This is a genomic window from Bifidobacterium choloepi (assembly GCF_010667615.1).
In the GTDB taxonomy this organism is placed as follows: Bacteria; Actinomycetota; Actinomycetes; order Actinomycetales; family Bifidobacteriaceae; genus Bifidobacterium; species Bifidobacterium choloepi.
The window spans coordinates 690,917-748,587 of the sequence record NZ_VYSG01000001.1 but is presented as its reverse complement, the minus strand read 5'-3'; the positions used below and the strand labels follow the sequence as shown (position 1 = coordinate 748,587).

At 63.3% G+C, this 57,671-nt stretch carries 46 protein-coding genes and 2 tRNA genes (1 of these 48 cut by a window edge); 35 read left to right on the top strand and 13 right to left on the bottom strand.

The genetic code is table 11. From position 1 onward, the window contains the following. Window positions 1–47 precede the first annotated feature (47 nt). A complete protein-coding gene (locus F6S87_RS03015) occupies window positions 48–1,814 on the bottom strand; it encodes a PspC domain-containing protein (RefSeq protein WP_163227153.1) in 1,767 nt (588 codons plus the stop codon). A gap of 118 nt (window positions 1,815–1,932) precedes the next feature. Here F6S87_RS03015 and F6S87_RS03010 point away from each other — a divergent pair, with 118 nt between their 5' ends. The 3 genes from F6S87_RS03010 to F6S87_RS03000 all read left to right on the top strand — a co-directional run bounded on the left by F6S87_RS03010 (window position 1,933) and on the right by F6S87_RS03000 (window position 3,909). Then, window positions 1,933–2,706: an ATP-binding cassette domain-containing protein gene (locus F6S87_RS03010; protein WP_163227152.1), complete on the top strand. Its 774-nt coding sequence runs from the start codon at window positions 1,933–1,935 to the stop codon at window positions 2,704–2,706. A gap of 116 nt (window positions 2,707–2,822) precedes the next feature. Further along, window positions 2,823–3,701: an ABC transporter permease gene (locus F6S87_RS03005; RefSeq protein ID WP_231129367.1), complete on the top strand. Its 879-nt coding sequence runs from the start codon at window positions 2,823–2,825 to the stop codon at window positions 3,699–3,701. Window positions 3,702–3,835: 134 nt separating this feature from the next. After that, window positions 3,836–3,909 (top strand) — tRNA-Pro (locus F6S87_RS03000). A 64-nt stretch (window positions 3,910–3,973) separates the two neighbouring features. On the opposite strand, the gene F6S87_RS02995 is transcribed toward F6S87_RS03000, so the two are convergent. Further along, on the bottom strand, window positions 3,974–5,341 hold the full coding sequence (locus tag F6S87_RS02995; protein ID WP_163227150.1) for an O-acetylhomoserine aminocarboxypropyltransferase/cysteine synthase family protein: 1,368 nt from the start codon (window positions 5,339–5,341) through the stop codon (window positions 3,974–3,976). Beyond that, window positions 5,328–6,581, bottom strand: coding sequence for a trans-sulfuration enzyme family protein (locus F6S87_RS02990; RefSeq protein WP_163227149.1), 1,254 nt, complete (start codon window positions 6,579–6,581; stop codon window positions 5,328–5,330). The genes F6S87_RS02995 and F6S87_RS02990 overlap by 14 nt, the downstream gene beginning before the upstream one ends. Before the next feature lie 390 nt (window positions 6,582–6,971). On the opposite strand from F6S87_RS02990, the gene F6S87_RS02985 reads away from it, so the two are divergent. The 5 genes from F6S87_RS02985 (at window position 6,972) to F6S87_RS02965 (ending at window position 11,463) form a co-directional block, all read left to right on the top strand. Further along, a complete protein-coding gene (locus F6S87_RS02985) occupies window positions 6,972–7,721 on the top strand; it encodes an amino acid ABC transporter ATP-binding protein (protein ID WP_163227148.1) in 750 nt (249 codons plus the stop codon). Between the two features lie 186 nt (window positions 7,722–7,907). Continuing rightward, entirely contained in the window at window positions 7,908–8,750 is an 843-nt protein-coding gene (locus F6S87_RS02980) for a transporter substrate-binding domain-containing protein (protein ID WP_163227147.1), read from the top strand. A 3-nt stretch (window positions 8,751–8,753) separates the two neighbouring features. Then, entirely contained in the window at window positions 8,754–9,476 is a 723-nt protein-coding gene (locus F6S87_RS02975; RefSeq protein ID WP_163227146.1) for an amino acid ABC transporter permease, read from the top strand. Further along, on the top strand, window positions 9,473–10,249 hold the full coding sequence (locus tag F6S87_RS02970; RefSeq protein WP_163227145.1) for an amino acid ABC transporter permease: 777 nt from the start codon (window positions 9,473–9,475) through the stop codon (window positions 10,247–10,249). The genes F6S87_RS02975 and F6S87_RS02970 overlap by 4 nt, the downstream gene beginning before the upstream one ends. Window positions 10,250–10,305: 56 nt before the next feature. Beyond that, window positions 10,306–11,463, top strand: a complete 1,158-nt coding sequence (locus F6S87_RS02965; RefSeq protein ID WP_163227144.1) for a uroporphyrinogen decarboxylase family protein — start codon at window positions 10,306–10,308, stop codon at window positions 11,461–11,463. A 190-nt stretch (window positions 11,464–11,653) separates the two neighbouring features. Here F6S87_RS02965 and F6S87_RS02960 read toward each other — a convergent pair whose 3' ends face one another. Next, the gene (locus F6S87_RS02960; RefSeq protein WP_163227143.1) at window positions 11,654–12,760 is read right to left on the bottom strand and encodes a uroporphyrinogen decarboxylase family protein; all 1,107 of its coding nucleotides are present in this window, start codon (window positions 12,758–12,760) and stop codon (window positions 11,654–11,656) included. Window positions 12,761–13,076: 316 nt separating this feature from the next. Here F6S87_RS02960 and F6S87_RS08830 point away from each other — a divergent pair, with 316 nt between their 5' ends. The 6 genes from F6S87_RS08830 (at window position 13,077) to F6S87_RS02935 (ending at window position 24,327) form a co-directional block, all read left to right on the top strand. Beyond that, a complete protein-coding gene (locus F6S87_RS08830; protein WP_269202064.1) occupies window positions 13,077–13,211 on the top strand; it encodes a hypothetical protein in 135 nt (44 codons plus the stop codon). A gap of 105 nt (window positions 13,212–13,316) precedes the next feature. Then, a complete protein-coding gene (locus F6S87_RS02955) occupies window positions 13,317–16,574 on the top strand; it encodes a helicase-related protein (RefSeq protein WP_163227142.1) in 3,258 nt (1,085 codons plus the stop codon). Between the two features lie 6 nt (window positions 16,575–16,580). Continuing rightward, a complete protein-coding gene (locus F6S87_RS02950; protein WP_163227141.1) occupies window positions 16,581–17,354 on the top strand; it encodes a DUF4391 domain-containing protein in 774 nt (257 codons plus the stop codon). After that, window positions 17,347–19,227, top strand: coding sequence for a site-specific DNA-methyltransferase (locus F6S87_RS02945; protein ID WP_163227140.1), 1,881 nt, complete (start codon window positions 17,347–17,349; stop codon window positions 19,225–19,227). The genes F6S87_RS02950 and F6S87_RS02945 overlap by 8 nt, the downstream gene beginning before the upstream one ends. 1 nt (window position 19,228) lies before the next feature. After that, window positions 19,229–22,258, top strand: a complete 3,030-nt coding sequence (locus tag F6S87_RS02940) for a restriction endonuclease (protein ID WP_163227139.1) — start codon at window positions 19,229–19,231, stop codon at window positions 22,256–22,258. 155 nt (window positions 22,259–22,413) lie between these two features. Further along, a complete protein-coding gene (locus F6S87_RS02935; RefSeq protein ID WP_163227138.1) occupies window positions 22,414–24,327 on the top strand; it encodes a glycoside hydrolase family 2 protein in 1,914 nt (637 codons plus the stop codon). A gap of 202 nt (window positions 24,328–24,529) precedes the next feature. On the opposite strand, the gene F6S87_RS02930 is transcribed toward F6S87_RS02935, so the two are convergent. Together F6S87_RS02930 and F6S87_RS02925 are read right to left on the bottom strand one after the other, a co-directional pair. After that, window positions 24,530–26,017 carry an MFS transporter gene (locus tag F6S87_RS02930; protein WP_163227137.1) on the bottom strand — a complete coding sequence of 496 codons (1,488 nt, stop codon included), beginning with the start codon at window positions 26,015–26,017 and terminating at the stop codon, window positions 24,530–24,532. A 181-nt stretch (window positions 26,018–26,198) separates the two neighbouring features. Further along, entirely contained in the window at window positions 26,199–28,094 is a 1,896-nt protein-coding gene (locus tag F6S87_RS02925) for a glycoside hydrolase family 2 protein (RefSeq protein ID WP_231129312.1), read from the bottom strand. Window positions 28,095–28,872: 778 nt separating this feature from the next. On the opposite strand from F6S87_RS02925, the gene lysS reads away from it, so the two are divergent. From lysS to F6S87_RS02895, 6 genes are all read left to right on the top strand, one after another. After that, a complete protein-coding gene (gene lysS, locus F6S87_RS02920) occupies window positions 28,873–30,582 on the top strand; it encodes a lysine--tRNA ligase (RefSeq protein WP_163227136.1) in 1,710 nt (569 codons plus the stop codon). 245 nt (window positions 30,583–30,827) lie between these two features. Next, a complete protein-coding gene (locus F6S87_RS02915) occupies window positions 30,828–32,252 on the top strand; it encodes a DUF4064 domain-containing protein (protein WP_163227135.1) in 1,425 nt (474 codons plus the stop codon). A 165-nt stretch (window positions 32,253–32,417) separates the two neighbouring features. Then, window positions 32,418–33,368, top strand: coding sequence for a 1,4-dihydroxy-2-naphthoate octaprenyltransferase (menA, locus tag F6S87_RS02910; protein ID WP_163227134.1), 951 nt, complete (start codon window positions 32,418–32,420; stop codon window positions 33,366–33,368). Between the two features lie 10 nt (window positions 33,369–33,378). After that, window positions 33,379–34,122: a phosphoglyceromutase gene (locus tag F6S87_RS02905; RefSeq protein WP_163227133.1), complete on the top strand. Its 744-nt coding sequence runs from the start codon at window positions 33,379–33,381 to the stop codon at window positions 34,120–34,122. A gap of 171 nt (window positions 34,123–34,293) precedes the next feature. Then, entirely contained in the window at window positions 34,294–36,180 is a 1,887-nt protein-coding gene (locus tag F6S87_RS02900; protein WP_163227132.1) for an oleate hydratase, read from the top strand. A 121-nt stretch (window positions 36,181–36,301) separates the two neighbouring features. Continuing rightward, the gene (locus F6S87_RS02895) at window positions 36,302–37,303 is read left to right on the top strand and encodes a zinc-binding dehydrogenase (RefSeq protein ID WP_163227131.1); all 1,002 of its coding nucleotides are present in this window, start codon (window positions 36,302–36,304) and stop codon (window positions 37,301–37,303) included. A 215-nt stretch (window positions 37,304–37,518) separates the two neighbouring features. Here the strand turns inward: F6S87_RS02895 and F6S87_RS02890 are convergent, their stop codons facing one another. Beyond that, a complete protein-coding gene (locus F6S87_RS02890; protein ID WP_163227130.1) occupies window positions 37,519–38,817 on the bottom strand; it encodes a sensor histidine kinase in 1,299 nt (432 codons plus the stop codon). Window positions 38,818–39,006: 189 nt separating this feature from the next. Between F6S87_RS02890 and phoU the strand changes: the two genes are divergently transcribed. Then, complete coding sequence (gene phoU / locus F6S87_RS02885) at window positions 39,007–39,687, top strand: phosphate signaling complex protein PhoU (protein ID WP_163227129.1); 681 nt, start codon at window positions 39,007–39,009, stop codon at window positions 39,685–39,687. Window positions 39,688–39,911: 224 nt separating this feature from the next. Here the strand turns inward: phoU and manA are convergent, their stop codons facing one another. After that, window positions 39,912–41,291, bottom strand: a complete 1,380-nt coding sequence (gene manA, locus F6S87_RS02880; RefSeq protein WP_163227561.1) for a mannose-6-phosphate isomerase, class I — start codon at window positions 41,289–41,291, stop codon at window positions 39,912–39,914. 131 nt (window positions 41,292–41,422) lie between these two features. Here manA and F6S87_RS02875 point away from each other — a divergent pair, with 131 nt between their 5' ends. Continuing rightward, on the top strand, window positions 41,423–41,680 hold the full coding sequence (locus tag F6S87_RS02875; protein ID WP_163227128.1) for a DUF2530 domain-containing protein: 258 nt from the start codon (window positions 41,423–41,425) through the stop codon (window positions 41,678–41,680). On the opposite strand, the gene serC is transcribed toward F6S87_RS02875, so the two are convergent. Continuing rightward, on the bottom strand, window positions 41,681–42,820 hold the full coding sequence (serC, locus tag F6S87_RS02870) for a phosphoserine transaminase (protein ID WP_163227127.1): 1,140 nt from the start codon (window positions 42,818–42,820) through the stop codon (window positions 41,681–41,683). Window positions 42,821–43,295: 475 nt separating this feature from the next. On the opposite strand from serC, the gene F6S87_RS02865 reads away from it, so the two are divergent. From F6S87_RS02865 to F6S87_RS02835, 7 genes are all read left to right on the top strand, one after another. After that, window positions 43,296–44,393 carry a CHAP domain-containing protein gene (locus tag F6S87_RS02865; protein ID WP_163227126.1) on the top strand — a complete coding sequence of 366 codons (1,098 nt, stop codon included), beginning with the start codon at window positions 43,296–43,298 and terminating at the stop codon, window positions 44,391–44,393. A 332-nt stretch (window positions 44,394–44,725) separates the two neighbouring features. Continuing rightward, window positions 44,726–45,553 carry a C40 family peptidase gene (locus F6S87_RS02860; RefSeq protein WP_163227125.1) on the top strand — a complete coding sequence of 276 codons (828 nt, stop codon included), beginning with the start codon at window positions 44,726–44,728 and terminating at the stop codon, window positions 45,551–45,553. Between the two features lie 353 nt (window positions 45,554–45,906). Further along, window positions 45,907–47,025: a universal stress protein gene (locus F6S87_RS02855; RefSeq protein WP_163227124.1), complete on the top strand. Its 1,119-nt coding sequence runs from the start codon at window positions 45,907–45,909 to the stop codon at window positions 47,023–47,025. Between the two features lie 123 nt (window positions 47,026–47,148). Continuing rightward, window positions 47,149–47,577 (top strand): OsmC family protein, encoded by a 429-nt coding sequence (locus tag F6S87_RS02850; RefSeq protein ID WP_163227123.1) that lies wholly within the window; start codon window positions 47,149–47,151, stop codon window positions 47,575–47,577. 229 nt (window positions 47,578–47,806) lie between these two features. Further along, a complete protein-coding gene (locus tag F6S87_RS02845) occupies window positions 47,807–48,607 on the top strand; it encodes a thymidylate synthase (protein ID WP_196779109.1) in 801 nt (266 codons plus the stop codon). A gap of 84 nt (window positions 48,608–48,691) precedes the next feature. Continuing rightward, window positions 48,692–49,375, top strand: a complete 684-nt coding sequence (locus tag F6S87_RS02840) for a dihydrofolate reductase (RefSeq protein WP_163227121.1) — start codon at window positions 48,692–48,694, stop codon at window positions 49,373–49,375. A gap of 165 nt (window positions 49,376–49,540) precedes the next feature. Further along, on the top strand, window positions 49,541–50,068 hold the full coding sequence (locus F6S87_RS02835) for a low molecular weight protein-tyrosine-phosphatase (protein ID WP_163227120.1): 528 nt from the start codon (window positions 49,541–49,543) through the stop codon (window positions 50,066–50,068). A 227-nt stretch (window positions 50,069–50,295) separates the two neighbouring features. Here the strand turns inward: F6S87_RS02835 and galE are convergent, their stop codons facing one another. Beyond that, a complete protein-coding gene (gene galE, locus F6S87_RS02830; protein WP_163227119.1) occupies window positions 50,296–51,309 on the bottom strand; it encodes a UDP-glucose 4-epimerase GalE in 1,014 nt (337 codons plus the stop codon). A 315-nt stretch (window positions 51,310–51,624) separates the two neighbouring features. Here galE and trmB point away from each other — a divergent pair, with 315 nt between their 5' ends. Together trmB and F6S87_RS02820 are read left to right on the top strand one after the other, a co-directional pair. Next, window positions 51,625–52,467: a tRNA (guanosine(46)-N7)-methyltransferase TrmB gene (gene trmB / locus F6S87_RS02825; protein WP_231129311.1), complete on the top strand. Its 843-nt coding sequence runs from the start codon at window positions 51,625–51,627 to the stop codon at window positions 52,465–52,467. Between the two features lie 123 nt (window positions 52,468–52,590). Then, window positions 52,591–52,662: transfer RNA gene (locus F6S87_RS02820), tRNA-Glu, on the top strand. Between the two features lie 77 nt (window positions 52,663–52,739). Here F6S87_RS02820 and F6S87_RS02815 read toward each other — a convergent pair. Further along, window positions 52,740–53,147, bottom strand: a complete 408-nt coding sequence (locus F6S87_RS02815; RefSeq protein WP_163227117.1) for a hypothetical protein — start codon at window positions 53,145–53,147, stop codon at window positions 52,740–52,742. Window positions 53,148–53,441: 294 nt separating this feature from the next. Between F6S87_RS02815 and F6S87_RS02810 the strand changes: the two genes are divergently transcribed. After that, window positions 53,442–54,464, top strand: a complete 1,023-nt coding sequence (locus F6S87_RS02810) for a hypothetical protein (RefSeq protein WP_163227116.1) — start codon at window positions 53,442–53,444, stop codon at window positions 54,462–54,464. A 101-nt stretch (window positions 54,465–54,565) separates the two neighbouring features. Here F6S87_RS02810 and F6S87_RS02805 read toward each other — a convergent pair whose 3' ends face one another. Continuing rightward, window positions 54,566–55,522, bottom strand: coding sequence for a 3-hydroxyacyl-CoA dehydrogenase family protein (locus F6S87_RS02805; RefSeq protein ID WP_163227115.1), 957 nt, complete (start codon window positions 55,520–55,522; stop codon window positions 54,566–54,568). A 177-nt stretch (window positions 55,523–55,699) separates the two neighbouring features. Between F6S87_RS02805 and F6S87_RS02800 the strand changes: the two genes are divergently transcribed. The 3 genes from F6S87_RS02800 to F6S87_RS02790 all read left to right on the top strand — a co-directional run bounded on the left by F6S87_RS02800 (window position 55,700) and on the right by F6S87_RS02790 (window position 57,535). Next, window positions 55,700–56,146: a hypothetical protein gene (locus F6S87_RS02800; protein ID WP_163227114.1), complete on the top strand. Its 447-nt coding sequence runs from the start codon at window positions 55,700–55,702 to the stop codon at window positions 56,144–56,146. Window positions 56,147–56,343: 197 nt separating this feature from the next. Continuing rightward, window positions 56,344–56,811, top strand: coding sequence for a hypothetical protein (locus tag F6S87_RS02795; protein WP_163227113.1), 468 nt, complete (start codon window positions 56,344–56,346; stop codon window positions 56,809–56,811). A 37-nt stretch (window positions 56,812–56,848) separates the two neighbouring features. Then, window positions 56,849–57,535, top strand: a complete 687-nt coding sequence (locus F6S87_RS02790) for a sugar O-acetyltransferase (protein WP_163227112.1) — start codon at window positions 56,849–56,851, stop codon at window positions 57,533–57,535. 62 nt (window positions 57,536–57,597) lie between these two features. Here the strand turns inward: F6S87_RS02790 and F6S87_RS02785 are convergent, their stop codons facing one another. Next, window positions 57,598–57,671 carry the final stretch of a nitrilase-related carbon-nitrogen hydrolase gene (locus tag F6S87_RS02785; protein ID WP_163227111.1) on the bottom strand. 2,272 nt of this gene lie beyond the right edge of the window, so the window shows 74 of its 2,346 coding nt (coding positions 2,273–2,346); its start codon lies off the right edge, out of view; it ends in the stop codon at window positions 57,598–57,600.

The window sequence follows — 57,671 nt, the reverse complement described above, 5'->3', positions numbered from 1 at the left end:
CAAGATCCATGGTGGTTCCGTCCATGCGTGCGCCGGTGGCGAACAATCTACGATCGTCGCCAGTTCAGCGTCGCCTGTGGCCAGCCTGTCGTGTTCGTGCCGGTGGACTGGTACTGCACGGTCACCTTCGCGTCGGACAGCAAGGCGGCGGCGATGACGAGCTCGGGTTCCGGCGCGTTGTCGGCATCGGCGAAACAGGGCCAGTAGTTCGCGTTCTTGCCGTTGAATTCGTACGATTCGTCCGCGCCGACCCCGGAACAATCGATGCCGGCATTCGTGCCGGCGACGTAGACGCCGGAGCGGCGGTCCGAGGCATAGCCGAAGTTGGCCGTGCCCGTGTCCGTGTCGAGGCTGAAGTCCAGCGCGCCGCCGAAGCCCAGGATCAGGTTGTCGCCACCGACCGACGACGTCACGTCGCCGGATTCGAACGCGTATTCGCCGATCCGGAACGAGCAGCCGTCCGGAATGGTGACGAGCACCTGCGATTCGACGGCGGACAGCCGCAGCGTGCCGGCCGGGCACGTCGACGTGGCCGTCTTGCCGTTGTTGAGCATGACATCGTGGGACGTGGCGACCGAGGAGCCGGTCAGGTCGATGTTCAGCACGTCGGCGTCGTAGTCCGAGCCGGAGACGACGACGCCGCGCCGCAACCGCGCGAAATCGTTGCCCGTGACGGCCAGCGTGCGCTTGCCGTCGACGACGACGGAGGCCGTCGAGTTCGTGAACATCGGCAGGCCGCTGTGACGGATGACCGAGTACGAGGTGCACGTGATGACCATCAGCACCGACAGCGCCATCGAGAGGATGGCGTAGGGAATCAGGCCGCCGGCGCGGCGACCGCGGATGCCGATCACGATCAGCATGACACCGACGACGAGGCCGAGCACGACGGTCCAGACCGCCGCCGCCATCACGTCGAACTCGACATTGCCGACATGGCCGAGCACGAAGCCAAGCAGGGCCGTCGCGAAGAAGCCGATCGCCGTGACGGCGAGCACGAGCGCCGGTCCCGCCGGCCTGCGGCGCGGCACGACCGGAGCGACCGGCGACGCGGCATACTGCGGCGCGACGTATGGCGGGACGTCGGCATACGGAGGCTGCGGAGCGTATGGATTCTGCGCGTACGGCGACTGCCCGTATGGAGCCTGCGTGTACGGCGACTGCCCGTATGGAGTCTGTGCGTACGGCTGGGCATGCGCAGTGGCCGGCGGCACGAAGGAATTCGGCGCGTCGTGACCGGTCATGTTCGCGGTGGGTGCCGTCGCCGACGGACCGGGGCCGGAATCCGGAGAGGCGTAGGGCGGATGGATCGTTCCCTTCCAGCGCCGGCGACCATTGTCGACCAGGAGAAACAGGAGGAGCGCGGCAAGCGCGAGCGCGACGATCCAACCGCCGTACCAGCCCGAGCCGGCGGCGATGACGACGCAGAGGATGACGCCGAGCATTGACCAGTCCCAGCGGTCGTTGACGGTGTCCTCGGCGAGGATGACGCCGGACGATTCGTCCGGCAGCAGCAGCCAGCCGAGCGCGTACAGCAGCGCGCCGAAGCCGCCGAAGAGGACCGAGACGGCGAACAGCACGCGCACGAGCACCGTCGACCAGCCGATCTGGCGCGCGATGCCGGCCGCGACGCCGGCGATGACGCGATGGTCGGGACGCACGACGTAGCTGGAGCGGATCCAGTTGAAGAACTTGGCACCATGAGGCCGGGGCGGCTGCGGCTGATTGAGCGGCGGCTGCGGCCCGGTCGCGTTGCCGGCGGAGCCGCCGCCGGCCGGGTTGCCGTTGCCGAAGAAAGCATTGTTGTCGTTCATGCTTTCATTGAACCAAGCCGCACCCCGGCCGACATGTCCGGGAACACCCTGATTGGCCCCTGATTTCCGCCGATTTCACTGTCACCGGAGAAGAATTGCCTAATTTATAGTTGGGGATATGGGAGCACAGCAGAATCCGCGGAATCTGGCCGATCAGACAGCGCCGGCGCCGCTGTTCGTCGCCGAACATGTCGACTGCACGGTGCCGAACGACAGCGGCGGCAAGCGCGTCATCTTCGACGACTTGGCGTTTCACGTGAATGCCGGAGAGATCGTCGACCTGACCGGCGCGTCCGGCGCCGGCAAGACGACGCTGCTCACGGCGTTCGCGCGACTCAACGTCAACACGACCGGCACGTTCACGCTCGCCGGCCGCGACTCCGGCGACTTCACGCCGCAGGAGTGGCGACGCGCCGTCAGCTACCTGCCGCAGACGAGCATGCTGATGGGCGAGACCGTCGCCGACGCCGTGCGGTTGCCGTGGACGTTCAAGGTGCGCTCGCGGGCGACGAAGGGCGCCGGCAAGACGCCGAGGGAACTGCTGCCGGACGCGACCATCCGGGCGCTGCTCGACGAAATGGGCTGCGAGGACATCGACCTCGCCCGTCCGCCGGCCAACCTGTCCGGCGGCCAGGCGGCGCGCGTCTCGCTGTGCCGGACACTGCTGACGCATCCGCGGGTGCTGCTCGCCGACGAGGTCGACGCCGGCCTCGACGCCGAGAACGCCGCCAAGGTCGGCGTCGTCTTCACGAAGGCGGCGGCCGGCGGCATGGCGATCATCCGCATCCGGCACCGGCAGAGCGACCACCGGGCGAAGCGGATCATGGTGCTCGAGAACGGCAAGCTGCACGAGGAACAGGCCGGCGAGCCGGTGGAGGCGATCGCGCGATGAACTTCATGATGAATGCCGGGGCGGCGACACTGGCGGGCGAATCGTTGCAGCAAGTGCTGCTCGGCAGCGTCGACGACACGACCGACGCGAACTATTTCAACATCTCGATCTGGGGCATGATCCTCGCGCTCGTCATGGTCGTCATCGCGGCGGCGATTTCCGCGGCGATGAAGATGGGCGTCGCGAAGTCGATCCTGTGGGCGACGTGCCGCTCGCTCGTCCAGCTGATGGCGATGGCCGTCGTCATCGTCTACGTCATCAAGGCGAACAATCCGTGGCTGGTGCTGGCGGTGCTGTGCGTCATGGTGCTCGCGGCCGCGCAGATCACGATGACGCGCGCGAGCGGCATTCCGAAGGGGATGACCGGCATCGTCATGCTGAGCCTCGTCATCACGATCGTGCTGATGCTGACCGTCGTCGCCGAGATCATCGTGCATCCGGTGCCGTGGTACGCCGCGCAGCTCATCATCCCGATCACCGGCATGCTGCTCGGCAACACCGTTTCCGCACTGTCATTGGGCCTTACGCGATTCTTCGACTCTATGCGCGAGCGCGCCGACGACGTGCAGACGATGCTCGCGCTTGGCGCCTCGAAATGGGAGGCCGCGAAGCCGTCGATGGTCTCGTCGATCAAGCTCGGCCTGCTGCCGTCGATTGCGATGCTGGCGTCCAGCGGCATCGTCACGATTCCGGGCATGATGTCCGGCCAGGTCATTGCCGGCAAGAACCCGATCGAGGCCGCGAAATACCAGTTCGTCATGCTCGCCGCCGTCGGCGCGCTGACATTGCTCGCCGACTCGATCATCATCGCTCTGGTCTACAAGCGCTGCTTCGTCTCGTTCGACCGCTACTTCGTCCCGCCGGCCGCCCCGGCCCCGACGCTCAAGTCGCTCGTGCACCGTTCGCCGGCGACTTCGGACGATTCGTCCGGCTCGTCCGAATCCCTCCGCTCGGCGACCGACCCGGAGAACGATCCGATGGATGACGGGAAATAGGGGAGAAGCTCCCTTCCAGGGAGCAAGAGGCCGGAAACGGCGGAATCGTGCGAAAAGGAAGCTGCACCCCCTAGTCGACACGCCGGATTTGCGCATCGAGACGATCGGCGTAATATATCACTCGTTGCAAAAAACGGGCTGTAGCGCAGCTTGGTAGCGCGCTTCGTTCGGGACGAAGAGGCCGCGGGTTCAAATCCCGCCAGCCCGACCGTTGATGGCAACATCAAAAAGAAAACCTCAGGACCTTGCCGGGTCCTGAGGTTTTCTGGTTTTTAGCGGTAGGCGTGCTCGAAGGCCTGAGACAGGTCGGCGATGAGGTCGGCAGGGGACTCGAGACCGATCGACAAGCGGATCAGCGTGTCGGTCACGCCGTTGGCCGCGCGATGATCGGGATGGACCTCGCGGTGCGTGATGCGGGCCGGGTCGACGATCATCGAGCGCACGTCGCCGATGTTCGGCACGTACGTGAATACCTCGACGCCGTCGAGGATGCGGTCGACGACGTCGCGGCCGCCCTCGACCTCGAACGACAGGATCGTGCCGACGCCGTCGGGAAAGTCGCGGCGGACGATGTCGTCGGCCGGCGTCGCCGCATGCCCGACACGCTCCGCCAGCGCCAGCCCGGAGTAGTTCGCCTGCGTCACGTGCGGATTCGTCAGCAGCCATTGCGCCACCGCCGTCGCCGACCGGACTTCCTGGCGCGTGCGCACGTCGAGCGTCTCGAGGCCGACCAGCTGCAGGTAGGCGTTGAACGGACTCAGCACGGCGCCGAACGTGCGGACATATTTCGTCCTGATGCGACGGATATAGGCGTCATGCGGTCCGTGGGCGGACACGAAGCTGTCCCAGGGCTGTTCGGGGGAGGGCGAGACGACGAGCTCGGGCTCGCTCAGGTGCGGGAATCGTGCCGCATCGCTCCAGTCGAAGCGGCCACTGTCGACGATGACGCCGCCGACGGCGTTGCCGTGGCCGCAGATGCCCTTCGTCGTCGAATGGACGACGACGTCGGCGCCGTGCTCGATCGGCCGGAACAGCGCCGGCGTCGGCACCGTGTTGTCGACGATCAGCGGAATGCCGTGCCGGTGGGCGATGTCGGCGAGCCGGCGCACATCGGTCGGCTCGGTCGACGGATTGGCGATCGACTCGGCGAACACCGCGCGGGTATCGGGACCGATCGCCGCCTCGACTTCGGCGGGATCGTTAATGTTCTTCACGAAGTCGGTCCGCACGCCGAAGTGAGGGAAGAACGACGCCATCGCGTCGACGCTCGCGCCGTACAGGTTCGTCGGCGCGACGAGCCGGCCGCCGCCTTCCGCGGCGCCGAGCAGCGCGAACGAGACGGCCGCCATGCCCGAGCCGACGGCGACGGCGTTCGTGCCGCCCTCCAGCGCGGCAATGCGCCGCTCGAGAATGTCGACGGTCGGGTTGGCGACGCGCGAGTAGGCGAATCCCTCCTCGATGCCGGACGACAGGCGATCGCCGCGAGCCGCCGTCTCGAGATCGAACGCCGCCGACGCGAAGATCGGCGGCACGACGGCGTCAAGACCGTCGTCAACCGGCGAGTAGCCGGCGTGGATGGCGGCGGTGGCGAAGTCCCGCCGGCGACAACACGGCTCGGCGGACAATTCAGTGAACGGCATGGAACGATTCCTCCCCCTGACGAAGCGCGGCGGCGCTCGCCGCGAACTGGAACGCCTGCTCGAGGTCCTCGATCAGGTCGCGGACATCCTCGACGCCGATCGACAGCCTGACAAGCTCGTCGGTGATGCCGACGCGCAGCCGCTCCTCGCGCGGCAGTTCGAAATGCGTCATGACGGCCGGCAGCTCGGCCAGGCTCTCGACGGCGCCAAGCGAGACGGCGAGCCGGAACAGCTCGAGATGGTCGAGCACGTCGGCCGGGTCGAGTCTCTCGACGACCTCGAAGCTCAGCACGCCACCGAAACCGCGCAATCCGCGCCGCGCGACATTCGGCTCGCCATGACCGCCCGGCAGGCCGGGGTAGTGGACCGTCTTCACGTACGGGGAGCCAAGCAGGTACTGGCCGATCTTGAGCGCGTTCTCCTGCTGCCGCTCGATGCGCAGCGCGAGCGTCTGGATGCCGCGGCGCACGGCATCGCACTCGGCCGGCGCCAGCACGCCGCCAAGCCGGTTCTGCGCGAAGTAGAGACTGTCGGCCAGCGACTGTCCGCGCCACGTCCCGGCGGCCGTCACGACGAGGCCGGCAATGACGTCGGAATGGCCGGCGAGATACTTCGTCGCCGAATGGATGACGATGTCGGCGCCAAGGTCGAGCGGCTGCTGCAGGTAGGGCGTCACGAACGTGTTGTCGACGATCGCGAGCGCGCCGAACTCGTGCGCGGCCCTCGCGATGGCGGCGACGTCGTTGACCTGCAGCAGCGGGTTCGTCAGCGTCTCGAAGTAGACGGCGGCGGCCGGCCGGGCGACGGTGTCCTCGCCGGCGTCGAGGCCGGCGAGCGCGGCGCGCAGCGCGATCGGGTCCTGCGTGTCGACCGGCGTCACCTCGACGCCCCAGCGCGCGAAATGCTCGTGCAGCAGCGAGAACGTGCCGCCGTAGATGTTGTCGCCGACGACAATGCGGTCGCCGGGCCGGAAAATCGACAGCACGGCGTGGATGGCGGCCAGTCCGCTCGCGAACGCAAAGCCGCGCTCGCCGTGCTCGAGTCCGGCGATCTGCGTCTCGAGGAACTCGCGCGTCGGGTTGCCGCTGCGCGCGTAGTCGTAGCGCGGCATGGAGGCGACCGAGGGAAAAGCGTAGGTGGACGAGTTGTAGATCGGCGGATTGACGGCTCCGGTCGTGTTGTCGCCGACCGGCCGGCCGTGGACGAGCGCGGTGTTGAGCCGCGTGCCTGGTCGCGTCATGGGGCACCTCCTTGGGTTGCGTTGGAGAAAGTTGACTTGTTGATTGGATTGCCGAACGATTCGCCGGTGACGATTCGCTCGCGAAAGTCACGGTAACCCGTCAAAAAAAGATGATGCAACCGGAATTTCGGCGTGTTCATAGTGAAAAAAATTATGACTGCTTATCGATGGCAACAGACAGTGGACTTGATGGAACGCTATAGAAAAAGGCGTTATCGAATCCGTCATTTCATGCGGAATTTCAGGATATGGTGTGAACTATCGCCACGGCGCTACCTGCAGGTGTGGGGCTTGCCGCCGGTTGATTTTATTGTTCGTTTTTATTTCGCTCGATCATGGATTTTATTCACGGTCGATCGGTAATTCACTTTTGAAGGAGGTGTGTCATCCGTGCTGACCATCGACCATCTCGATTACACCGTCGGCGACAACCACGTGCTCGACGACGTGCATCTGCACGTGAAGGCTGGCGAATCTGCCGTTATCCTCGGTCCTAGCGGCGCCGGCAAATCCACACTGCTCAAGGCCATCATCAACCTCGTTCATCCGCAATCCGGCACGGTACGGCTCGGTGTCAGGACGGTAGGACCGTCCACGGATGAATCATTCCGGCCGGACGGGCAGGCCGAACCGACGACCATCGCGCTTGACAGGCCGAGCAAGGGCGACGTCAATTTCCTGCGGCGCAACATCGCCACCGTGTTTCAGAGCTACCCGATGTTCACGCACAAGACTGTGCTACAGAACATCGTCGAGCCGCTGCGCGTAGTGCACGGGATGTCCCTGGATCGAGCGCATCGCACTGCTATCGAATATCTCGAAAAGTTCAAGCTCGGCGAGAAAGCGCACGCCTACCCCCACGAATTGTCCGGTGGCCAGAAGCAACGCGTAAGCATCGCCCGCGCCTTGTCGCACAATCCACGCGTCATCCTGCTCGATGAACCGACGTCCGCCCTCGACTACGACCTCGTCGGCGATGTTGCCGCGGCAGTGCATGCGCTGACCGAGCAGGGCATCGCCGTCGTCACCGTCACCCACGACCCGACGTTCGCCAGCCGCATCGCCGATTCCACGTTCCGGCTGGCCGACGGCCGGCTGAAGAGAACTGATCGGCGCGTCGGCTCGATGACCGGCGCGTGAACCGCCTTACCACTTCCAACCATTCTGGCAACCCGGCCAATTCACACAGCCCAACCACTTCCCACGACCACAAGAGAGAGCAAGTTCATGTATCCAATCATCGTTGAGTCCACGAAGCAGTCTCGCAACCGCGACGAACAACGGAAGAACCACGGTCGCCATGCCGGCAACATTCACAAGGCGGTGATGAGTACGCTCGCCGCGTTACTCGCCGTCGGAGCGCTTGCGGGTACCGCCGCATGCGGCGGTACGGCGAGCGACAGTTCCAATGCCGCCGCAGCCGACGACAAGGCGGCGACGACGCTTACCGTCGCCGTCGCTGCCAACTCGAAGCCGCTGAGCTACACCAATGACAATGGCGAACTTGACGGTTACGAATATCAGGTGCTCAAGGCCGTCGATGACCTGCTCGACGGCTATGACCTGAACATCGAGGCGGTCGCCGACGACGCCGAAGACATCGGCATCGACACCGGCAAGTATGCGTTGACCGCCGGCGGATACTTCAAGACGGCCAAGCGCGAGGAGAAGTATTTACTGCCGTCCGTCAACTCCGGCGTCTCGCTAATGAGACTGTACACGACCAAGGACCGCACGGACATCAACACGCTTGACGACCTCGTCGGCAAGGTCGTCGCGCCGATCAGCCCGTCCGGCGGCGTCAACAACCTGCTCGCCGGCTACAACGAGGAACATTCGGACGCGCAAATTGACCTGACCTATCAGGAGGATCTTCCCATCGCCGACCGCTTCTCGGGACTATTGTCCGGCAAGTACGACGCCGTCGTCATTCCGCAGCAGAGCTTCGACCTGGACAGCATCGAGTCCGCGCTCGGTGCGACGTTCCGCGGCAGCGAGCCGGTACAAGTCAACAACCAGTATTTCCTTATTAATAAGGACTACGAGGACTTCGCCGCCCGCGTGGACGAGGCGCTCGCTACGCTCAAGGACAACGGCACGCTGACTTCGCTGTCCAAGAAGTACTTCGGCACCGATGTCTTCCAGTATGAGGATCAGGCGGTGAGCTGACCGATGTCGATTGATCTTGGTTACGTTCTCGGGCTCGTGCTGAAGTTTCTGGCAAAGCTGCCGGCCACGCTGCTGCTCACGGTCGGCTGCTTCGCCGGAGGACTGGTCCTCGCGTTCGGCATCTTCTGGGTACGCAACGCTCGCATTCCCGTCGTCAGCCAGCTGGCCGACGTCTTCGTCTCGTTTGGCCGCAGCGTGCCAGTCATCCTCCAGCTGTTCATAGTCTACTACGGCCTGCCGCAGCTGCTGTCACTAACCGTCGGCGTCGACCTCGGCTCGTGGAACAAGATCACGTTCGCCGCCGTCACGCTGGTCGGTTTCGACTCCGCCTACCTTGCCGAAGTATTGCGCGGCGCCTACCTCGCTGTCGACCGTGAGCAGATCATGCTCGCCCAGTCGCTCGGTTACGGTCCCGTTGCGCTGTGGGGTCGTGTGGTGCTGCCGCAGATGCTTGGCATTGCGCTGCCGGACCTCGGCAACGCGCTCATCAAGCTGCTGCACAATACCACGCTGCTGTTCACGATCGGCATCGTCGACATCATGGGCCTCGCCGACATCATCGTCTCGAACAACTACGGCATTCGCCAGGCCGAAGTCTATCTGGCCGTTGGCCTCGTCTACTGGGTGGCCTCCGCCGCGCTCGAGCTGCTCGTCAAACTGTGCCGCCGCTTCAACAAGTATTCGGTGCTCGTCACCGACCAGATCAGGCTGGAGGTGGCCGCATGATCCGCCTGGTCCCGCTGGCCGGTTTGGCTCCTGTCGCGCAGCTGTCGCAGAATACGCTGCGCGGCGACGGCTTCGTCAATGACCTCGTCCAGATCCTCGCCGTCGTGCCGGCGTCGCTGCTGCGCGCCGTCATCATCCTCGCGCTGTCGATATTCTTCGGCACGATTCTCGCGTTGCTGGCCCAGCACCGCATTCCGGTCGTCACGCAGGTCATCCATGTCTACGTCTCATTCTTCCGCGGAGTGCCTGTCCTCGTCCAGCTGATGTTCTGGTACTACTTCCTGCCGCAGCTGGTCGGGGCCGCGTTGCGGACTGCGGGCCTGCCGGGCACTGGCGCTGACGACCTGAGCGCCGACGCCATTCTCATTTTCACGTATGTCCTGTGCTTCAGCGCCTACCTGACCGAGACGGCCACGGCCGCGCTCAACTCGGTGCCGGCCGAACAACGCCAGCTCGCCGCTTCGCTTGGCTACTCGCCATGGCAGGCCACGCTGCGCGTGGTGTTGCCGCAGGCCGCGCTGTATGCGCTGCCCAACATCTGCAACATGTTCGTCATGCTCGTCAAGGTGTTGTCGCTCGGCTTCACGATCGCTGTCGTCGACATCTTCGCCGAAGCCAAGATCATCGCCGGCTTCTACGGCGACTACATCGTCGTCTACACCGCCGACGCCCTGGTGTTCTGGGGACTGTGCATTGTGCTGACCATTGCGTCCAATCACGTGATCAGGGCCACCGGTAGCCGCCGCGGTGTCGCCGACTTCGAACTCGCGTGAGCTTGAACGCAAGAATCGTCCCATATGTATCCCTCAATTTCAAGGAAGGACCAACCATGACCATCGACCGCAAACAGGCATTCCATGACATCCTCGACGGCCACGCCGAGGTGCCGTTCCTCACGTCCGCATGGGCGCACTTCGTCGGTAGTGAATACGGGCCAGCCGAACTCGCCGGCGCGCACATCGACTTCGTCGAGCGCTGGGACTGGGACTGGGTGAAAATTAACCCACGTAGCGCCTACTATCCGGAAGCTTGGGGCGCCGTCTTCGACCAGTTCGACTACGGCGGCGGCAAGTCGCCACGACTTGAACGTCCCGTCATCCTGCGACCCGAAGACACCGCCGGCATCCGCCACATCGACGTCGAATCGTCGCAAGTGTTCCGCGAACAAGTCGCCGCGGCCGCGCAGATCGCCGACCGGTTCGACGACCGCGTGGTCATCCAGACCGTCTTCTCCCCGCTGACGGTCCTGTATTACCTAGCCTCGCTGCCACGCGTCAAGAACAAGCCGGTGTACGGGCCGGCGCCGACAGTGACCATCGAGTCGTTGCTGTTCGAACAGCCTGATGCCGCCAAGTCGGCACTGCTCGCCATTGCCAAGACACTCGCCGACTACGTGCGGCTGCTCGTCGCTCCGCGCTCGCAGGGCGGTGCCGGCGTCGACGGCATTTTCTACGCAGTCACCGGCACCGTGGCGAAGCACTACCTGACGCGCGAGCAGTACCGCGAATTCGGCGAGCCGTTCGACCGGATTGTGCTGGACGCCGTGCGCGACGCCTCGTCATTGTCGGCCGGGGAAGCCGGTGCCAAGATCCGTCTGCTCCATACCTGCCAGGACTATTCCAACCCCGACTGGTTTGTGGGCTATCCGGTCGACGTGCTGCAGTGGGACCAGTTTCTGGCCGGCAATCCGAAGCCCGACGAGCTGATCGGCGCTCCCGGCGAATGGACAAGCCTTGACGGCAGGGTCGCCGACCTTGGCGTTCATGGTCCGGTGCCGGTGCTCGGCCCCGAATCCCGCTTGCTTGGCGCCAGCACCGACATCGACGAACTTCGTCGCGAACTGCGCGACGTCGTCGAGGAACGCGTTGGCAGGCCGTTCCTGTTGGCCCCAAGCTGCACGCTACCTGGCTTCGACGATTCCCGCCTGCGACTGCTGCGCGAGACGACGTCGATTGAGGCCGCGCTTCCTGTGGACGCCATCGACTGACGGCATGGAACGAGAGCACGCGGAAGGCGGGTCGGATTGCAGAACTTGAATCCGGGCCGCCTTCCGCGTGCTCTCCGCTCTGCATCGCTCAGTTTTCTTCAAGGAGGTTTTATATTCTGTTTCTCCATACGCATATGGCCCGGCCTTTTCAGGCCGGGCCATTCTCTCGAGCAAATGAATCATGTAAAAATCAGTCGGCATTGGTGAATTCGGCGTCCCCGGAAACGGTCAGATTACTCAATACTGCGAAGGCCTCGTCAAGCGCCGGCGTCGGGACCGTGCAGCTCGGCGCGAGCAGGAACGGCTTGCCGGCGCGCTTGGCGAGCGTTTCGGCGACCTGACGGCGGACAAGCTCGACGGCATCGTCGCCGCCGTGGGCGACGGCACCCGGCGCGCCGAACTCCGAGAAATTCGCGCCGGCGACCGGCACGACGTGGCCGAACTCGTGATCGGCACCGGGATTGCCGGCCGCGAACTGGTCCCACTGCAGGACATCGACGCCGTCGATGTCGAACCACTCCGGATGGGAGTTCGACCGGCAGGTGTGCAGCAGGACGACGGCGTCCGGGTTCGCTTCCTTGATGGCGTTGAGGACGATCTGGTCGTAAGGCTGCGAATACTCGGCGTACTTCGCGGCGTCGAAATAGTCGTCGGAGACGGTGCCGGTGACGGCGTAAAAAATGCCGTCGAGTCCGGCGCCGCCGTCCTCGATCGGCCGGACAAGATTGGCGGCGTAGTCGGCGAGCGTGGCCGCGATGTTGTCGAGAGCGAGCTTCGCGGCTTCCGGCTGCTCGAACAGGAACGATTCGACCGTGACGCCGTCGGCCGGATCGGAGAACTCGTCGCCCGGATAGAGCGGCAGGTCGGCGATCTGCAGCAGCACCGACAGCGGGGAGAACACCGTCTGGATGACGCCGCGGTCCGGCAGGTCGTTGCGAATGAGCGACGCCGCCTCGGTTGCCTCGATGAGCGGGGCGCTCTTCGCGACGTCGAGCTTGCCGATCTTCCCGATATCGACCGGCGACTCGATGATCGACTTGACTTTCTTCGGGATGACGTAGCCGCCATAGTCGTTCTCGTCGTAGACGTTGCCCCACGCCTCCGAGTAGTAGACGGCGCGCGGGTTGATCTTCACCCAGTCCCAGTCCCAGCGCCTGACGAAGTCGACATAGGCGCTCGAGAACTCCCCGGCGCCGTACTCGTGGCCGACCAGATGCTGCCACGCCGACGTCAGGTACGGCACGCCGGCCGTACCGTTGGCGATGTTCCTGAACTCTTCCCTGCGATTGATGGTCATTTTTTACTCCGTTACATGGTATGAATTTTTGTTATGGCGTGATAGTTATTTTCTTGATAAAGGATTTTTATTTATTAGTAGCGCTAGTCTTCATTGCTCGTTATCCCATGTTTCGTGTGGGATAAGTAGCTTAACCTCGCGTCGATGTCAGTAACTGTAACGGTAAAAAGATTGCAGAATCAAATGAAAAAACGGCGTGTCTCTAGAGTAAAAAATTATGATCGCTTATTATCGCCGGAGGAATTGCCGGACGTGGCGGGAAAGTGCGGATAACCAAAAATGTCACAATCCCGGGATCCGGTCCCGGGATTGTGACATGAACCATGAAAAAGTTCGTCGCAAGCAGGACGACCTGAACGAAGCCATCGACTTCATTCACTGGAAGGAGGGCTTCTACGCCGACGTCCTGGCCGGCCGAACCGTCTACTACTCCAACCTCGTCGGTGAGTGACTCCGGCATGAGAAGGCGTTCTTCGGGAAAGCCTATCTCTCTTAATGTCGCATCTCCCCGCGAAGCTCACATCGGTTCCCCAGAATATCCGTAGAATAAGGAGCCATGAAGCTTCTCGACAATGTTGGGCCCGCGAAGCTGGGCGATGCTCTGGGAAATGCGATAGACCGTGACGCGAAGATGTCGGTGATCGCATCCTACTTCACGATTTTCGCGTACGGACGCATGCGCGAGGAACTGCAGGACGTCGAGGAATTGAACTTCATCTTCAGCGAGCCCACCTTCGTCAAGCGCATGGCCGATGCCAAGGAACCAAAGGAATTCGCACTCTTGCAGCATGAACGCGAACGTGGCGTCGGCGGCGTCGACTTGGAATTGACGCTGCGCAACAACCTGAGTCAGCGTGCCTTGGCGCATGAGTGTGCCCAGTGGTTGCGCTCGCATGCTCGCTTCAAGTCGGTAAAGACGGCGAATCAGCTGCAGACGGGCTCGACCTACGTGATCGAGAATGGCGATTCATCCATGCAGGCCTTCATGGGGCCGAACAACCCGTTTACCCTGGAAGGCCTCGGCTATGAACGTCGTCCCGACGTCATTTCCGCAATCAGCCATCTCGAGACTACGGCCGAGGCACAGCCCTATCGTAATATGTTCAGTCAGTTCTGGCAGAATCCGGATCTCCTCGAGGACGTGACGAGTCAGGTCATCGAACAGGTGGAAACACTCTACCGAGAGAACGCACCGGAATTCGTGTACTTCCTCACGTTGTTCCACATCTTCCGCGACTTCATCGACGAGGAAGAATCGGACCCCATCAAGCCCGGCCTGAACTTTCAAGACACCGTCGTGTGGAATAGGCTGTATGACTTCCAGAAGGACGGCGTCGTCGGAGCCATCCGCAAGCTGGAAAAATACAAGGGCTGCATCATCGCTGACAGCGTGGGTCTTGGCAAGACGTTCGAGGCGCTCGCCATTATCAAGTACTACGAGCTGCGCAATGATCGTGTGCTGGTGCTGGCTCCGAAGCGCCTGCGGGACAACTGGACCATGTATCGCGGCAATGACACCCGCAATATTCTGGCCGACGATCGTTTCAATTACGACGTGCTTAACCACACCGATCTGTCACAGCACCGTGGCATGAGTGGCGACATCAATCTCGAGACGTTGAACTGGGCTAACTATGACCTCGTCGTTATTGACGAGTCCCACAACTTCCGCAATCGTCCCACCGACACCACCACGGAGTCGCGGTACGACCGCCTGCTCAACGACATCGTCAAGTCCGGCGTCCGGACGAAGGTACTGATGCTTTCCGCCACGCCTGTGAACAACCGACTGCTTGACCTGCGCAACCAGCTCGACATCATCACCGAGGACGATGATGCCTATCTGGCCCAGTCAGACGGCATCCCCAGCATCAACTACGTGACGAAAACAGCACAGCAACGGTTCAAGGAATGGAGCGAACTACCCGACGTGGAGCGCACTACCCAGTCGTTCGTCGAGTCGCTCAACAGCGACTATTTCAAGCTGCTGGACATCTTCACGATCGCGCGTGGCCGAAAGCACATCGCCAAGTACTACGCCTCCAACGGTGACAACCAGTTCCCGGAGCGGTTGAAGCCGATCTCGAAGCACCCCTCCATCGACACGGAAGGCCAGTTGCCGCCAATCGCTGACCTGAACGATCTCATCGCGCAACTGCGCTTTTCCCAGTTCCAGCTGCTGGGTTATGTGATGCCGGACAGGCAGGCGAAGTACGTTGAACAGTACGGTGATTCCTGGGGCACGAATTTCCAGGCCCAGAAGAATCGCACCCAGGCCATCGCCGGCCTGATGCGCGTGAATCTGTTGAAGCGTCTGGAGAGCAGCATTTCCAGTTTCCGCCTGTCGCTGGAGCGCATTCTTGCAGGAGCGCGCACATTGGACGAACAGCTGGACAAAGTGCAGCGCGGCCCACTCGCGCCGTTCTCCGACGCCGAACTGGCTTCGTCTTTCGACGAGGACGACGACGCCGAGGAATTTCAGGCCGCCGGCAAGGTGAATGTGGATCTGCGCGACATCGACGCTGTCAAGGTGCGCGACGAGCTCGGCGGCGACATCGACATTCTCGAACGGCTGCTGGGCTACGCCAGCGAAGTCACTCCGGAACGTGACAAGAAACTGGCCGAACTGTGCGACTTCATGCAGGAGAAGATCGAGCACACGCCCTACAACGACGGGAACCGGAAAATTCTCGTGTTCAGCGCCTTCGCGGACACGGCCCGATATCTCTATGACACGTTGTCCGGCCTGTTGAAGGCCGATTTCGGCGTGGAAAGCGCATTGGTGACCGGCGCCGGCGGCGCCCAGTCGACACTGAAGATGAAGCGGACCACGTTCGAGGAAGTGCTGGCGCGCTTCTCGCCGCATTCGAAGGAACTGCCGGACGACAAGCGCTCGCAGGGCGAGATCGACGTTGTCTTCGCCACCGACTGCATCAGTGAGGGCCAGAACCTACAGGACTGCGATTGCCTGATCAACTACGACATTCACTGGAATCCCGTACGCATCATCCAGCGCTTTGGCCGCATCGACCGTCTCGGTTCCATCAACAAACGTATCCAGTTGGTCGACTTCTGGCCGGACATGGACTTGGACGAATACATCCAGCTTGAGGGACGTGTCAGGAACCGCATGGTATTGCTCGATTCTTCCGCCACTGGCGACGAAAACGTACTCGAGGGCAAGCGCAACGACGAAATGAACGACCTGCAATATCGCAAGCGTCAGTTGCAGCAGTTGCAGCATGAGGTGCTCGACCTCGAGGACATCGCCGGCAACATCTCCATCACCGACTTCGCGCTTGATGATTTCCGCGTCGAATTGAAGCGTTACGTCGAATCACATCCGGGAGAACTCGACGAAGCGCCGATGGGGATGCACGCCGTCGCGCCCATTCCGGATGCGTTGCGCGACGAACTCGAGCCGGGTGTGATCTTCTGTCTGCGACAGAACGATGAATCGAAAGGCTCTCGCGAATCGAATCCGACGTTCCCCTATTGCGTTGTCTATGTCAGTGACAAGGGCAACGTCAAGACTACGCATGCCCATCCCAAGATGGCTCTCGACTATATGCGCGCCGTCTGCGCAGGACAGACCGAACCCATAAGGGAACTGTGCGACCGGTTCAACCGTGTCACGCACGACGGCGAAGACATGAGTCACTATTCGAAGTTGCTGGATGCAGTAGTCAAGAGCATTAACGGCACGGAGGAAAAGGGTGGCATCGACAGCCTGTTCGATCTCGGAGCACCATTGACGACCGGCGTTGCTGGTTTTGACGACTACTCGCTTGTGTCGTTCGTCGTATTGAGGTGACGATTCATGACGATTGCATGGAATAATTATCTTGAACTACCGGAGACGGCGTTGGATGGCAGGCGCATTCCCAAGACGGCAATCGTGGCGCATGCCGCCCTGTCGAAAAAGCAACAGAAAACGCTCGGGAACCTCCGGGAACTGCACAGCTTTGCCACGCTGGCCAAGTCCAATACCGGCATCCCGGCCCATGTCGACGAAGACCATGACATTCAGGCCGTGCTTTATTTATCCTGTCTGCTGAACTCGTGGCAGCGGACAAATGACATTGTGACGATCCTGCATCGTACGTTCCCGAATCCGACTGTCCTGCTAATCGAGGTGGATGAACCCGGCAACCGGAGCATGGTGTCGGTCGGTCTCAAGCGCAAGAGCTTGGCCGAAGAGAGTGCTGTTGTGCTCGAACGCGTGGAGACGATCGAGTTGCCGCGTTCCTCTAGCGAGGATGCCATGCCGTTCTGGCAGACATTCCGGTATCCTCAGTTATCGCAACACGACCTGCTCGACTTTGTCACCGCCATGCAGGACGCCGTGCTGTTTGCCGATGCGCGATCATTTCTTGGATTCATACCGCAGTCGGACGGGATACAGCGTGCTGTCATGCGGCAGGAACTCCTGCAGTTCAAGCGACTGGATAGGGAAATCGTCGACCTGCAGTCCAGACGCCGGAACAAGGACCTGTCTATTGGCGAGTCAGCCGAGATTCGCGTGCTCGAAGCGAGTAAAAAAGAAGAAGCGCAAATTCTAGTGGACCATATCAAGGAGCTATGCCATGACTGAGGAACCGACTAGGCTGTCGTTGGAATCGGCCGACATCGTGCGGGAGAACATCGAGAAGCTTGGGCAACTATTTCCGGAGATTATCGAGGACGGCCACATCGATTTCGACAAGCTGCGCGAGATCCTCGGCGACGAGGTCGACGACGGGCCGGAACGCTATGCGTTTACGTGGCCTGGCAAGCATGACGCCATCCGGCAGTCGCAGACACCGTCGACGGCTACGTTGCGTCCGCAGAAGGACAAGAGCGTCAACTGGGACACGACGAAGAACCTCTATATCGAAGGCGACAACCTCGAAGTATTGAAGTTGCTGCAGCGCTCATACCATGGCAAGGTCAAGATGATCTACATCGACCCGCCGTACAACACGGGCCACGACTTCGTTTACAATGACAAGTTCGGTGACCCGATCGAGAACTACAAGCGGCAGACCGGTCAGGAAAGTAAAGCACATCCCGAAACGGATGGCCGGTTCCATTCTGCTTGGTGTAGCATGATGTATCCTCGACTCCGACTAGCGCGAGAACTACTAAGCGATGATGGTGTTATCTTTATCAGCATTGATGACGGTGAACAAACCAACCTTCGGAAATTGCTTGACGATATCTTTGGGCCGTCGAATTTCATCGCTTGCTTTATTTGGCGCAAAGTAGATAGTCCAAATGATAACCACGTTTCAGTTACGTCCGATCATGAATATGTACTTGCGTATTGCAAAGATGCAAGAAATGTTGATTTGATGCAACGGGACGCTCCTGAAATAGTCAATGCATATAAAGGCCCTGATGAAAATGGTCGATTTTGGCGCGATAGATTATTGCGAAAGAATGGGAAAAATAGTTTGAGGTCAGATAGACCCACCATGTTCTACCCTCTTACAGCTCCAGACGGTACTGAAGTATGGCCCATTAGGGAAGATGGAAAAGAGGGGTGCTGGGCTGCTGGATTGGAAAGCGTCCGTCGTCTGCAAGAAGCAGATGAACTTGTTTGGGAGCAGAGAAACGGTAAATGGATTCCTTATACTCGTGAATATGCGAAAGATAATCCCACGAAACCTTGGATGACCATATGGAACGACCTCCCTGCAATGAGGCAAACGAAAGCCGAGATGAAGGAACTGTTTGGGACAACCAATATTTTCGACACGCCTAAGCCGACTGAACTCATTGTTAGATGCGCTAAGTTGTGCGGAGTAGCGGGAAACGACGTAACATTGGATTTCTTTTCTGGTTCTGCTTCGTCGGCTGATGCCATGATGCAATTGAATACAGAAGATGGCGGAAGACGACGCTTCATTATGGTGCAGCTCCCCGAAGCGTGTTCCGATCAGTCTGAAGCCGCGAAGGATGGATATGGGACCATCTGTGAACTTGGCGAGGAACGCATTCGCCGCGCCGGCCAAAAGATCAAGAACGAGATCGAGGAAGCCAATCGCCAACCGTCGCTTGATGGTGACGTGAAGACGGTGCCCGACATCGGGTTCCGCGTGTTGACACTGGATTCCTCGAATTTGGAGGCTCCTGAGTCATCCGACGAAATCCTACTGATCGACGACATGGTGAAAGAAGGACGCTCGAACGAGGACCTCCTGTTCGAAGTCATGCTCAAGTGGGGCCTCGACCTGTCGCTGCCCATCGAGACGCTGGATATTGACGGCTACACTTGCTGGTCAGTGGCCAGAGGCGAATTGATCTGCTGTATGGACAAGGGGCTAACGGTCTCCGTGCTGGAGCATATCGCCACATTGGAAGACCGGCCGCGGCGCGTGCTGATGCTCGATTCCGTGTTGGACGATAACCTAAAGCTGAACGCCGAAGCCATTTTTAGCCGTAGTTCGGGTGATGGCGAGGCCATCGAACTGAGGACGGTATGACATGGCGTTGAAATTTCAGTACTCCGGCAACCAGCAGTACCAGCTGGACGCGGTAAATGCCGTTGCCGATTTGTTCGAAGACCAACAATTCCATGCATCTCGTTTCACAGCTGGTATTACCGAAGGCTGGATGAAAGGTGTAGATGAAGAAGAATCGGGAATGCGCATCGGCTTCGCCAATGACCTGCGTGTATCCGAGAAGATCCTTACCGACCATCTTCATGCCGTGCAGGAACGCGGCTGCCTGCCTAAAACCAAGGTTATGACCGACGGTCGTCTGCGTGACTTCACCGTCGAGATGGAAACGGGCACGGGCAAGACCTACGTGTATATCCGCACGATCTACGAGCTCAACAAACGCTACGGCTTGACGAAATTCGTCATCGTTGTGCCATCTGTCGCCATCCGTGAGGGTGTGAAAAAATCCTTCGAAACGATGAAGGATCACTTCAATATGCTCTATGACGGCGTACCATTGGACTTCTTCGTATACGATTCCGGCAACATGAGTACCGTAGACAATTTTGCTATACGCTCCTCAGTCGAAGTGATGGTTATCAACATCGGCGCGTTCAACAAGGCTTTCGACAAGAACGGTGACGATGACAAGTCGAACTTGTTCCATCGCAGGAGTGAAAAGCTGTCCGGCGGTCATTCTCCCCAGGAACTGATCGCCGAATGCAAGCCGATCGTCATCATCGACGAGCCGCAGAGTGTCGACAATACTCCCAAGGCCAAGAAGGCGATCAGGAGTCTCAATCCGCTGTATGTGCTGCGTTACTCGGCCACGCACAAGGAACGCTACAACATGGTGTACCGGCTGACGCCGGTCGACGCATTTCAGGAGCACCTGGTCAAGGGCATTTGCGTGGACTCGGTGCTGTCCGAGGAAAACCTCAACGGTGCCTTTATCCGTCTCGATTCGGTGAGCCGTGATCCGTTCCGCGCGAAGGTGACGCTGGACGTCAAGCAGAAGGACGGCGGCCAGAAGCGCAAGAGCATTCAGGTCAAGGTCGGCCAGGACCTGTACGAACGAAGCGGCGACAACGTCGACTACGAGGCCGGATGGATTGTCAGCAACATAGACACGACTTCCGGGATGGAATCGATTGAATTCCAGAATGGAGAATATCTGGAAGTTGGCGAGGCGAAAGGTGACGTGGAGGAAACGCTCGTCAAGCGTGCCCAGATTCGCCGTACTATCGAGGACCATCTCGAGGCTCAGCTGTCGCTTGAACCACGCGGCATCAAGGTACTATCGCTGTTCTTCATCGACAAGGTCGCCAAGTATCGCGACTATGAGGACGACGCTATCGTCGACGGCGAATATGCCCGCATGTTCGACGAGGAATACCGCGATCTCGTTACGAGCGCCAAGTGGAAGCGGCGGTTCGAGAAAGCTGGTATTGCTCTGATCGAGGATCCGAAGAGGGTTCGCACCGGCTACTTCTCCGAGGACAAGAAGCATCGCTTGAAGGACACCAGCGGCACGACGGCAGCCGATACCGACACGTTCCAGCTCATCATGCGCGAGAAGGAAACCCTGATCTCGCTCCCTGACGGCAAGGACAAGAACAAGGATTACTCGTTCATCTTCAGTCACTCCGCCCTGAAGGAGGGCTGGGACAATCCGAACGTCTTCCAGATCTGCACGCTCGTGGAGACCAAGGACACGATGACGAAGCGTCAGAAGATCGGCCGTGGCCTGCGCCTGTGCGTGAACCAGCATGGCCAGCGATGCTTCGATCCGGAAGTCAACACGCTGACGGTCGTGGCCAACGAATCCTACAGTGACTTCGCCAAGGGGCTGCAGTCCGAGTTCGAACAGGCTGGATTCAAGTTCGGCGTCCTCACGCCCGAATCGTTCACCAATCTGTATCTGGTGGACGAGCATGGCGAGACAACCGAACAGCTGCTCGGCTTCGACAAGTCGAAGGCACTGTACGACGACTTCAAGAAGCGCGAACTCATCACTGAGAAAGGCGAGATCACTCCCGAACTGAAAGAGAAGACGGAGGAAGGAGACCTCGAACTTCCCGAAGAGTTCGAGCCGATGCGCGACCAGATCGAGCAGGTGATCATCCACAAGGCGGCCAAGATCCAGATCAAGAACAAGGCCGAGGAAGTGGACGTCAAGGTCAACGATGAGGCGCTGGAAAGCCGTGCGTTCCAGGAACTGTGGGACCGCATCCGTCCCCGTACCAAGTTCGAACTGAATGTCGACAGCGAGATGCTCATCCGGCAGTCGATCGAGAACATCCAGAACATGGAGAAGATTCGTCCGGTCGAGATCCACAGCTACCGGTCCACGCTCGACATCGACGATGCTGGCATCTCGACCAGCGACTCCCGAATGTCTGTTGTCACCACGCCGGAAAAATCCCAATACGTGCTGCCTGATCCGATCAAGGAATTGCAGGACGTTGTCGGACTGACGAGGCACACGCTCAAGCGCATTCTGGAAGACTGCGGACGACTCGACGAGTTCGCGATCGATCCGGTCACGTTCCTCACGCAGGTGACAGCGTGCATCAAGAAAGCCAAGCGCGTGGTGCTGCCGCGGGGAATCGTATATACCAAGCTTCCCGAAGACGAATGGTATACGCCCGATATCCTGTGGTCGCAGGACATGAAAGGATACCGGGGGCAGAACGCATTTCCTCCTAGCAACCTGGAAAAGTGGCTCTACGACTACGTGGTGTACGACTCGGTAACCGTCGAACAACCGTTTGCACAGCAGCTTGACCGTGCCGACAACATCTTGTTCTGTACGAAACTGCCCGACAGCTTCACTGTCGACACACCATTCGGCTCCTATAACCCCGACTGGGCATATGTCGAGGAGAAGGACGGCGAGAAGCGGTTGTACTTTGTCGTCGAGACGAAGGGTGGCAAGAACGGCGTGGTCGCCACTCGTCCCGAGGAGCAATCCAAGATCGACTGCGCCCGGGCCCACTTCAAGGTGCTCGAACAGGACCATGCTGACCTCGAATATGAAGTGAGGACGCAGTACGACAAGGTGATGCAGTAAGTGTCAATCCTGTCTGTCGTGTCACAAACCCGGGCTTGCAGCCCGGGTTTGTGACGTCTTTGCCGTTTCCTTCCCATTTCCCGCCGCGGGAGAAACATATATATAAGGTGCACAATGGCAACAGCAAGACACACCTCATCGTGGAAGAAGTTGCCATGACCACTACGCAAGCGGCAGCCGCGCCGACGATTCCTCCGGAGATCGCCGAGCGGCTCAAGTATCCGAATCCCCAGTGCGTGCGCACGAACTGGGTCAATCTTGACGGCCAGTGGGATTTCCATATCCCGCCGGCCTCGGCGACGCTGCCGGAGCATCCCGGCAACAACGCTCTCGACACCGATCCGGCGACGCTCGCGGCCGCCGATTCCGTCGAGTTTCCGGAATTCGACCGCACGATCACCGTGCCGTACAGCTACACGTTCCCGAAGTCCGGCGTCAGCGAGGACGCCTACCATCCGGTCGTCTGGTACCGCCGGTCGTTCGGTCTCGCCGTCCGGCCTGGCAAGCGCTACCTGTTGCATTTCGAGGCCGTCGACTACGCCTGCGATGTCTGGATCAACGGCCACCACGTCGGCTCGCACCGCGGCGGCATGACGCCGTTCGCCTTCGACGTCACGCCGTACCTGACTGCGTCAGCCAGCGGCGCTGTCAACGCTTCGGACGATTCTTCCGCCAAGTCGTCCAACGAGATCGTCGTCAAGGTCGTCGACTTCAACCGTCCCGACCAGCCGCTCGGCAAGCAGTCGTGGAAGGACACGAACTTCGCCTGCTGGTACACGAGGACGATCGGCATCTGGCAAAGCGTGTGGATCGAGGAAGCCGGCGAGACATATCTCGAATCGTTCACGATGACGCCGCACGCAAGCGACTACCGACTGTCGGTCGACGCAGCGATCAACAATCTCAAGCCGGCGCAGCTCCGCTACACGGTGACGTTCCACGGCCAGCCGGTGACGTCCGGCAGCGTGATGTGCACCGGCGGCCGGGCACGATTCGACATCCCGATGATGGACCTGAGCTCGCCGACCGGCGTGTGGATGTGGAGTCCCGACATGCCGTTCCTCTATGACGTGACGTTCGACGTCGTCGTCGACGGCGAGACGACTGATAGCGTCTCGAGCTACTTTGGCATGCGCGACATCTCCGTCGACAATGGCCTGGTCTTCCTCAACGACCAGAAGACGTACCTGAAACTCGTGCTCAACCAGGGCTACTATCCCGACGGCGGCATGACCGGCACGCCGGACGAGTTCGCCGCCGACATCGCCACGCTCAAGGCGATGGGCTTCAACGGCAACCGCATCCACCAGAAAATCGAGGACCACCGGATGCTGTACCTGTGCGACGCGCTCGGCTTCCTCGCGACGGCCGAGTTCCCGAGCGGCTACGAATTCGGGCCCGCGCTTGTCGACAATATCCAGCGCGAGCTGCCGGCGTACTTCGCCAAGCACGTCAACCATCCGTCCGTGTTCGCCTATGTCCTGATGAACGAATCGTGGGGCACGATGGACATCGTGCATTCGAAGCAGCAGCAGGACTTCGTGGACTCCCTGTACTGGCAGGCGCGCGCCTACGATCCGTCGCGACTGGCCATCGGCAACGACGGCTTCGAGCAGGTCAAGACCGACCTGTGCACTATCCATGACTACAACGACAATGCCGCCAGCCTGACCGCCATATATAAGGGACACGAGCAGGACGTCAAGGACGGCGCGCCATCGCCGATGTCGGGCCGCCGCTCGTTCTGCCCCGGCTACAGCCACCAGGACGTGCCGTTCCTGATGACCGAATACGGCGGCGTCGCCTACGAACCCAACGGCCAGCGCGCCGACTCGTGGGGCTACGGTCCGCGCATGGCCTCCGGCGACCAGGTCCTCGCCGAGATCAAGGCACTCACCGAAGCCGTCATGACCATCGACTACTGCGTCGGCTTCTGCTACACGCAGGCCACCGACGTCGAGCAGGAAGTCAACGGCCTGATGAATCACAACCACCAGCCGAAGTTCACCCCCGCCCAGATCCACTCGATCATGGACGCAAGTCACTCGGTTGGCTACGTGACCGACTGAATATACGACACCAATAATCCCCTGGAAGGGGATCGCTGAGCGCGACAGCGCGAAGCGAGGGGTCGACTTGCGGAACGCAACTGATTACGTTTCGTAAGTCGATCCCTCGGCTCGTCTTCGCCTCGCCGATCCCCTTCCAGGGGATTAGTACTTTTCTGTTTCGTGACATCAAGAAGAAGGAAGGATCGTGCGAATCGTTCGACTATTCGTCGAGTATGCCTTCCTGGATGTCCTTCGGATCCGACGGGATGTCGTCCGACGAGGTTTCGTAGCCAGCGGCGCCGCGCTGGATCAGGATCTGCTGACACTTCTTGAAGACATCCTCCGTGTAGTCGAACTTCCACAGCACGAGCAGCTTGAGCAGTGCGCCGAGGGCCGGCAGGATGGAGATGATGATGAACAGGCCCTTGAGCGTCTCCGGCGTCTGCGTGGCGTTCGGCTGGTAGCCGAGGAACGTCAGCAGCAGGCCGGTCGTCGCGCCGCCGATCGCGATCGCGAGCTTGCTCGAGAACGTCTGGCCACCGAAGACTACAGCCTCGGCGCGGTAGCCGGTCTTGACCTGGCTATATTCGATCGTCTCGGCGAGCATGGCGGACAGGATCGGGTTGCTCATGCTGTACAGGCACCACGTGATGGCGATGAACACGAACGTCAGCGCCGTGTTTGCGTAGCCAACGAAGAAGAAGATGACACGGAATATGATCTCGGCGACGAATAGCACGCGCACGATGGAAATCTTCTTGTACCGTCGCGTCAGCACCGGGATCAGGAAGTAGGTCAGCGCGCTGAACGTGCCGATCAGGCCGAAGCCGGTCATGAGGTCCGCGTCACCCATGTTGTAGGTGAAGAAGTAGACCATCATGTTGTTGACCATTTCCATGAAGAACTTCAGGAAGAACACGCCGAGGATCATCAGCATGTACTTGTTGGCCTTCGCGGCCTGGAACACCTGGCCGAACGTCAGCTTTTCGCCCTTGGCGGCCGCCGAGACGCGCTCCTTCGTGAACTTGTAGCCGAACTCCATGATGATGAAGCCGGCGAGCATCATGATGGCGACGGCGATCAGGTAGCTCTGCGACGGCGTGTGGCTCTTCTCGAACTGGGCGAGCATGACCGGCATCATGATGCTGGCCATGCCGATGCCGGCGGACACGCCGATATTGGCGATGGTCACCAGGTCGGTACGAGTCTGGCGGTTGCGGGACATGACGGTCGACATCGACCAGAACGGAATGTCGGAGAACGCATAGCAAGTTCCCCACAGGATGTAGGTGGCGCCGCAGAACACGATCTTGCCGGTCAGCGAGATGCCCGGGTTGATGAAGCAGCAGATCGTCGCGACGACGACGAAGATCGGCGCGATCTTCATCCAGCGACGGAACTTGCCGCTCTTCCTCGGCGCGCGGGAGTCCATGAAGCCGGACACCAGCGGGTCGAAGATCGCGTCCCACAGTCGGGCGATCAGGAAGATGGCGCTCGCGATCGCCGACGAGATGCCGACAACGTCGGTGTAGTAGATCAGGATGAAGCTGCCGATGATGCCGTAGCTGAAGCACTGGCCGAAGCCGTAGCAGAAGTACGCCGCGTACTCCTTCACCGTCACCTTGTCGTTCTTGTTGCTCTGGTCGTTGCTCACGTCGCCGCTGGCGGACGGAGCAGGCAACGACGTCGTTGTCGTTGAACTGGTCATGATTCTGTTCTTTTCTGGGTTGGGTTTGGAAAAATGGAACGATTCGCCCGTCATCGGGGCGAGCTCGCGCCCGCGTGCTGGCAAGCCGGCACGTTCGTGATGATGGAAGAGGGGATGTCCGGTCCACTAGCCGGCGCCGACGCAGCCTTGGGAAGGCTCCGGCTAGCGGGAAGCGTCCGGGTCAGACCTTGACGTAGCCGTAGGTCTGACCCGACAACATGATCTTGCGGATCTCCTGCGGGTCGAACTTGTAGTCGTGGGCGTGGTCGAGCAGGCCGTTGACTTCCTGCTCGACGTCGGTCGTCTGCGTGTAGCAGAAGCCGACGCAGTAGTCGATGTCCATGACGGCCTTCGTCAGCGCGCGAATCTGCGCGACGACCTCGTCCGGCGTGGCGATGCGGTCGCCGTAGCCCCACGAATCGGACTGGTGTCCGTCGGTCTCGTAGGCCACACCGCCGTATTCGGTGATCATCAGCGGCACGTCGAGATGCCGGTAGCCGGGGCAGCACGCCCGCCTGCCGGACATCGGCGACGGTGCGCCGTCCTTGACCTCCTGTTCGCGGCCCTCGTAGGTCTTCAGCAGGTCGTCGGCGTCGGCGTTGTAGTCGTGCAGCGTGCACACGTCGGTCATGACCTGCTCGTAGCCGTCGTTGCCGATGACGAGGCGGGAAGGATCGTAGGCCTTCGCCTGCCAGTACAGCGAGTTGACGAAGTCCTGCTGCCGCTTGCTGTGGACGATATCGAAGACGCCCCACGACTCGTTCATCAGGACGTAGGCGAAGACGGCCGGATGGTTGACGTGCTTGGCGAGGTAGGCCGGCAACTCGCGTTCGATGTTGCCGACGAGAGTCGGGCCGAACTCGTAGCCGCTCGGGAACTCCGCCCACGCGATGAAGCCGAGTGCGTCGCACAGGTAGAGCGCGCGGTGGCTCTCGAGCTTCTGGTGGATGCGGTTGCCGTTGAAGCCCATCGCCTTCATCTTCTCGATGTCGCCGGCGACTTCGGCCGCCGTGCCGGTCAGGCCGCCGTCGTGATAGTAGCCCTGGTTGAGCAGCAGCTTCATGTAGTACTTCTGGTCGTTGAGGAAGACCAGGCCGTCGTCGACGGAGATGTCGCGCATGCCGAAGTAGCTCGAGACACTGTCGACGGTCTCGCCGTCGACGACGACGTCGAAGTCGATGTCGTAGAGATCCGGCGTTTCCGGACTCCATGTGCGGATGCCGGTGTCGGCGTGCCAGTCCTGCATCGGGATGTCGAAGCGGGCGCGTCCGCCGGTGAACGAGACGGCGCCATCGGCTACCGGCTCGCCGTGGAAGGTAACGCGGTAGCGCAGCGACGCGTTCTTCAGGTCGTCGAGTTCGGCGTCGACGGACAGCTTCGAGTCGGCGACGTGCGGCGTCATGACGAAGTCGGCGAGATAGGTGGCGCCGACCTCCTCGATCCACACGCTCTGCCAGATGCCGATCGTCCTCGTGTACCAGCAGGCGAAGTTCGTGTCTTTCCACGACTGCTTGCCGAGCGGCTGGTCGGGCCTGTTGAAGTCGACGGCCTTGACGACGATCTCGTTGGAGACCGTGGCGGACGAATCGTCGCCGTCACGTGCCGCCAGGTACGGCGTGATGTCGAACATGAACGGTGTCATGCCGCCGCGGTGCGAGCCGACGTGGTGGCCGTTGATCCAGACGTCGCAGGCGTAGTCGACGGCCTCGAAATGCAGCATGTACCGCCTTGCGGGCCGCGGATCGAGCGCGAACCCGCGCCGGTACCAGACAACGGGATGATAGGCCGGCTCCTTCACGCCGGACTTCGGGAACGTGTAGCTATACGGGACGGTGATCGTGCGGTCGAATTCCGGGAACTCGACGGAATTGACGGCCGCGAGCGTCGCCGGGTCGTCGAACAGCGCGTTGTTGCCGGCGCCGTCGGGAACGGGGGAGGAGGATGGCGGAAGATAGAACTCCCATTCGCCGTCGAGGTCGACCCAGTTCGTGCGGATGCACTGGGGATTCGGGTACCGCAGCCGGTCCTCGATCTCCTTGCTCAACTTCGGCATGGATGCCGCTTCTGTGGTGGTCATTGCAACTTCTTCGTTGATGGTGGTTGGTGTGCTTCATTGCATCTACCGCTCCGGACGGCCTCGGGAGCATCATCGTCGAAGCTGCTGTGGCGACAGTGTTTCCGCCCGGTCCGGGACGGTGCCATTCATGGCATTGCGGCGTTGCAAAACGGTGGTAAAAGGCCTCTTTGTAAGGGCGCTTTACCAAAATGGCGCCATCATTGTGGAGCTGTCGAAAATCCAAGTCAAACTGTACAGCGTGTTGCGTTGTGTTTACTTGATGCCGTTCGGTTGGGTATCCCGACGAAGGGGGTGTTACGAATTTTCCGCTGAATGCTGGCCGGAAAAAATGATAACGATTATTGGGCGAGAATCGTTCTATTTTTTCCGATCGACGACGATTCGGCCGATCTGTAACAGTTGCGGGCCGGAAATCGTTACGGATATTCCGATGGGAGGAGAACGGAAGAATTTGTAACGTTTGGCGGCCGGGAATCGTTACGAATTTTCCGACGGGCGGCCGCTGGAATTGTTTGTAACGATTTGAGGGCGGGAATCGTTACGAATTTTCCGATGGGCGGCGGCTGGAATTGTTCGTAACGATTCCTGGGCGAGAATCGTTACAAATTTTCCGATGGGCGACGACCGGAATAATTCATAACGATTCCGGGGCGAGAATCGTTACAAATTTTCCGGCGAGCGGCGAACGGGACGATTCGTAACGTCTGGCGGAACGGGAAATGGTCGCATGAATCGTTCCTGTCCGGTTGGTAGTGGCGCGGCGATACACTGTGAACTTATGGACGAGACCCGAGAATCCCAGATTGAAGAGAATCTGAACAACGAAGAGACCGAGGCCGTGGAAGAAGACACGGCCACGTTCATGAATACGATGAGCACCGTCGAGCACGCCGAAATGCTGCTGCAGCAGGACGCGGCGATTGCGCAGAAGATCAACGACGACGCGACGCTCGACGAGGCCGTGGACCCGAGCAACGGCGAGTTCGGCCCGCTCGGCCACCCCGAGCAGGTGCAGATGCGCGTCGCCAAGCGCGCGATGATGCTGCGCGACGGCGTCAATCCCTATCCGGTGACGCTCGACGTGACCGACACCATCGAGAACGTCCGCAAGCGCTACGAAGACGCCGACGGCAACCTGACGCTGGAACCGGGCGCCGAGACGGAAGACGAGGTCGGCATCGCCGGCCGCGTGCTGTTCATCCGCAACGCCGGCGGCCTGTGCTTCGTGCAGCTGTCGGCCGGCGACGGCACGAAGATCCAGGGCATGATCTCGAAGAAGGTCGTCGGCGCCGACTCGCTCAAGCAGTTCAAGCAGCTCGTCGACCTCGGCGACCACCTGTTCCTGCACGGCAAGATCGTCGCGTCGAAGACCGGCGAGCTGTCCGTCTTCGCCAACGACTGGAAGATCGCCTCGAAGGCGCTGCAGCCGCTGCCGGCGCTGCACAAGGAACTCAACGAGGACACCCGCACCCGCAAGCCGTACATCGGCATGATCGCCGACGAGCGCATCCGCAACATGGTGCGCAACCGCTCGAAGGCCGTCTCCAGCCTGCGCCACACGTTCGAGGCGCACGACTTCATGGAAGTCGAGACGCCGATGCTGCAGACCGTCCACGGCGGCGCCGCGGCCCGCCCGTTCACGACGCACATGAACGCGTTCGACCTTGACCTGTACCTGCGCATCGCGCCGGAACTGTTCCTCAAGCGCTGCCTCGTCGGCGGCATCGACCGCGTCTTCGAGATCAACCGCGACTTCCGCAACGAGGGCGTCGACGCCACGCACGCCCCGGAGTTCACGATGGTCGAGGCCTACCAGGCGTACGGCAACTACGACACGATCGCCGCGCTCACCAAGGAACTCGTCCAGAAGACGGCGATGGATGTCTTCGGCACGACGAAGGTCACGCTGCTCGACGGCACCGAGTACGAACTCGGCGGCGAATGGAAGACGATGAGCATGTACGGCTCGCTGTCCGAAGCCCTCGGCGAGGAGATCACGCCGGAAACGTCGGTCGAGCACCTCGGCGCCATCGCCGACAGGCTCGGCGTCGAGCGCGACGACGTCGAGAACCACGGCAAGCTCGTCGAGCACCTGTGGGAGCACTTCTACGAGGACAAGCTCTACGAGCCGACGTTCGTGCGCGACTTCCCGGTCGAGACGTCGCCGCTCGTCAAGGCGCACCGCTCCATTCCGGGCGTCGTCGAGAAGTGGGACCTGTACGTGCGCGGCTTCGAGCTCGCCACCGGCTACTCGGAGCTCAACGATCCGGTCGTCCAGCGCGAACGCTTCGTCGCGCAGGCCAAGGACGCGCTCGCCGGCGACGAGGAAGCCTGCGACATCGACGAGGACTTCCTCGAGGCGCTCGGCGTCGGCATGCCGCCGGCCGGCGGCATGGGCATGGGCATCGACCGCCTGCTGATCGCGCTGACCGGCGCCACGATCCGCGAGACGATCACGTTCCCGCTGGTCAAGCCGCTCGTCGGCTGATTTTGTGCCGATCTCTTCCTGTTGATGTCACGGACCCGAGCCTCGAGCTCGGGTCTTGTGATATTCGGGCTCGCTTCCTGACAATTTGCTGTGAATCGTTCCATTTTTCGCCGAAATCGTTGTTTTTCAGCTCTTTCCCAGCCGAAAACCACTATCGTTGCTTGTAACGCAAGAGGGAACCGCCGACGTCGCCAGGCGCGACCGGCGGAAAACTTGGAACGATTCGTACTTCAGGAGGAGGGGCCATGGATCAGGACAGCAAGAACGATCCCACCCGCAATGCCGGACCCGATGGCGAGAACGAAGTCGTCGAGGAGACCGAAACGGTGACCGAGACGGTGACCAGTGACGAGGCCGCCGGCGACACCGCCGAGCCCGTCGTGCCGACCGGCGACTTCGAGAACCAGACCGAGATCGAGCCGGTGACGGTGCCGCAGGCCGGTGCCGGCGCACAGCAGCCGATGCAGGGCGATGCCGCGAGCGGCACCGCCGACGCGTCGACCCAGCAGCCGGTGCAGGGCGCACCGGCCGCGCAGGCCCAGACCGCGCAGGCCCCGCAGGCCGCGCCGATGCAGGGCGGCCAGGACGGCCAGCGCTACGCGCAGCCGATGCAGGGCGGCCAGCCGGCCGGCGCGCCGGGCATGACGCCGCCGAACGCCACGGGACGCAAGGGCCGCGGAAATTTTCAAGGTGGCCAGCGTAGCGTCACCGTTGCCGGACAGGAGTTCGACTACGGCGCGCTGATTACGATCATCGGCGCGATCGTTGGCCTGATCGGCATCTTCGTCCCGTTCATCCAGGCCACGCTGACGACCGGTGGCACGTCGATCTTCGGCTACTCGACCGGCGGCACCACGCAGTCCGCGTCGGCGAGCCTGATGACGCTCGAAACCGGCATCGCGTGGGTCATCCTGATCGGCCTCGTCGCCGTTTCGGTGCTCTCCGTCATCAAGCAGAACGTCTCGGCGCTGACCGTCACGATCATGCTCGACTTCCTGATGATCTACACCGTCGCCGAACTCGGCGCCAAGTACATGCTGAGCGGCTCGTCGACCGGATCGTCGACCTCGTCGTCGCTCACCGGCTACACGTACACCTACTCGTTCTCGGCCGGCGCATGGCTGATCATCATCGCCGCGATCCTGCTGCTCATCGGCACGATCGTCGCCGAGTACAACGAGGTCCAGTCGAAGAAGGCGCCCGCCGCGCCGGTCAATCCGAACCAGGTCGGCTTCCAGTACAACGCCGCGATGTACACGAACGCGCCGCAGCCGGCCACGACGCCGGTCACGCCGCAGCAGTACGCCGACAACATCGGCTTCCAGTACTCGAACGGCCAGTACCTGCCGAACGACTACGCTCCGGAAGCCGCCGCCACCGAGCGTCGCGAGGAGCGGATCGAGGGCTATGCGCCGCAGCCGGTCCAGCAGGGTACCGCCGCGCAGCAGCCGCAGCAGGCCGCCGGTCAGGGCTACGTCCAGAACACCGGCGCCTACGCGCAGCCGGCCGCCCAGCAGCAGCCGGCCGCCCAGCCGGTCGCCGAGGAAGAAGTGACCGCCGAGGCCATCGTCGTCGAGCCGACGAACCCCGAGCAGCCGCAGTACGCCGCGACCGATCCGGACGCCCCGGCCAACCGCCCGTCCTCCGACGGCTCCGAAGAGCACGAGTGAGTTCCGGCACTCCGGTCGGTACTCCCAATACCCGATAAGACGTCACGAACCCGAGCTTTCGGCCCGGGTTTGTGACGTCTTTTGGGTTGTTCTGGCAGTCCGCTGGCGGGTGACGATCCGGCGGCTACAATCGGCAGCGTGAATCTTCGTCAATATTTGTCCGGCATGCGACTGCGGACGCTGCCGCTCGGCGTGGCGCCGGTCGTCATCGGCGCGTCGCTCGCGCACGCCCGCGCCGTCTACGGGCCGTCGGCCGGCGTCGGCCTCGCCGACCTCGCCCCCTCCGCCGTCCGCCTGCATGCCGAGGGCCGTTTCTGGGCCATTGCCGCGCTGTGCCTCGCCGTCGCCGTCTTCCTGCAGATCGCCGCGAATTTTGCCAACGACTACAGCGACGGCATTCGCGGCACCGACACCGACAGGGAATCCCGGGCTGCGGCCTACCCGCGGCTCGTCGCGTCCGGCGTCAGCCCGCGAGCGGTGCTGGCGGCGGCGGCCGGCAACGCCGCGATCGCTTGCCTCGCCGGCGTCGGCGTGGCGGCCGTCAGCGGACACTGGTGGCTGCTGCTGGTCGGCGCCTGCTGCGTGGCGGCCGGCTGGTTCTACGTCGGAGGCCGGCATCCGTACGGATATCACGGGTTCGGCGAGCTTGCCGTGTTCGTGTTCTTCGGCCTCGTCGCCGTGCTCGGCACCGTCTATGCGCTGACCGGCACGACGATGTTCATCGACTGGTATTTCGCGGCGACTGTCGGCTTCATTGCCGTCGCCGTGCTCTCGGTGAACAACCTGCGCGACTGCGAGGCCGACGAGGCGGCCGGCAAGAGGACGGGGATGGTCATGCTCGGCGAGGATCGCGGCAGGATCTGCCTCGAATTGCTGCTCGGCCTCGTCATCGTCCTCGTGCTGCTGCCGTGGTGCAACCTCGCCGTCGCCGGCTTCACGGAAATCTTCGGCTCGGTCGTGTGGTTCATGCTGTCGCTATTGGGCACGATTCTCACGATAGAGCTGCTCGTCCGCGCCATAGTCGCCGTGCATCACAAGGAGTGGAGGCGGGCGCTGCCGACGGCGTCGTTCAGCGCGTTGGCATTGGCGCTGTCAATCGTCTTCTTGGCCCTGTAGACTGTTGGCCATGACTTACAAACTAGTACTGCTCCGACATGGTCAGAGCGCATGGAACAAGACCAATCAGTTCACCGGCTGGGTGGACGTCCCGCTGACCGAACAGGGTGTCGAGGAAGCCAAGAACGGCGGCCGCCTGCTCAAGGAAAAGAATGTCCTGCCGGACATCGTCTTCACGTCGCTGCTGCGTCGTTCGATCAACACCGCCAACATCGCCCTCGACGAGGCCGATCGCCTGTGGATTCCGGTCAAGCGTGATTGGCGCCTCAACGAGCGTCACTACGGCGCCCTGCAGGGCAAGAACAAGACCGAGATCCGCGAGGAGTACGGCGACGAGAAGTTCATGCTGTGGCGCCGTTCCTACGCCACGCCGCCGCCCGAGATCGATCCGAACGATCAGTACGCGCAGAACAACGATCCGCGCTACGCCGGCGATCCGGTTCCGGAAGCCGAGTGCCTCGCCGACGTCGTCGCCCGCGTGCAGCCGTACTGGGATTCCGAGATCGTCCCGGAGCTCAAGTCCGGCAAGACCGTCATGATCGCCGCCCACGGCAACTCGCTGCGCGCCATCGTCAAGATGCTCGACGGCCTGACCGAGGACGAGATCGCCAAGGTCAACATCCCGACCGCCATGCCGCTCGTCTACGAGCTTGACGAGAACATGAAGCCGATCAAGAAGGGTGGCGAGTACCTGGATCCGGAGGCCGCCGCCGCCGGCGCCGCCGCCGTCGCCGCCCAGGGCCAGAAGAAGTGATCTGACTTCCGTTTCCGGTTCTTGTGATGCCACGAACCCGGGCTTTCGGCCCGGGTTCGTGGCATCACTTTTTTGCTTGTTGTTCACTTCGTTTCGTGCTGGGCTGAGGCGGGGGAATCGTTCGACAATAGGGGGTGTTCGCAACGTTTGACGGCAAGCAGGAGGGGAACCATGTACTATTCCGCTGGAAACTACGAAGCGTTCGCACACCCGAAGAAGCCGGAGGGGATGGAGAAGAAGAGCGCCTACATCATCGGCACCGGACTGGCGGCGCTGACGACGGCGTCCTACCTCGTCCGTGACGCGCAGCTCGACGGCAAGAACATCCACGTGTTCGAGAAGGGCAGCCTGCCCGGCGGCGCGCTCGACGGCGCGTTCATCGCCGGCGAAGGCTACGTCATGCGCGGCGGCCGCGAGATGGACAACCACTTCGAGGTGATGTGGGACGTGTTCCGCGACGTGCCGTCGATCATGGATCCGAGCCACAGCATGCTCGACGAATACTACTGGCTCAACAAGGAAGACCCGAACTATTCGCTGTGCCGCGCCACCCGCTCGCGCGGCCGCGACGCCCACACCGACGGCAAGTTCGGCCTGTCCGACAAGGCGTGCATGGAGATCCTCAAGCTCTACCTGGCCACCGACGAGGAATGCTACGACAAGCGCATCTCCGACTTCTTCGACGACGAGGTCTTCAACTCGAACTTCTGGATGTACTGGCGCACGATGTTCGCGTTCGAGAACTGGCATTCGGCGCTCGAGATGAAGCGCTACATCCACCGCTTCATCCATCACATCGGCGGCCTGCCGGACTTCTCGGCGCTGCGGTTCACGCGCTACAACCAGTACGAATCGATGGTGCTGCCGCTGATGACGTACCTCAAGGACCACGGCGTCCAGTTCCACTTCAACACGAAGGTCGACGACGTCACGTTCAAGATCGGTGGCGGCAACGGTCCCGAGCGCCAGCGGACCGGCACCGGAGAGGACGAGATCCTGCTCGCCGAGGCGAAGAACGGCATGTTCCCGCGCAACCCGGCGTCCACGCAGGTGCGCAAGGTCGCCGACAAGTTCATCTACACGCCGGAAGACGGCAAGCAGCGCACGATCCAGCTCACCGACGACGACATGGTGTTCATCACGAACGGCGGCTGCGTGGAGAACACGACGGAAGGCAGCCAGGACAAGGCGGCCGGCTTCGACGACACGATTCATCCGGGCAACGGCTGGGACATGTGGCGCCGCATCGCGGCGGTCGATCCGTCGTTTGGCCACCCGGATAAGTTCATCTACGATCCGCAGCAGACGAAGTGGATGAGCGCCACCGTCACGACGCTCGACGACCGCATTCCGCCGTATATCGAGAAGATTTGCCATCGCGATCCGTTCTCGGGCCACACCGTGACCGGCGGCATCGTCACCGTCGAGGATTCGAACTGGCTGATGAGCTGGACCGTCAACCGCCAGCAGCAGTTCCGCAAGCAGCCGAAGAACGAGATCTCCGTGTGGGTCTACGGCCTGTTCCCCGACAAGCCGGGCAACTACGTCAGGAAGCCGATGCAGAAGTGCACCGGCAAGGAAATCTGCGAGGAATGGCTCTACCATCTCGGCGTGCCGACCGACCAGATCGAGACGCTCGCCGGCGAGGCCGCGAACACGGTGCCGGTCATGATGCCGTTCATCGACGCGTTCTTCATGCCGCGCACGGCCGGCGACCGGCCCGACGTCGTGCCCGACGGCGCCGTCAACTTCGCGTTCATCGGCCAGTTCGCCGAGACGCCGCGCGACACGATCTTCACGACCGAATACTCGATGCGCACGGCCATGGAAGCCGTCTACACGCTGTGCGACGTCGACCGCGGCGTGCCGGAAGTCTGGAACTCCGAATACGACATCCGCGACATGATGAACGCCGCCACGAAGCTGCGCGACGGCAAGCCGGTCACCGACATGGACGTCAACCCGCTCGTCCGCGCCGGCATGAAGGCCGCCTTCAAGGTCGCCAACAAGACCTATCTTGGCCACATGACGAAGGTCTTCGGCCTTCAGGAAGAATAGGCGTTCCCGACTCCCTCTTCAGAGGGAGTCGAAAACGCGAAGCGTTTTCGGTGGGAGTTCGCGAGGCCGCTGGAACCCTTGATTCCCTCGTGAGGGGAAGTCGGGAAGGAAGTTTTTGGAAATGAAAGCATACGTCATCAAATCCCGGGAAGACGTCGGCAAGCCGCTCACCGAGGCCGTCTCGCTCGTCGACGACCAGCCGAAGCCGGTGCCGGCCGACGACGAGGTGCTCGTCAGGGTCCGCGCCACGGGGCTCAACCCGGTCGACTGGAAACTCGTCGCCGGCGGCAACGCCAAGTGGACCTATCCGCACGTGCTCGGCCTCGACCTGGCCGGCGACATCGTCGAGGTCGGCTCGAAGGTGCAGCCGAGCTGGAAGACCGGCATGCGCGTGGCCGGCCACCTGAACCTCGCCAAGGACGGCTGCTTCGCCGAATACGTCGCCGTGCCGACCTACGAGCTCGCCGAGATTCCCGAGCCGCTGGGCTACGCCGACGCGGCCGCGCTGCTGTGCGGCGCGCTGACGGCCTACCAGGCGATCAACCGCAAGCCGAACCTCAACAACGTCGACACCGTGCTCGTGCACGGCGGCGCCGGCTCGGTCGGCGCACTCGCCATCCAGTTCGCGAAGCTTCACGGCCTGCGTGTCATCACGACCGTCAGCCCGCGCAAGCTCGACTTCGTGAAGAAGGCCGCTCCGGACGTCGTCATCGACTACACGAAGGACGACGTGACGGCGAGGATCGCCGAGCTGACCGACGGCCACGGCGTCGACCTCATCGTCGACACCGTCTCCGGCGAGGAGGCGACGAAGGACCTCGACCGGCTCGCCTACAACGGCCAGCTCGTCACGATCGTCGGCATCCCGAAGATCGATCCGGACTTCATGTTCGCCCACGCGATCTCGGTCGCCGCCGTCAACCTCGGCGGCGCCCACGAATCCGGCGATCCCCGCCAGAAGAAGGACCTCGGCGAAATGGCCACCGAAGTGCTGCAGCTCGCCGCCGAAGGCGAGATCGACCCGATGATCGGCGAGACCATCCCGTTCGCCGGCCTGCTCGACGGCCTCGAGGCCATCAAGGACCACCGCGCCATCGGCAAGATCGTCGTCACGGTCGACTAGTGAAGCTCCCTGGAAGGGAGCTGTCGGCGAAGCCGACTGAGGGTCGACCGCACGTCGTCGCGAAGCGACGCGTGCGCGCTGGAACGCAAGAAGTCCCGTAGGACACAAGTTCTACGGGACTTTCCAGCTTCCAGCGCGCTCTCGCCGCCTTCGGCGGCATCGGCGGTCGACCCTCAGGCCGCTTCGCGGCCAGCTCCCTTCCAGGGCGCTTGAATTTATTTTGCCAGCGGCAACAGCAGCGTGAACGTCGTGCCCTGGCCGGGCCTGCTCCAGACGGTGACGGTGCCATGGTGGGTCAGGGCGACATGCTTGACGATGGCCAGGCCGAGGCCGACGCCGTCGCTCGTGCGCTCGGACTGGTTCGAGCCACGGAAGAATCGTTCGAAAATCCTGCCCTGCTCGTCGGCCGGAATGCCGACGCCGCGGTCGAGGATGCGGATGACGGCGTCATGGCCGTGCCGCGACTTGCTGACGACGACGCTGACCGTCGCGCCGTCCGGCGAGTAGACGACGGCGTTGTCGAGCATCTTGCCGAGCGCCGTGCGGATCTGCGACGGCTCGCCGTGAATCTCGAGCGAATCATCGCCGGACACGTGGATCGAGATGTTGCGCTCGGCGGCGGCGTGCGCGACGAGCGTGCCGTCGATGGCGGCCCTCACCTGCGCCATGACGTTGATGCGGTTCGCGTCGCTCGGCGAGACCGGCTCCTGCGCGCGGATCAGCATGAGCAGGTCGGCGACCATGTGCTCGACGTGCAGCGTGGCACGGCGCACCTCGCGCGCGTCGGTCGCGACTTCCTCCTCGGACAGGTGACCGGCCTCGAGCGTGTCGGCGAGCCGGTTGAGCTCGTCGCCCGGCTTGAGCAGCTGGCGCGAGACGTTCTCGATGAAATCGTCGCGGGTTTGCTGAAAGCGAATCGACTCGCTGACGTCGTCGAGCAGCACGACGACGAACTGCTCGTTGATCCTGCCGACCGTCACCTTGAGCCAGTTCGGCCGGCTGACCGTCGACTGGTCGTCGTCGGGCGCGACGGCCGTCTTCTCGACATGGCCGTCGTCGGCCGTGTGCGCGAAGACTTCCGGCGTGTCGGTTGTCACGTCGAGCATCATGCGGCCGCCCTTCGCGCGCACTTTCCCGACGGCCTCCCGGATGGCGGGGATGCCGATCGCGTCGTCGACGACGACGCCGAGCCGGTAGGCCTCGGGATTCGCGCGGACGACCTCGTCGTCATCGTCGACGACGACGGCCGCCGCCGGCAGCATCGACAGCAGCGTCGCCGTCGAATCGTCCAGGTCGTCGGAATCGTCGTCGTCATCGTCGTCGCCGGCGTGCAGCCGGCGGCGGCGACGGGAAAACCATCCATCGACGGTATCCCGGACCGACGCGCCGCCGAACAGCCGGCTGAGCCACGGCTCCACGAGCCCGTAGACGAAGACGAGCAGCCCGATGACGGCGCCGAGTGCCAGCAGGAAGAACGCGGCGAAGATGAACGTCGAGGCGTTAAGTGCAACCATGAGACTCATTGTTGCACATCGCCGGTGAACAAAGGGCGAACAAATGGAAAATTGCCGGCGCAATGGTTGGACCCGGCCGCCGATTCCCCTACACTTGGGGGAGTGGCGGCCGCCGGCGAGCGTCGTCGGTCGCCTGCCGAACACTTGACTGTACGATTCCCGCGACGGGCGGGACGCGAGGAGGGAACCATGCGCGTAATTTTCAACGAGGAAATGCAGGCCGTCGCCGACGATCTCGACCACATGGCACGCAACGTGCGCGACGCCATCCACGGCGCCGGCCAGGCGCTGACCAGGCAAGACCTGGACGCGGCGCAGACCGTCATCGACGGCGACGCCGAGACCGATGCGCTCGCCAACAGCGTCATCGACCAGTGCGTCGTGCTGCTGAGCCGCCAGAATCCGGTGGCGACCGACCTGCGCGTCGTCGTCGCGTCGCTGCGGCTGGCCGCGACGTTCGAGCGCATGGGCGACCTCGCCCGCCACATCGCCGAGACGGCGCGCCGCACCTATCCGGAGTCGCCGCTGCCGCCGGAGGCGATCGACATGTTCCAGCAGATGCAGGACTTCCTCGACGTGACGGCCGACCGGCTCGTCACGATGCTCGCCGACCGCGACACGAACGTCGCCGAGCAGATCATCGCCGACGACGACAAGCTCGACGAGCTGCACCGCCGCACGTTCGCGCTCGCCCAGTCGCCGGAATGGAGCGGCACGAACCAGCAGCTCATCGACGTCGTCCTGCTCGGCCGCTTCATGGAGCGCCTCGGCGACCACGCCGTCTCCGCCTCCCGCCGCGTCGTCTACATCGTCTCCGGCTTCGATCCGAGCAAGGAACCGGCCCGCGACGAAGGCACCGACATCGACTGATTCCGCCTCGAGCTCCCTGGAAGGGAGCTGCCGAGCGTAGCGAGACTGAGGGTCGACCGCACGTCGTCGCGAAGCGACGCGTGCGCGCTGGAACGCAAGAAGTCCCGTAGGACACAAGTTCTACGGGACTTTCCGACTTCCAGCGCGCTCTCGCCGCCTTCGGCGGCATCGGCGGTCGACCCTCAGTCGGCTTCGCCGACAGCTCCCTTCCAGGGAGCTTGGCATTAGAACGGCGTGCTGGCGATGACGAAGCTGCCGTGGGCGGCGGCGGAGCCGTCGGTGACCGGGTCGACGGTCGACCAGCCGTCGGCGGCCGGGACGAAGACGGCCTCGCCCTGCGTCAGCACGCGCTGTTCGCGCTCGGTGACGCAGTTGACGGCGCCCTGCGTGCACAGCACGACGCGCGGGCCGAGGTGCGGCAGCAGCACGCGGCCGGACACCTGCTGGACGAGCTTGTCGTAGCGCATCGCCAGCGAATTCATGACCGGCCACGGCTCGTGGTCGGCGTCGACGTGTCCGTAGGCGAGCATGTATTCGCTGACGCCAGGCTTGTAGAACACCATGTCGCGCATCAGCAGCGTGCCGATGCGCACGTCGCTCGGGTCGATCGGCGTTGCCGGCCGGCAGTCGAGGCACTGCAGCAGGTGCGGAATGTCCTTGTGCTTGACGGTCATGCCGGCGCGCAGCACGTTGTCGGAATTCGTCATGATCTCGGCGCCGGTGCCGTGAATGTACGCGTGCGGCGAGCCGGTCGGAATGAAGACCGATTCGCCTTCCTCGAGCCGCAGCGGATTCATCATCAGCAGCGCGAGGACCGACAGGTCGTCGTGGAACGATTCCTCCGCCGTGATCGCGAAGTCGAACGCCATCTCCTGACGGACATGCGTGGCCTTCGCGCGGGCGGCCCGCAGTGCGTCGGCCAGTGGCGGGTGGGGCTCGGGATAGTGGCACTGGTCGGCCGTGACGGCGGCATGGAACGCGCGGAAGACGCGCCTGCGCGTCGGCGACCAGACCGAGGCGGACACCGGCATCATCCGTTCGGCTTCGGCGAACGCGGCCGAATCGTCCTTCGTCGAATTGAGCGCCTCGACCATCCTCCTGGCGACCGGATGGTCGACCAGCGACAGGTTCTTCACGGCGAACGAGCGGCCCGCGAAGCCGACAGCCGCGGTAAACGGCTCGAGCGCGACGACCATCTCGCTCTTCGCGTTCGTGTCCTTGAACGAACGCAGCGGCGAGTCGAGCGCGATGCCGGCGGCGTTCTCCTCGTTGAAGCCGGCGCGCGCCTGGAAATCGACCGGATGGACCTGCAGCGACAGCGGTTCGTCGGCCGAGATGATCTTGAACAGGAACGGCAGCACCGGGCCGAACTGGTCGGAGCCGCGGCGACCGATCATGTGTTCGGGCTGCCGGACAATCGCTTCCGGCACCGTCGTCGGCGCATGGCCCGGAATCTCGATCGGCGACGGCGACTGCGCGTGGCCGCTGAACCACATTTCCGCGAGCGGGCCGTGCCACTGGTCGCCGTCGAGATGGAACATCCGCTGCAGGCGCTCGTGCGAGCCCCACGCGTAGCGCTTGGGGACCGGATGGATCGGGTACACGGCGCTCCTTCCGACGACAACGGCCATTAACCTCCCCAGACTACTCGAAAAAGCCTGACTTGTGAAAGGAACCGGTCGCCGGTTCGCCGGACGTATTGTCGGCGGGCAGGGGGGAAGGTAGGCTGGTGGGCATGAAATTCGCACCGATTTACGACCCGAGTGAACGCAAGCCGTCGCCGAAGCCCGTGCAGGTGGACCTGCGCAAGGCGTTCGGCGCCGGCACCGTCGTCTGGGCGATCGCCGCCGTTGTCTTCGGCGTGCTGCTGATGTGCGGATTCGACGGCGTGAAGACCGATTTCGTCATCTGCATCTGCGGCACCGTCATCGGCATTGTCCTGCTGATCTGGGAATTCTTCGACCGCTGGGACTACCGCCGGCTGGGCGCGTGATTACAGCCGCTCGACGACGTAGTCGATGCAGCGGGTCAGCGCGCGCACGTCGTCGGGATCGACGGACGGGAAGACGCCGACGCGCAGCTGGTTGCGGCCAAGCTTGCGGTAGCCGTTGACGTCGACGATGCCGTTGGCGCGCAGCGCCGACGTGACGTCGGAATCCCTGATGTCATCGTCGAGATCGACAGTGACGACCGACGTCGAGCGGGCCGCCGGGTCGGTGACGAACGGCGTGCAGTAGTCGGAGGCTTCGGCCCACTCGTAGACGATGCTGGCCGACTCGCGGCAGCGGGCCGACGACCAGGCGAGGCCGCCCTGCTCGTTGAGCCAGCGCACCTGGTTCTCGAGCAGGATCAGCGTGCACAGCGCCGGCGTGTTCAGCGTCTGGTTCTTGCGCGAGTTCGAGATCGCCGACTCGAGCGACAGGAACGGCGGAATCCAGCGGATCGAATCGTCCTGCTTCGCGGCGGCGTTCACCTTCGCCGACCGTTCGATCGCCGCCGGCGACAGCACGGCGATCCAGAGTCCTCCCTCGGCGCCGAAGGCCTTCTGCGGCGAGAAGTAGTAGGCGTCGGCCTGCGCGACGTCGACCGGCAGCGCGCCGGCGGCGCTCGTCGCGTCGATGATCGTCAGCGCGCCGGCTTCCTGCGAGCCGGGGACGCGGCGGACGGGAGCGGCGACGCCGGTAGACGTCTCGTTCTGCGCCCAGCAGTACGCGTCGACCCGCTCGTCGAAGTCGGGAATGCGGTAGGTGCCCGGTTCGCCGGCGAAGACGAGCGGATCGTCCAGGAACGGCGCCGACTCGACCGATGCGGCCATCTTCTTCGAGAACGATCCGTACGTGCCGACGGCGGCCGTCTTCTCGATCAGGTTGGCGCAGGCGATGTCCCAGAACGCCGACGCGCCGCCGTTGCCGAGCACGACTTCGTAGTCGTCGGGAATGTGGAAGAAATTGGCGAGGCCCTCGCGGATGGAACCGACGAGGTCCTTGACCGGCGCCTGGCGGTGGGACGTGCCGAGCAGCGTCGCTCCGGCCTCGGCCAGCGCCTCGACCTGCGCCGCGCGGATCTTGCTCGGGCCGGCGCCGAAACGCCCGTCGCCCGGAAGCAGTTGCTGTGGAATCTCTATAGTAGCCATGCACACAGCGTACCGCATCGTTTCGGGACCATATATAAAGGTGTCATTTGCCGGTACAGGCACCCCCGACATGCGCAGAAAGCGCGGACTCCGGTTATGGAGGAGCTGTGCACGATTCCCGGGGAAGGGAACGGTTGGCGGATTCCGGGGCTTGATGATGATGACACGCGAGGGCGTTGGCGTGCGAATCGTCACGAAACTGTGAAGAAAACGATTCGCCACGCGACGGCGGCGAGGCTGGGAAAACGACGAAGGTTGCCCGGTATTTCGCCGATGCACGGCGGTTCTTCCAGTTGTGAAGGCTACTGTGGTCCCGTTGCTTTGACTCGGCGGTGTTGTAATCTGCCAAGGTGTGACTGAAATGCACGCCGACGGGCGGCCGGTCGGGGCACGAAGAGAGACGCCCGACCGAGGCCACCGAAGACCGCCGGCGACGGCATCAAGAAACAAGCTGTATACGAGGAGTGATTGACGTATGAGGCATGCGGCCCACAAATCCCCCAAGGGCGGCGCTTCGGCGTCCCCGAAGGGCGCCCGTAGTGGTGGCGCTTCCGGCCTGACGAAGTCCCTGTTCGCCGTCAATGACGCGCCGGTGGCGCATCACGCATCGATGATGGCCGTGGCGCCGGCATCCCACGCGGGATCGCGCGCCGACGCCCCGGTGGAGGATCGTCCGGCACGCCACGGCTCGCGCGGCGGCCACGGCGCCCACGCCGCCCGTCCGACCGTCGCCGTCTCCGCCGTCAACGGCATCGCGACGCTCGACGAATCGGTCCTCGAGAAGATCAACGAGGTCGCGCCGCAGACGCGCCGCGCCATCCGCCAGGCGGCCCGCGCCGCCCAGCGCCGCAACACGCTGCTCACGTCGGCGTCGCTCGCCGCGCTCGTCGGCACCGCCGCCACGAGCCTCGCGTTCGCGAACTCCGACAACCTGACGACGCTGACGGTCGCCGACGGCGAAACGACGACGACGTCGACGATTACGCGTGCCGACGACGGCACGTCCGCCGCCAACCGCTCGACGACCCGCACGTCGCTGACCAGCGACAACGTCCAGGCGACCGACAACGACGGCGACTGGAACCTCGGCGACTCGAACGCCGTCACCGACACCGACGCGCTGTCCGCGTCGATCGCCGACAACCCGCTCGTCGCCCAGTACATGGAAGCCGACGGCGACGCCGTCCCGGACACGTTCAACCCGAACCACGATTCCGGCGACATCGGCAATTCCTATCCGTATGGCCAGTGCACGTGGTGGGCCTACACGCGCCGCCACCAGCTCGGCCTGCCGATGGGTTCCTACTTCGGCAATGCGCAGAACTGGACCGCCTCCGCGACGTCGCGCGGCTACTGGGTCGACAACACGCCACGCCACCAAGGCGACGTCGTCGTCTTCGCCCCGGGCCAGGCCGGCGCCTCGACGACCTACGGCCACGTCGCCGTCGTCGAGAGCGTCGCCGACGACGGATCGATCACGATCTCCGAATCGAACGTCGCGGGCCTCGGCGTCATCACGAACCGCACGTTCACCGCCGCCGAAGCCGCGCAATTCAGCTACATCCACTACTGAGTCCGGCTTCTCTCTTCTCTCTTCTCGATGTCATGAACCCGAGCCAATGGCTCGGGTTCATGACATCGGGAGGGAGGAAACGGGAAAGAAGAGAGAAGAAGCGTGGGGAAACCGTGAAGAAAGGGCTTCGCGGTCCGTTGGGGAGGAATCGTCCTACAATGAAGGCTGTTTGACCTCGAAGAAGACGCCAACAGACAGGAAAGAAGCAAACTTACCAGTATTTCCCGGCAGAGGGAGCCGGCGGCGTGTTGTCAGCGACGGCAACGACGACGCCCGTTTCGTGAAGGACTTTTCACAAATACGCCGAGAAAACTGTGCTACGGTGAAACACGATGAAGACCAAGAAGACTACGAAACGCACCCTGACGGCGATCGCCGCCACCGCCGCTGCCGCCACGCTGCTGTGCTGCGGCGCCGCCACGGCGATGGCCGACGACTCGGCGTCGGACAGTTCCGGCAGCACGACCGCCGTCGTCGCCGAACGATCCTTCCCGAAGACCACTGACGTCAAGGCCAACTGGCTCGCCGAGTCGACGTCGACCGACGTCGACGAGGACAGCAACTGGGGCGGCGTCGAATCGCTCGACGTGCCGCACACCCAGTCCACGGCCGAAAAGGAAGCTGAAGCCGCCGCCAAGGCCGCGGCCGAGGCTGCCGCGCAGGCCGAGGCCGAGGAACAGGCCGCCGCCGCGAGCCGTTCCCAGAGCCGCACCGACGTGTCCGACACGTCGACCTCGACGTCCAACTCGACGTCCACCTCCACTTCCACGAGCACGACGACGACCACGACGACGTCGACCGGCTCGGCGACCGGCGCGTCGATCGCCGCCCTCGCCCAGCAGTACGTCGGCGCCCCGTACGTCTCCGGCGGCGCCTCGCCGTCCGGCTGGGACTGCTCCGGCCTCGTCATGTGGGTCTACGCGCAGTTCGGCATCTCGCTGCCTCACTCGGCCGCCGCGCAGTCGACGCTCGGCACCGCCGTCAGCTCGCTCGCCGAGGCGCAGCCCGGCGACATCATCGCGAACAGCAGCCACGCCGGCATCTACATCGGCAACGGCCTCGTCGTCAACGCGCTGAACCCGTCGCAGGGCACGCAGATCAACGCGGTCGGCAGCGTCTCCAGCTTCGCCGGCGGCTACAGCATCCGCCGTCTCGTCTGAGCCATTCCGTTTCGCCAGTCTTTCTTCGAATACGATCGGCACGATTCCTCCCAGCGAGGAATCGTGCCGATCGTCGTTATTGCCGGCGCGCCGGCCGTCGCGACGTTGCGGCGGTTGCCACCGGCGCCGACCGGTGGCGCGGGGGTCGGCGCGGGACGCTGGACGGGCGGTAATTGAAGCCATGAAAACCGTATATTATACAACGATTTGACCAGCGTTGGCCAATCGTCGGGGGAAATGCCCGTTTCGCCGGAGAATTTCGGAGATTCGGCTCACGGACGGCCCGAAAGCAAGGTAAGGTGGCTAGTACCAACGTCAATGAAGCGTGAGTGATTTGTGAGTAGGAGGTTCTCATGGTCAATGACAAGACGATTCTCGTGGGGGTTGACGGATCGCACGCAAGTTACAAGGCCACATGGTGGGCCGCGAACTATGCCAAGCACATGGGCATGTCGCTCCAGATTGTCTGTGCGTACTCGCTGCCGAGCTACGCCGCCGTCTCGTTCGACGCCACCTACACGGCGATGGGCGACGACAACGCCGCCCACTCCGACGCCCAGGAAATCCTGTCAAAGGCGAAGGCCATCGCCGACGAGCAGGGCGTCAACGCGCAGACGCTGATCGTCACCGGCGACCCGTCGTCGGTCTTCGTCGAGCTGTCGCGCAACTACAACCTGATCGTCATCGGCAACCGCGGCAAGGGCGGCCTGGCCGAGCGCCTGCTCGGCACGACGAGCTCGAGCCTGCCGGCCTACGCGTACTGCCCGATTGTCGTCGTGCCGTACACCGACGACGAAGGCAACCTGCTGCACCTCAACAACGTCATCACGAAGGTCGCCGTCGGTTCCGACGACACGAAGTGGGGCCTCAAGGCGCTCGAGATCGCCGCGCAGTTCGCCGACAACTGGGGCGCCGAGCTCGATGTCATCTCCGCCGTTCCGGCCAACGCGACGACCGGCGACCAGTCCGGCCTCAAGAAGTACATGGACAGCCAGGACGAGCGCATCGCGCCGATCGCCGAGCAGTTCCCGGACCTGAAGATCCGCAAGTCCCTGGTGCCGGGCTCGCCGGTCGAGGTGCTCTCGCGCGCCAGCCGCGACCACGACATCGTCGTCGTCGGCTCGTGCGGCCGCGGCGGCTTCGCCGGCCTGCTGCTCAACTCGACGAGCCAGGGCCTGCTGCAGCACTCGGTCGCGCCGGTCTACGTGGTGCCGAAGAAGTACGTCGAGGCCGAGGCCGCCCGCGCAGAGGAAGCCGCCAAGACGACGGCCGCCGAGGACGAGGGCCAGCTCAAGGTCGTCTCGCTCGAGGAAGTCATCCACGAGGTGCCGGTCGAGGCCGCCCCGGAGGACGTCGTCCACGAAGTCGAGATGAAGATCGACCCGGAGCACCAGTCCTACGACGACGCCCAGGACGCCGCCAAGGGCGACGCCGCCAAGGGCGACGATGCCAAGGACGGCGACGACAAGTAATCGAGTAATGTCGACAAGTAATGCAGTGCCCCGCTCCCTCCGAAGGGGGAGCGGGGCATTCGTTCGGCAGTGACGTTACGATGGGGGTGTAGTTCAGCCGCCATTGACGTGAAGGAGAGTGTCATGGGCAACAAGCGCATTTGGGTGGAGCGGAACAAGGACGGCTCCTGGGACGCGTTCAGCGAGGACGGCGCGCACATCAAGTTCGGTCACGACCGCGGCCAGTTCACGCCGGGCGACCTGATGCGCGTGGCCTTGGCCGGTTGCGGCGCGCTGTCCAGCCAGTTCGCCGTCGAGAGCGCGCTCGGCGACGGCGAGGGCGCGAAGATCGTCGTCGACGGCAAGTACGACCCGGAGACCGATTCGTACGTCTCGTTCGACGAGCACATCGTCGTCGACGCGACCGATCCGGCCAACGGCGCCAAGATCGACGACGAGGCCGCCGAGAAGCTGTCGAAGCGCATCCAGGCCCACGTGAAGAAGGGCTGCACCGTCGCCCACACCTACGAGCAGCCGACTCCGGTCCGCATGGACGTCGAGATCCGCCACTAGGCGGGACTCCTTGTACGGGCTTGCGGAGGGTGACCAAACGCCACCCTCTCCAAGCCCGTATTTTTGTGCCCGGAAGTGCGGGCTTGTGGTGGGTGAGCACAGACAAACCTCGGCAAGCCCGTAGGCAATCACGGGGGCGTGGGATATACTGACAACCATGCCTCTGACTCACGATGATCTCGAGAAGATTCGCCGCGAAGTGCCGGCGCGACCGGCGACCGACATCCCGATGCCGTACGAGGACCTTGTCCGCAAGATCCTGATGGAGGGCACGCTGAAGAACGACCGCACCGGCACCGGCACGATCTCGCTGTTCGGCCAGCAGATGCGGTTCGACCTGGCCGACGGCTTCCCGCTGCTGACGACGAAGCGCGTGTTCTTCAAGGGCCTCGCCTACGAACTGCTCTGGTTCCTCAAGGGCGAATCGAACATCCAGTACCTGCTCGACCACAACGTCCACATCTGGGACGAATGGGCCGACGAGAACGGCGACCTCGGCCCCGTCTACGGCGTGCAGTGGCGCAGCTGGCCGGCGCCGACCGCCGACGATCCCGACCGCACGATCGACCAGATCTCCAACGTGCTGGAACTCATCAAGCACAATCCGGACAGCCGCCGCATGATCGTCACGGCGTGGAATCCGGCGGAAGTCGAGGACATGGCGCTGCCGCCGTGCCACGCGCTGTTCCAGTTCTACGTCGCCGACGGCAAGCTTAGCTGCCAGCTGTACCAGCGCTCGTGCGACATGTTCCTCGGCGTGCCGTTCAACATCGCGTCGTATTCGCTGCTGACGATGATGATGGCGCAGCAGGCCGGCCTGAAGCCCGGCGAGTTCGTCTGGACCGGCGGCGACTGCCACGTCTACGACAACCACGTCGATCAGGTCCTCGAACAGCTCTCGCGCGAGCCGTACCCGCTGCCGAGGCTCGAGATCGATCCGGAGCCGAGCCTGTTCGACTACCAGTACGACGATTTCCACATTGTCGACTACAAGTATCACCCGACGATCAAGGCTCCCGTCGCCGTCTGATTTTCCGGAAGGCGCGAGTCAAGCCGACCGAATACACTGACAACCGTCATAGCAATTAGCAGAACGCTGCCAAGGAGTGAAGAAATGGAGCATGACAGTAGCCGCAGTGGCTATCACGAACCCGAGCCCGGCGTGCCCGGGCGTGACGAGTTCCTCGAGGACGACTGGGGCGACGACTACCCCAAGACGTTCTCCATCAACCTGATCTGGGCGCAGGCCCAGGACAGTGCCGGTCGCGATGGCGTGATCGGCTACCAGGGTGCCATGCCGTGGCACCTGGGCGAGGATCTGCGGCGGTTCAAGGAGCTGACCGTCGGCCACCCGGTCATTATGGGCCGCAAGACGTGGGAATCGCTCAATCCGAAGTACCGGCCGCTGCCGGGCAGGGACAACATCGTCGTGTCCCGCCGCGACGGCTTCACGGCGCCGGGCGCCGTCGTCGTCGACAGCATCGAGGACGCGCTCGACATCGCGCGCCAGGAAGCCATTCCGGACGACGGCCTCGACCGCAGCGAAATCTGGGTCATCGGCGGCGCGCAGCTGTTCCAGCAGATGATGCCGGAAGCCTCGAAGATTTTCCTGACGCAGATCGACTCCACCGTTCCGGCCGACACCTACGCGCCGGACGTCGAGAAGCTGCTCGAATCCGGCGACTGGACCGTCGTCGAGAAGACCGGCTGGAAGAAGCCGGCCGACGCCGACGACATCAAGCGCTACCGCTTCCTCGTCCTCGAGCATTCGTCGAACGATTCGTCCGAAGAAGAGTAGGCGTCTGCTGCATTCGGCGCGCATTTGTTGTCATGAACCCGGGCTTTCGGCCCGGGTTCATGACATCGGGAAGCGGGAACGGGAGAATCGTCCGGACGATTCGATTTCCGGAGGAGTCGTTAGACTGTCGTTGCGAAGAGCAACGTCGACCCGGAAGCTGAGACCATGAGCGATACCCCCGAGAACCATCCGTATACCGTGATGACCGTGTGCACCGGCAATATCTGCCGGTCGCCGATGGGCGAGATCATCCTGCGCGCTGAGTTCGAGCGGCGCGGGCTCGGCGACCGCGTCGTCGTCAAGTCGAGCGGTGTCAGCGACGAGGAGTATGGCAACCCGATCGACCGGCGCGCCGTCAAGGTGCTGCGCGAGCACGGCTACGAACTGCCGGCGTCGCATTTCGCGCACCGGATCACGCGCGAGGAGATCGCCGAGACCGACCTGTTCCTGCCGATGACGGCCTCGCACATGTGGTCGCTGATGCGCCAGCTGCCCGGCAGCAAGCGCGACGAGGTGCACATGTACCGCAGCTTCGACCCCGAGCTCGGCACGCCAGTCGCCGGGCACGAATCCGACATCGACCTCGTCGACCCGTGGTACGGCGGCATGAAGGAATTCGAGGTCGCGATCGACCAGATCGAGCACGTCGCTCCCTATATCGCCGACTACGTCGAGCAGCAGCTGAACGACTAGACAGGAGCTCCCTGGAAGGGAGCTGGCCGCGGAGCGGCCTGAGGGTCGACCGGCCGTCGTCGCGAAGCGACGCGGACGCGCTGGAACGCAAGAAGTCCCGTAGAACTTGAGTTCTACGGGACTTTTCAGTACCAGCGCGCGCTCGTCGCCTGCGGCGACGTCGGCGGTCGACCCTCAGTCTCGCTAACGCTCGACAGCTCCCTTCCAGGGCGCTCGGGAAGAGGAACTCAGGCGTCGACCTGCTTCCAGGTCTCGACGTCGATGTGGTGCTCCGGGTTGGCCTGCCAGGCCTTCCAGGCGGACTCGACGATGTCCTCGACGTCGTACTGGGCGTGCCAGCCCATCTCGTTGTTGATGCGGTCCGGGCAACCGATCAGCTGGGCCGGGTCACCGGGACGACGCGGCTGCACGACTTCCTGGAACGGCAGGCCGGTGACCTTCTTGAGCTCGTCGACGATCTGGCGGACCGACGTGCCCTTGCCGGTGCCGACGTTGAAGACGTCGTACTTGCGCTCGTCCTTGTCGAGGTACTTGAGCGCGGCGACATGGGCATCGGCGAGGTCGGAGACGTGGATGTAGTCGCGGATGCAGGTGCCGTCGGGCGTCGGGTAGTCGTCGCCGAAGATGGCCGGCGCCTTGCCCTGCTTGAGGCGGTTCATCAGCATCGGGATGAGGTTGAGGATGGCCGGATCCTCCAGCTCGACCGGGCCGCAGCCGGCGACGTTGAAGTAGCGCAGGCCGCAGAAGCGGATGCCGTACGGTTCCTCGCAGGCGCGCGCCATCCACTCGCCGAACAGCTTGGTTTGGCCGTACGGGTTGATCGGCAGCATCGGGACGACGTCCTCCGGCACGACCTCGACCGGCGGCTCGCCGTACGTGGCGGCCGAGGAGGAGAAGACGAGCTTCTTGACGTCGGCGTCGCGCATGGCGGTCAGCACGTTGAGCATGCCGTTGATGTTCTGCTGGTAGTACCACAGCGGCTTCTCGACCGACTCGCCGACCTGCTTGCGGGCGGCGAAGTGGATGACCGAGTCGACACCCTCGGCCTTCATGATCTCGGCCAGGCGCTCGGCGGCGCCCGGGTTGGAGATGTCCATGCCGTACAGGCGGGCGCCTTCGATGCGGGTCGGCTTGCCGTAGCTCAGATCGTCGACGACGACGACGTTTTCGCCGGCTTCGTGCAGGGCGTGGACAACGTGGGCGCCAATGTAGCCGCAGCCGCCGGTGACAAGAACAGTCATGATGGACCTTTCCTCTTCGTTGATTGGTTGGTGTTCGTGAACCGAATCGGTCACCAGTCTAGTCGGGACGTTGAGGAGACAGGTAACCGTTCGTTATTTTTCTGTTTTGTTAAGTTTTGTTATTTTGAGTATAGACGATTCTTCCGTCATTCGCCCGGCGTGTTGCAAGAATCGTCCTCCCGGATGTCATGAACCCGGGCCGTGAACCCGGGCCACGGCCCGGGTTCACGACATCCGGGGAGGGGAGAGCTGGTCGGCAGGCGGCCCGGTCGGCCCATGATGGAGGAATCGTTGCCGGTTTGTATAAATAAAGGTATGGAACACGAAGAGCATACGGACAATCCGCTGTACGGACGCAAGGTGATGTCGTTTGTGCGCAGGTCGGCGCGGCTGGACGACCGGCTGCAGCGCGCGTGGGATACGTACGGCGGGCGGTACCTGCTGAAGATCGCCGCCGGCGAGGGATCGCTGTCGGTGGCCGACGGCTTCCTGCTGGACGATTCCTACGTCGAACAGGCGTGGGGACGGCGGGCGCCGCTCGTCGTCGAGATCGGCACCGGTCAGGGCGAGAACGTCGTCGCGGCCGCGGCCGCCGACCCCGACCGCAACTACCTGGCGCTGGAAGTCTACGATCCCGGCGTCGCCCACACGCTGCTGCTCGCCGGCAAGCGCGACCTGGCGAACCTCAGGGTGGCGCAGGTCAACGCGCCGGAGATGCTGGCCGCCTGCGCGCCGGGCGCGATCGACGAAGTCTGGACGTATTTCCCCGATCCGTGGCCGAAGATGCGCCATCACAAGCGCAGGATCGTGCAGCCGGAGCTGGCGTCGTCGGTCGCGGCGGCGCTGCGCGACGGCGGCGTGTGGCGCATCGCCACCGACATCGACGACTATGCGCTGCATGTCCACGAAGTGATGGACGGCCGCGACGACTTCGTCAACGAAGGCGCCGAGAAGCTCGCCAACGGCGAGCCCGGCGGCGTGAGCGTCTCGCTGGCGACCGAACATGTCGGCAAGGGCAACGCCGACGAGGCCGCCACGCTGCCGCACGCCGACTTCGCCGAGTCGGAGCGTTTTGCCGGCCGCGTGCTGACGAACTTCGAGAAGAAGGGCCTCGCCGCCGGCCGCACGATCCACGACTTCACCTATCGCAAGGCCTGAACTTCCGCCGCCTCGCGCCGACATGCCCGGCGGTTTCCTTTCCTCAGGAGAAAGCCGCTGGGCGACACGCCGAAGACTTGCGAAATGAGACAACTCGCGTACTATTAATCGAGTTGTCACGAAGCCCCCTTCGTCTAACGGTTAGGACACCAGACTTTCAATCTGACAACGAGAGTTCGACTCTCTCAGGGGGTACGGCTAACGGACTGCCGGGAATCGTTGGGTTTTCAACGATTTCCGGCAGTTTTCGTTTGCGGTGCGAATGAACGGCGCTACTCCGGGAAGTCGTCGGGGCCCTCGTCGTCCCAGGTGAGGTCGCGGCCGCGCATATGGTCGAAGACGTCGGGGTCGAGGCCGTCGAACAGGCCGCGCCATCGGCTGTCATGCACGTCGTCGTGACCGACGTCGCGGCCCTCGGCCATCGCGGCGAGCTTCGCGTCGTCGAGCATCGCGTCCTCGAGGATCTCCGCGATGATGTTGAACGTCAGGCCGAACGCGATCGCCTGCTCGTAGTTGAGCGTCGTCGACACGCTCATGTCGTTGTCGGTGTACTCGACGTAGAAGCCGGTGACGTCGCACAGCTCGCCGTCGGACATCCAGGTACCGCCCTCGGTGCGGAATTTCAGCGTGACTTCCTGATGGCCGGTGCGAACGGCCGGATCGGTGATGGACTGTGCCATCGGGCCTCCTTGCTCGTGACTGTCCGCGGACCGGCGACGCGCCGGTCGCCGGTCCGCGGCGGATTGCATCAGCGTACCGGCGTCCATGCGTCCGGCAAACCGCCCTCCGCGGCGTGTCGGAGCCGGTTTTCGTTGGCATTGCCGGGTTTGCGGTTGATTTTCCCGATTCCTGCGGTCGTGCAGGCGCATGCGGCTTGCCGCCGGTTGGTTTTTTCGACAAAGTCGGCGAGAATGGGAAGACATGCGAGCCGGCGACGACGCCGGGGAGACGAGACGAACGTAAGGATGACAGCGATGACGGAAGTGAACGAGGAAGCCGACGTGACCGTCGCCGGCGACGCGGCGGCGGGTGCCGAACCGGTGGCGGCGAGCGGCGACGACATCGAGGCGTTCATCGACGACTGCGTGACGAAGGCCGTCGACGAGGCGCTCGATCCGGCGAAGACCGACGAGCTGCTGGCGTCCACGCGGCTCGGCGACGAGCTGTCCGCCGACAGGCTCGACAGCCAGACCTACTTCAACCTGCGGATGTGGGAGGAGCAGACCGGCAGCGGCGAGGCGTTCGCGGCGTACCTCGAGGACGCCGAACGGCAGATGGCGCTGGTGCGCAACAACACGGCGGCGTTCACGCCGGCGCGTCGCGAGGACGTCCTCGCCGTCGCGCGCACGAAAGTCGAGACCGACGCCGGTCTGCGCAAGCTGCGCAACCCCGAAGTCGTCGAGCAGTACCGCGAGCCGCCGTTCCTCGCCGTCGTCCTGTCGATCGTCTCGGTCGCGCTGTTCCTCGGCGCGCTGCTCAGCTTCTTCTCGATGGTGACCGAACTCGTCCAGCGCGACGGGCTGTGGCTGACGAGCCTCGTGCGCATCGTCGGCTTCGTGGCCGGCGGCATCGTCTGCTGCGTGCCGCGGTTCATCTACACGCACCGCAAGAAGCAGTGGGACACCTGGCACCTCTCCGACCAGGCGCGCCGCAACCTCATCGTCGAGCATGTGCGCGACGTGGCGCGCCAGACCGTCGACGAGATGCCCGGCGCATTCGCCTGGGGCAACGCCGTCTGGAGGAGTGGCGGCGACGGAAACGATTCCCGCGACGACAGGCCGGTCTGGGGCGCCGTCGAACACGGCGACGTCGTCGACGAGGAGAGCCTGACGGCCTACGCGAGGTCGCTGACGCTCGCCGTGCGCGACGCGCCGACGACGCTGCCGTCGCCCGACCAGCTGCCCCGGCTCGCCTCGATCGAGCTGGCCTCCCCGTCGTCGTTCCCCCGCGGCGCCGAGACGATGCGCGAGGCGCTGGCGACACTGAAGACGGAGTAGGAACGCACGAACCTCTTCTCGATGTCACATTGATGTCACGAACCCGAGCCGCAAGCCCGGGGCCGTGACATCAAGAGGAAAAGGGGAGGGACCGCGGCGCGTCAGTCGTCGACGCCTTCCCGCGACGCCTTCAGGGCCGCCATCAGCTTGCGGTCGCGCTCGCCGATGACTTCGGCGCCGCGGCTGCCTTCCCAGTCGTAGAAGCCGCGGCCGGTCTTCGCGCCGAGCTCGCCGGCCTCCACCTTCTCACCGAGCGCGGCGATCGCGTCCGGCGAGTTGTCGAGATCCGCGCACAGGTACGTCGAGACGTTGTAGAACGTGTCGAGGCCGCCGAGATCTGCCGATGCGATCGGGCCGAGGATGCTCCAGCGCAGGCCGAGCGAGTTCTCGACGACGGTGTCGACGGTGTCCGGCGACGCGATGCCCTCCTTCACGATGTTGAGCGCCTCGCGGATGACGGCGAGCTGGATGCGGTTGCCGACGAACCCGAGCGACTCCTTCTCGAGCTTCGCCGGCTTCTTGCCGATCGTCTCCATCAGCGCGAACGTCGCGTCGACGGTCTCCGGCGCCGTCTGCTCGCCGGGCACGACCTCGACGAGCGGCATCAGGTGCACCGGATTCCAGAAGTGCGCGACGACGAACCGCTCAGGACGGTCGAGCACCGACTGGATCGCCGTCGGCGACAGTCCCGACGTGTTCGTCGCGAAGATCGCGTCCTCCGGCGCGAACTGCTCGATCCGCTTCCAGACATCGCGCTTGACGTCGAGGTTCTCGACGATCGACTCGATGACGAAGTCGGCGCCGGCGACGCCCTCGGCACAGTCGGTCGTCGTCGTGATCCTCGCCAGCACGTCCTCGACGGTGTCGTCGCCGGCGAGCAGCCCGTTGGCCGCCAGCTCGTTCGCCTCGGCGAGGATCTTCGCCATCGCCGCCTCGAGACTCGCGCCGCCGAGCTCGACGAGCCGCACCTCGTAGCCAGCCATCGCGAACTGCAGCGCCGTCGCGTGGCCCATCGTGCCCGAACCGATATTCGCAATCGTGTTGATCTGCCGTGTCATCGGAAACTCCTTTGTTTCTGCTGTTTTCCCCATCGTTGGTTGGTTGCCATTGTAGCCCACGTCGTCCGTGGCCGGATTATCATCGAAACCGTCTGCTTCCCGCTGTCTTGACAGGCAGGAACCGCGGCGACGGAGCCGCGCGGATTGGCTACGCTTGGGGAAGACGAAAGGACGGTCATGGGCGAAGTCTGGAATTGGTTGTCGCTGGCCCTGAGCTGGATCGGTCTGCTGCAGGCCGTCGTGCTGCTCGTCGCCGTCACCCGCCATAAGGCCGTCGGCAACGCCCGCTGGCTCAGGTTCCTGCAGGATCCGCTCGGTGGCGCCGGCGTCGTGTGCTTCCTGATCGGCCTGTCTACAATGTGCCGGGCGCTCGCCGACAAGCCGTCGCCGTGGTCGCTGGGCCTCAACGCCGTCGTCATCGGAGTCATCGCGCTGCTGATGGGGATCGATGGACGATCCATCCGTCGCAGGCTCGTCCGCGCCGAAGACGAACTCGCCGGACTGCGCGAGGGCCACGGCGAACTCGACGTGCCGACGTTCCGTGGCTTCACCGTCATGACCGGACCGTCCGAGCCGGTGCCTCCGGAACTGCTGGCCGAGGGCGCCCGACAATCCGCCGAATAGCTGTCCAATTATTAGGACCGGCCAGCAAAGTCAAGCGGGTGTCGTGAAGAATTGAGGTCATCCATCCCGCACCGGCGCGAGACGATGAGGCGGGAATCGTGCAACGACGACGATTCCCGACGTGCCGCGCGGGACATCAGAAGCCATGCGATACCGCCGCCGGCCGTCCCCGCCGGCGCGAGCGAAAGGACCCACCGATGACCGATGTCCGCGAGAGCACCGCCGAGCCGATTGCCCGGCTGGTCGACGAACCCGAAGACGAGCCGCTGTTCGCGGCGTCTCCCGACGATTTCAGCAAGGAGGCCGGCTACACGATCGCGCTGCCCGACGGCCTGTCGGCGGAATTCCGGCCGTCGCGGACGATCACGCCGGAGGAATACCTAGCGTGGGAGTGCGGAGGCGCGGAACCGTACGCCGGCTTCGACGCCGAATACGATGCGTGGGAGGCGGCATGGAACGACGTCGACGACGCGCAGACGCTGCTCGACGGCGACGTCGTGACCGTCGAGGACGTTGGCGACGACGGCTGCCTGACCGGCCACGTCCTCGAATGGGACGAGCGCACCGGCACGCTGACGCGCACCGACCTCGTCACCGGCGACGTCACCACCGAAACCACCGCCCACTACCGCGGCATCCCGCTCGTCCGCGCAATCCGGGACTAGTCGGCACGGCGCGCGTAGACTGTCTCCGTGGCGCTCGATGTCGAGCGGGAATCGTTACGGAGAAAGCGAGGCGGCGGTGAAGGCGCAGCAGGACAAGATGCATACGGAGGAACTGTACTTGCCGGGTGACGAGGCGATCGTCGAGCGACAGGTGCAGTGCCTCGAGAAACTGTACGATTTCAACGCCACGAGGCCGTCGCAGGGCGAGCTGCGGACGGCGCTGCTGCGCGAGATGTTCGCGGACATCGGCGACGGCTGCTACATCGAGCCGCCGTTCCACGCGAACTTCGGCGGCGCGCACGTGCACTTCGGCGCCGGCGTCTACGCGAACTTCAACCTCACCTGCGTCGACGACACGCACATTTACGTCGGCGACTCGACGATGATCGGACCGAACGTCACGCTGGCGACGGCCGGCCACCCGATCGCGCCGGAACTGCGGGCGAAGGGCTACCAGTACAACGCGCCGATCCGCATCGGCCGCAACTGCTGGCTCGGCGCCGGCGTGACGGTGCTGCCGGGCGTGACGATCGGCGACAATGTCGTCGTCGGCGCCGGCTCCGTCGTTACGAAGGACCTGCCGGACAACGTCGTCGCCGTCGGCACGCCGGCACATGTGCTGCGCAATGTCGACGAGCGCGACTACGAGCATTACTTCCGCGACCACCGCATCGACTGGGCCGAAGTCCGGGAAGAAACCGGGGTCGCGGATCCGCGCCGGTAGATTTTTGATTACTGTTCGTGTCGCAAGTCCGGACTGCGGCCCGGGCTTGCGACACGAACGGACTACTGCAGGTCGGCGAGCCAGAGGGAGGGGTCGGCGAAGGGCGGGAACATGTTGCCGGAGGAGAGGTCGAGGC

Bases quoted from the DNA above. Each gene is read 5' to 3' on its own strand.
- F6S87_RS03015 (WP_163227153.1), bottom strand. From the start codon at position 1,814: ATGAACGACAACAATGCTTTCTTCGGCAACGGCAACCCGGCCGGCGGC.
- F6S87_RS03010 (WP_163227152.1), top strand. From the start codon at position 1,933: ATGGGAGCACAGCAGAATCCGCGGAATCTGGCCGATCAGACAGCGCCG.
- F6S87_RS03005 (WP_231129367.1), top strand. From the start codon at position 2,823: ATGATCCTCGCGCTCGTCATGGTCGTCATCGCGGCGGCGATTTCCGCG.
- F6S87_RS02995 (WP_163227150.1), bottom strand. From the start codon at position 5,341: ATGCCGTTCACTGAATTGTCCGCCGAGCCGTGTTGTCGCCGGCGGGAC.
- F6S87_RS02990 (WP_163227149.1), bottom strand. From the start codon at position 6,581: ATGACGCGACCAGGCACGCGGCTCAACACCGCGCTCGTCCACGGCCGG.
- F6S87_RS02980 (WP_163227147.1), top strand. From the start codon at position 7,908: ATGAGTACGCTCGCCGCGTTACTCGCCGTCGGAGCGCTTGCGGGTACC.
- F6S87_RS02975 (WP_163227146.1), top strand. From the start codon at position 8,754: ATGTCGATTGATCTTGGTTACGTTCTCGGGCTCGTGCTGAAGTTTCTG.
- F6S87_RS02970 (WP_163227145.1), top strand. From the start codon at position 9,473: ATGATCCGCCTGGTCCCGCTGGCCGGTTTGGCTCCTGTCGCGCAGCTG.
- F6S87_RS02965 (WP_163227144.1), top strand. From the start codon at position 10,306: ATGACCATCGACCGCAAACAGGCATTCCATGACATCCTCGACGGCCAC.
- F6S87_RS02960 (WP_163227143.1), bottom strand. From the start codon at position 12,760: ATGACCATCAATCGCAGGGAAGAGTTCAGGAACATCGCCAACGGTACG.
- F6S87_RS08830 (WP_269202064.1), top strand. From the start codon at position 13,077: ATGAACCATGAAAAAGTTCGTCGCAAGCAGGACGACCTGAACGAAGCC.
- F6S87_RS02955 (WP_163227142.1), top strand. From the start codon at position 13,317: ATGAAGCTTCTCGACAATGTTGGGCCCGCGAAGCTGGGCGATGCTCTG.
- F6S87_RS02950 (WP_163227141.1), top strand. From the start codon at position 16,581: ATGACGATTGCATGGAATAATTATCTTGAACTACCGGAGACGGCGTTG.
- F6S87_RS02945 (WP_163227140.1), top strand. From the start codon at position 17,347: ATGACTGAGGAACCGACTAGGCTGTCGTTGGAATCGGCCGACATCGTG.
- F6S87_RS02940 (WP_163227139.1), top strand. From the start codon at position 19,229: ATGGCGTTGAAATTTCAGTACTCCGGCAACCAGCAGTACCAGCTGGAC.
- F6S87_RS02935 (WP_163227138.1), top strand. From the start codon at position 22,414: ATGACCACTACGCAAGCGGCAGCCGCGCCGACGATTCCTCCGGAGATC.
- F6S87_RS02930 (WP_163227137.1), bottom strand. From the start codon at position 26,017: ATGACCAGTTCAACGACAACGACGTCGTTGCCTGCTCCGTCCGCCAGC.
- F6S87_RS02925 (WP_231129312.1), bottom strand. From the start codon at position 28,094: ATGACCACCACAGAAGCGGCATCCATGCCGAAGTTGAGCAAGGAGATC.
- lysS (WP_163227136.1), top strand. From the start codon at position 28,873: ATGGACGAGACCCGAGAATCCCAGATTGAAGAGAATCTGAACAACGAA.
- F6S87_RS02915 (WP_163227135.1), top strand. From the start codon at position 30,828: ATGGATCAGGACAGCAAGAACGATCCCACCCGCAATGCCGGACCCGAT.
- menA (WP_163227134.1), top strand. From the start codon at position 32,418: ATGCGACTGCGGACGCTGCCGCTCGGCGTGGCGCCGGTCGTCATCGGC.
- F6S87_RS02905 (WP_163227133.1), top strand. From the start codon at position 33,379: ATGACTTACAAACTAGTACTGCTCCGACATGGTCAGAGCGCATGGAAC.
- F6S87_RS02900 (WP_163227132.1), top strand. From the start codon at position 34,294: ATGTACTATTCCGCTGGAAACTACGAAGCGTTCGCACACCCGAAGAAG.
- F6S87_RS02895 (WP_163227131.1), top strand. From the start codon at position 36,302: ATGAAAGCATACGTCATCAAATCCCGGGAAGACGTCGGCAAGCCGCTC.
- F6S87_RS02890 (WP_163227130.1), bottom strand. From the start codon at position 38,817: ATGGTTGCACTTAACGCCTCGACGTTCATCTTCGCCGCGTTCTTCCTG.
- phoU (WP_163227129.1), top strand. From the start codon at position 39,007: ATGCGCGTAATTTTCAACGAGGAAATGCAGGCCGTCGCCGACGATCTC.
- F6S87_RS02875 (WP_163227128.1), top strand. From the start codon at position 41,423: ATGAAATTCGCACCGATTTACGACCCGAGTGAACGCAAGCCGTCGCCG.
- serC (WP_163227127.1), bottom strand. From the start codon at position 42,820: ATGGCTACTATAGAGATTCCACAGCAACTGCTTCCGGGCGACGGGCGT.
- F6S87_RS02865 (WP_163227126.1), top strand. From the start codon at position 43,296: ATGAGGCATGCGGCCCACAAATCCCCCAAGGGCGGCGCTTCGGCGTCC.
- F6S87_RS02860 (WP_163227125.1), top strand. From the start codon at position 44,726: ATGAAGACCAAGAAGACTACGAAACGCACCCTGACGGCGATCGCCGCC.
- F6S87_RS02855 (WP_163227124.1), top strand. From the start codon at position 45,907: ATGGTCAATGACAAGACGATTCTCGTGGGGGTTGACGGATCGCACGCA.
- F6S87_RS02850 (WP_163227123.1), top strand. From the start codon at position 47,149: ATGGGCAACAAGCGCATTTGGGTGGAGCGGAACAAGGACGGCTCCTGG.
- F6S87_RS02845 (WP_196779109.1), top strand. From the start codon at position 47,807: ATGCCGTACGAGGACCTTGTCCGCAAGATCCTGATGGAGGGCACGCTG.
- F6S87_RS02840 (WP_163227121.1), top strand. From the start codon at position 48,692: ATGGAGCATGACAGTAGCCGCAGTGGCTATCACGAACCCGAGCCCGGC.
- F6S87_RS02835 (WP_163227120.1), top strand. From the start codon at position 49,541: ATGAGCGATACCCCCGAGAACCATCCGTATACCGTGATGACCGTGTGC.
- galE (WP_163227119.1), bottom strand. From the start codon at position 51,309: ATGACTGTTCTTGTCACCGGCGGCTGCGGCTACATTGGCGCCCACGTT.
- trmB (WP_231129311.1), top strand. From the start codon at position 51,625: ATGGAACACGAAGAGCATACGGACAATCCGCTGTACGGACGCAAGGTG.
- F6S87_RS02815 (WP_163227117.1), bottom strand. From the start codon at position 53,147: ATGGCACAGTCCATCACCGATCCGGCCGTTCGCACCGGCCATCAGGAA.
- F6S87_RS02810 (WP_163227116.1), top strand. From the start codon at position 53,442: ATGACGGAAGTGAACGAGGAAGCCGACGTGACCGTCGCCGGCGACGCG.
- F6S87_RS02805 (WP_163227115.1), bottom strand. From the start codon at position 55,522: ATGACACGGCAGATCAACACGATTGCGAATATCGGTTCGGGCACGATG.
- F6S87_RS02800 (WP_163227114.1), top strand. From the start codon at position 55,700: ATGGGCGAAGTCTGGAATTGGTTGTCGCTGGCCCTGAGCTGGATCGGT.
- F6S87_RS02795 (WP_163227113.1), top strand. From the start codon at position 56,344: ATGACCGATGTCCGCGAGAGCACCGCCGAGCCGATTGCCCGGCTGGTC.
- F6S87_RS02790 (WP_163227112.1), top strand. From the start codon at position 56,849: ATGTCGAGCGGGAATCGTTACGGAGAAAGCGAGGCGGCGGTGAAGGCG.